This window comes from Rubrivivax gelatinosus (genome assembly GCF_004340905.1).
Classification (GTDB): domain Bacteria; phylum Pseudomonadota; class Gammaproteobacteria; order Burkholderiales; family Burkholderiaceae_C; genus Rubrivivax; species Rubrivivax gelatinosus.
In genome coordinates this window covers 110,398-167,167 of sequence record NZ_SLXD01000003.1, presented here as the reverse complement: position 1 = coordinate 167,167, position 56,770 = coordinate 110,398, and the positions used below count along the sequence as shown (strand labels likewise).

General features: G+C 71.2%; 47 protein-coding genes and 1 tRNA gene (1 of these 48 cut by a window edge). 21 read left to right on the top strand and 27 right to left on the bottom strand.

Annotation, left to right across the window (positions count from 1 at the left end):
- The first annotated feature begins 80 nt into the window (after positions 1-80).
- Entirely contained in the window at positions 81-407 is a 327-nt protein-coding gene (locus tag EV684_RS06300) for a c-type cytochrome (protein ID WP_310733546.1), read from the top strand.
- On the opposite strand, the gene dsrP is transcribed toward EV684_RS06300, so the two are convergent.
- Genes dsrP through EV684_RS06280 form a run of 4 tightly spaced genes read right to left on the bottom strand, consistent with a single transcriptional unit; the run spans position 394 to position 4,731 of the window.
- Positions 394-1,620: a sulfate reduction electron transfer complex DsrMKJOP subunit DsrP gene (gene dsrP / locus EV684_RS06295; protein WP_132645357.1), complete on the bottom strand. Its 1,227-nt coding sequence runs from the start codon at positions 1,618-1,620 to the stop codon at positions 394-396. The genes EV684_RS06300 and dsrP overlap by 14 nt on opposite strands.
- Complete coding sequence (locus tag EV684_RS06290; protein WP_165908407.1) at positions 1,617-2,582, bottom strand: 4Fe-4S dicluster domain-containing protein; 966 nt, start codon at positions 2,580-2,582, stop codon at positions 1,617-1,619. The genes dsrP and EV684_RS06290 overlap by 4 nt, the downstream gene beginning before the upstream one ends.
- The gene (locus EV684_RS06285; protein WP_243651073.1) at positions 2,582-3,337 is read right to left on the bottom strand and encodes a cytochrome C; all 756 of its coding nucleotides are present in this window, start codon (positions 3,335-3,337) and stop codon (positions 2,582-2,584) included. The genes EV684_RS06290 and EV684_RS06285 overlap by 1 nt, the downstream gene beginning before the upstream one ends.
- Entirely contained in the window at positions 3,325-4,731 is a 1,407-nt protein-coding gene (locus tag EV684_RS06280) for a coproporphyrinogen-III oxidase family protein (RefSeq protein ID WP_132645355.1), read from the bottom strand. Before EV684_RS06280 ends, EV684_RS06285 begins: the two co-directional genes overlap by 13 nt.
- A 180-nt stretch (positions 4,732-4,911) precedes the next feature.
- Between EV684_RS06280 and ubiE the strand changes: the two genes are divergently transcribed.
- The 3 genes from ubiE (at position 4,912) to EV684_RS06265 (ending at position 7,218) form a co-directional block, all read left to right on the top strand.
- Complete coding sequence (ubiE, locus tag EV684_RS06275; protein ID WP_132645354.1) at positions 4,912-5,667, top strand: bifunctional demethylmenaquinone methyltransferase/2-methoxy-6-polyprenyl-1,4-benzoquinol methylase UbiE; 756 nt, start codon at positions 4,912-4,914, stop codon at positions 5,665-5,667.
- A gap of 100 nt (positions 5,668-5,767) precedes the next feature.
- Positions 5,768-6,691: a 1,4-dihydroxy-2-naphthoate octaprenyltransferase gene (menA, locus tag EV684_RS06270; protein ID WP_132645353.1), complete on the top strand. Its 924-nt coding sequence runs from the start codon at positions 5,768-5,770 to the stop codon at positions 6,689-6,691.
- 53 nt (positions 6,692-6,744) lie between these two features.
- A complete protein-coding gene (locus EV684_RS06265) occupies positions 6,745-7,218 on the top strand; it encodes a type II toxin-antitoxin system RatA family toxin (RefSeq protein WP_243651071.1) in 474 nt (157 codons plus the stop codon).
- Positions 7,219-7,234: 16 nt separating this feature from the next.
- On the opposite strand, the gene EV684_RS06260 is transcribed toward EV684_RS06265, so the two are convergent.
- Positions 7,235-8,110, bottom strand: coding sequence for a dienelactone hydrolase family protein (locus EV684_RS06260; protein WP_132645351.1), 876 nt, complete (start codon positions 8,108-8,110; stop codon positions 7,235-7,237).
- Positions 8,111-8,195: 85 nt separating this feature from the next.
- On the opposite strand from EV684_RS06260, the gene ppx reads away from it, so the two are divergent.
- Positions 8,196-9,698: an exopolyphosphatase gene (ppx, locus tag EV684_RS06255; RefSeq protein WP_132645350.1), complete on the top strand. Its 1,503-nt coding sequence runs from the start codon at positions 8,196-8,198 to the stop codon at positions 9,696-9,698.
- Positions 9,699-9,720: 22 nt separating this feature from the next.
- On the opposite strand, the gene EV684_RS06250 is transcribed toward ppx, so the two are convergent.
- The 3 genes from EV684_RS06250 to polA form a co-directional block, all read right to left on the bottom strand.
- Complete coding sequence (locus EV684_RS06250; protein ID WP_132645349.1) at positions 9,721-10,182, bottom strand: SixA phosphatase family protein; 462 nt, start codon at positions 10,180-10,182, stop codon at positions 9,721-9,723.
- A 14-nt stretch (positions 10,183-10,196) separates the two neighbouring features.
- Positions 10,197-12,278, bottom strand: coding sequence for a polyphosphate kinase 1 (gene ppk1, locus EV684_RS06245; RefSeq protein WP_132645348.1), 2,082 nt, complete (start codon positions 12,276-12,278; stop codon positions 10,197-10,199).
- A 237-nt stretch (positions 12,279-12,515) separates the two neighbouring features.
- Positions 12,516-15,266 carry a DNA polymerase I gene (gene polA / locus EV684_RS06240; RefSeq protein ID WP_132645347.1) on the bottom strand — a complete coding sequence of 917 codons (2,751 nt, stop codon included), beginning with the start codon at positions 15,264-15,266 and terminating at the stop codon, positions 12,516-12,518.
- Positions 15,267-15,495: 229 nt separating this feature from the next.
- Here polA and EV684_RS06235 point away from each other — a divergent pair, with 229 nt between their 5' ends.
- The 4 genes from EV684_RS06235 to EV684_RS06220 are packed head-to-tail and all read left to right on the top strand — an operon-like array spanning position 15,496 to position 21,510.
- On the top strand, positions 15,496-19,284 hold the full coding sequence (locus tag EV684_RS06235) for a beta strand repeat-containing protein (protein ID WP_132645346.1): 3,789 nt from the start codon (positions 15,496-15,498) through the stop codon (positions 19,282-19,284).
- Between the two features lie 28 nt (positions 19,285-19,312).
- Positions 19,313-19,651, top strand: a complete 339-nt coding sequence (locus EV684_RS06230) for a hypothetical protein (RefSeq protein ID WP_242478375.1) — start codon at positions 19,313-19,315, stop codon at positions 19,649-19,651.
- 51 nt (positions 19,652-19,702) lie between these two features.
- Positions 19,703-20,683 (top strand): homoserine kinase, encoded by a 981-nt coding sequence (locus EV684_RS06225; protein WP_132645345.1) that lies wholly within the window; start codon positions 19,703-19,705, stop codon positions 20,681-20,683.
- 8 nt (positions 20,684-20,691) lie between these two features.
- The gene (locus tag EV684_RS06220) at positions 20,692-21,510 is read left to right on the top strand and encodes a BPSS1780 family membrane protein (RefSeq protein WP_132645344.1); all 819 of its coding nucleotides are present in this window, start codon (positions 20,692-20,694) and stop codon (positions 21,508-21,510) included.
- A 25-nt stretch (positions 21,511-21,535) separates the two neighbouring features.
- On the opposite strand, the gene EV684_RS06215 is transcribed toward EV684_RS06220, so the two are convergent.
- Together EV684_RS06215 and EV684_RS06210 are read right to left on the bottom strand one after the other, a co-directional pair.
- Positions 21,536-23,890, bottom strand: coding sequence for a UvrD-helicase domain-containing protein (locus EV684_RS06215; protein WP_132645343.1), 2,355 nt, complete (start codon positions 23,888-23,890; stop codon positions 21,536-21,538).
- A 9-nt stretch (positions 23,891-23,899) separates the two neighbouring features.
- Positions 23,900-27,553: a PAS domain-containing protein gene (locus EV684_RS06210; RefSeq protein ID WP_132645342.1), complete on the bottom strand. Its 3,654-nt coding sequence runs from the start codon at positions 27,551-27,553 to the stop codon at positions 23,900-23,902.
- A gap of 234 nt (positions 27,554-27,787) precedes the next feature.
- On the opposite strand from EV684_RS06210, the gene EV684_RS06205 reads away from it, so the two are divergent.
- The gene (locus EV684_RS06205) at positions 27,788-28,765 is read left to right on the top strand and encodes a GMP reductase (protein WP_132645341.1); all 978 of its coding nucleotides are present in this window, start codon (positions 27,788-27,790) and stop codon (positions 28,763-28,765) included.
- The gene (locus tag EV684_RS06200; RefSeq protein WP_243651069.1) at positions 28,762-30,375 is read left to right on the top strand and encodes a tetratricopeptide repeat-containing diguanylate cyclase; all 1,614 of its coding nucleotides are present in this window, start codon (positions 28,762-28,764) and stop codon (positions 30,373-30,375) included. The genes EV684_RS06205 and EV684_RS06200 overlap by 4 nt, the downstream gene beginning before the upstream one ends.
- Before the next feature lie 8 nt (positions 30,376-30,383).
- On the opposite strand, the gene EV684_RS06195 is transcribed toward EV684_RS06200, so the two are convergent.
- On the bottom strand, positions 30,384-31,739 hold the full coding sequence (locus EV684_RS06195) for a S41 family peptidase (RefSeq protein ID WP_132645340.1): 1,356 nt from the start codon (positions 31,737-31,739) through the stop codon (positions 30,384-30,386).
- A gap of 108 nt (positions 31,740-31,847) precedes the next feature.
- Between EV684_RS06195 and EV684_RS06190 the strand changes: the two genes are divergently transcribed.
- Positions 31,848-34,682 carry a valine--tRNA ligase gene (locus EV684_RS06190; RefSeq protein ID WP_132645339.1) on the top strand — a complete coding sequence of 945 codons (2,835 nt, stop codon included), beginning with the start codon at positions 31,848-31,850 and terminating at the stop codon, positions 34,680-34,682.
- On the opposite strand, the gene EV684_RS06185 is transcribed toward EV684_RS06190, so the two are convergent.
- Positions 34,624-35,598 carry an NAD(P)-dependent oxidoreductase gene (locus EV684_RS06185; protein WP_132645338.1) on the bottom strand — a complete coding sequence of 325 codons (975 nt, stop codon included), beginning with the start codon at positions 35,596-35,598 and terminating at the stop codon, positions 34,624-34,626. The two genes, EV684_RS06190 and EV684_RS06185, sit on opposite strands and share 59 nt — an antisense overlap.
- An 88-nt stretch (positions 35,599-35,686) precedes the next feature.
- Between EV684_RS06185 and galU the strand changes: the two genes are divergently transcribed.
- Complete coding sequence (galU, locus tag EV684_RS06180) at positions 35,687-36,553, top strand: UTP--glucose-1-phosphate uridylyltransferase GalU (RefSeq protein ID WP_132645337.1); 867 nt, start codon at positions 35,687-35,689, stop codon at positions 36,551-36,553.
- A 13-nt stretch (positions 36,554-36,566) separates the two neighbouring features.
- On the opposite strand, the gene EV684_RS06175 is transcribed toward galU, so the two are convergent.
- The 3 genes from EV684_RS06175 to cysM are packed head-to-tail and all read right to left on the bottom strand — an operon-like array spanning position 36,567 to position 38,299.
- On the bottom strand, positions 36,567-36,803 hold the full coding sequence (locus EV684_RS06175) for a sulfurtransferase TusA family protein (protein WP_132645336.1): 237 nt from the start codon (positions 36,801-36,803) through the stop codon (positions 36,567-36,569).
- Between the two features lie 11 nt (positions 36,804-36,814).
- On the bottom strand, positions 36,815-37,372 hold the full coding sequence (locus EV684_RS06170) for an NUDIX domain-containing protein (RefSeq protein ID WP_132645335.1): 558 nt from the start codon (positions 37,370-37,372) through the stop codon (positions 36,815-36,817).
- Positions 37,373-37,378: 6 nt separating this feature from the next.
- Positions 37,379-38,299: a cysteine synthase CysM gene (cysM, locus tag EV684_RS06165; RefSeq protein ID WP_132645334.1), complete on the bottom strand. Its 921-nt coding sequence runs from the start codon at positions 38,297-38,299 to the stop codon at positions 37,379-37,381.
- A 104-nt stretch (positions 38,300-38,403) separates the two neighbouring features.
- Between cysM and EV684_RS06160 the strand changes: the two genes are divergently transcribed.
- Positions 38,404-38,488 (top strand) — tRNA-Leu (locus tag EV684_RS06160).
- 46 nt (positions 38,489-38,534) lie between these two features.
- The gene (locus EV684_RS06155; protein ID WP_132645333.1) at positions 38,535-39,134 is read left to right on the top strand and encodes a rhomboid family intramembrane serine protease; all 600 of its coding nucleotides are present in this window, start codon (positions 38,535-38,537) and stop codon (positions 39,132-39,134) included.
- Positions 39,135-39,292: 158 nt separating this feature from the next.
- Here EV684_RS06155 and EV684_RS06150 read toward each other — a convergent pair whose 3' ends face one another.
- Complete coding sequence (locus EV684_RS06150) at positions 39,293-40,171, bottom strand: SDR family oxidoreductase (RefSeq protein ID WP_132645332.1); 879 nt, start codon at positions 40,169-40,171, stop codon at positions 39,293-39,295.
- A 32-nt stretch (positions 40,172-40,203) separates the two neighbouring features.
- On the opposite strand from EV684_RS06150, the gene EV684_RS06145 reads away from it, so the two are divergent.
- Together EV684_RS06145 and EV684_RS06140 are read left to right on the top strand one after the other, a co-directional pair.
- Positions 40,204-41,250, top strand: coding sequence for a CDP-6-deoxy-delta-3,4-glucoseen reductase (locus tag EV684_RS06145; protein ID WP_132645331.1), 1,047 nt, complete (start codon positions 40,204-40,206; stop codon positions 41,248-41,250).
- Positions 41,247-42,218: a Bug family tripartite tricarboxylate transporter substrate binding protein gene (locus tag EV684_RS06140; RefSeq protein WP_132645330.1), complete on the top strand. Its 972-nt coding sequence runs from the start codon at positions 41,247-41,249 to the stop codon at positions 42,216-42,218. The genes EV684_RS06145 and EV684_RS06140 overlap by 4 nt, the downstream gene beginning before the upstream one ends.
- 71 nt (positions 42,219-42,289) lie before the next feature.
- On the opposite strand, the gene EV684_RS06135 is transcribed toward EV684_RS06140, so the two are convergent.
- The 5 genes from EV684_RS06135 to EV684_RS06115 form a co-directional block, all read right to left on the bottom strand.
- On the bottom strand, positions 42,290-43,006 hold the full coding sequence (locus tag EV684_RS06135; protein ID WP_242478687.1) for an ABC transporter ATP-binding protein: 717 nt from the start codon (positions 43,004-43,006) through the stop codon (positions 42,290-42,292).
- A 2-nt stretch (positions 43,007-43,008) separates the two neighbouring features.
- Positions 43,009-43,779: an ABC transporter ATP-binding protein gene (locus EV684_RS06130; RefSeq protein WP_132645329.1), complete on the bottom strand. Its 771-nt coding sequence runs from the start codon at positions 43,777-43,779 to the stop codon at positions 43,009-43,011.
- A gap of 18 nt (positions 43,780-43,797) precedes the next feature.
- Positions 43,798-44,889, bottom strand: coding sequence for a branched-chain amino acid ABC transporter permease (locus EV684_RS06125; RefSeq protein ID WP_132645328.1), 1,092 nt, complete (start codon positions 44,887-44,889; stop codon positions 43,798-43,800).
- A gap of 17 nt (positions 44,890-44,906) precedes the next feature.
- Positions 44,907-45,830 (bottom strand): branched-chain amino acid ABC transporter permease, encoded by a 924-nt coding sequence (locus EV684_RS06120; protein WP_132645327.1) that lies wholly within the window; start codon positions 45,828-45,830, stop codon positions 44,907-44,909.
- A gap of 169 nt (positions 45,831-45,999) precedes the next feature.
- Entirely contained in the window at positions 46,000-47,340 is a 1,341-nt protein-coding gene (locus EV684_RS06115) for a replication-associated recombination protein A (protein ID WP_132645326.1), read from the bottom strand.
- A gap of 136 nt (positions 47,341-47,476) precedes the next feature.
- Between EV684_RS06115 and EV684_RS06110 the strand changes: the two genes are divergently transcribed.
- Positions 47,477-48,004, top strand: coding sequence for a chemotaxis protein CheW (locus EV684_RS06110; protein ID WP_132645325.1), 528 nt, complete (start codon positions 47,477-47,479; stop codon positions 48,002-48,004).
- A gap of 15 nt (positions 48,005-48,019) precedes the next feature.
- On the opposite strand, the gene lolA is transcribed toward EV684_RS06110, so the two are convergent.
- From lolA to EV684_RS06095, 3 genes are read right to left on the bottom strand one after another with little or no spacing between them, the layout of a single operon-like run.
- The gene (lolA, locus tag EV684_RS06105; protein WP_132645324.1) at positions 48,020-48,628 is read right to left on the bottom strand and encodes an outer membrane lipoprotein chaperone LolA; all 609 of its coding nucleotides are present in this window, start codon (positions 48,626-48,628) and stop codon (positions 48,020-48,022) included.
- The gene (locus EV684_RS06100) at positions 48,625-50,946 is read right to left on the bottom strand and encodes a DNA translocase FtsK (RefSeq protein WP_132645323.1); all 2,322 of its coding nucleotides are present in this window, start codon (positions 50,944-50,946) and stop codon (positions 48,625-48,627) included. The genes lolA and EV684_RS06100 overlap by 4 nt, the downstream gene beginning before the upstream one ends.
- Before the next feature lie 37 nt (positions 50,947-50,983).
- Positions 50,984-51,652: a Crp/Fnr family transcriptional regulator gene (locus EV684_RS06095; RefSeq protein WP_014429613.1), complete on the bottom strand. Its 669-nt coding sequence runs from the start codon at positions 51,650-51,652 to the stop codon at positions 50,984-50,986.
- Positions 51,653-51,852: 200 nt separating this feature from the next.
- On the opposite strand from EV684_RS06095, the gene trxB reads away from it, so the two are divergent.
- The 3 genes from trxB (at position 51,853) to rpmG (ending at position 53,331) form a co-directional block, all read left to right on the top strand.
- Positions 51,853-52,812, top strand: a complete 960-nt coding sequence (gene trxB, locus EV684_RS06090; RefSeq protein WP_132645322.1) for a thioredoxin-disulfide reductase — start codon at positions 51,853-51,855, stop codon at positions 52,810-52,812.
- A gap of 94 nt (positions 52,813-52,906) precedes the next feature.
- Positions 52,907-53,140 (top strand): 50S ribosomal protein L28, encoded by a 234-nt coding sequence (rpmB, locus tag EV684_RS06085; protein ID WP_132645321.1) that lies wholly within the window; start codon positions 52,907-52,909, stop codon positions 53,138-53,140.
- Between the two features lie 20 nt (positions 53,141-53,160).
- Complete coding sequence (rpmG, locus tag EV684_RS06080) at positions 53,161-53,331, top strand: 50S ribosomal protein L33 (protein ID WP_009857054.1); 171 nt, start codon at positions 53,161-53,163, stop codon at positions 53,329-53,331.
- Between the two features lie 149 nt (positions 53,332-53,480).
- On the opposite strand, the gene EV684_RS06075 is transcribed toward rpmG, so the two are convergent.
- The 3 genes from EV684_RS06075 to purN all read right to left on the bottom strand — a co-directional run.
- The gene (locus tag EV684_RS06075; protein WP_132645320.1) at positions 53,481-54,704 is read right to left on the bottom strand and encodes a DesA family fatty acid desaturase; all 1,224 of its coding nucleotides are present in this window, start codon (positions 54,702-54,704) and stop codon (positions 53,481-53,483) included.
- Between the two features lie 127 nt (positions 54,705-54,831).
- Positions 54,832-56,091: an RsmB/NOP family class I SAM-dependent RNA methyltransferase gene (locus EV684_RS06070; protein WP_132645319.1), complete on the bottom strand. Its 1,260-nt coding sequence runs from the start codon at positions 56,089-56,091 to the stop codon at positions 54,832-54,834.
- Between the two features lie 71 nt (positions 56,092-56,162).
- On the bottom strand, positions 56,163-56,770 hold the 3' portion of the coding sequence (gene purN, locus EV684_RS06065; RefSeq protein WP_132645318.1) for a phosphoribosylglycinamide formyltransferase. 22 nt of this gene lie beyond the right edge of the window; the window shows 608 of its 630 coding nt (coding positions 23-630); its start codon lies beyond the right edge, outside the window; it ends in the stop codon at positions 56,163-56,165.

Below are 56,770 nucleotides of genomic sequence, written 5' to 3'. Positions count from 1 at the left end.
CAGGTGGCAGACCCCTGTCAAGAAAGCGGAACTGACAAGGCTCAAGTCCCTAGCACGCACCCTTTGGCCGAATGGAACGCATGAACCGCACTGTTTCCCACCTCGCTCTCGCCGCCGGCCTCGTGTTCGGCGCTGCCGCAGTCCACGCCGCCACGCCGGCCGAACTCGCCACCAAGGCCGGCTGCGCCGTCTGCCACCAACCCACGGCCAAGGGCCTGGGCCCGAGCTATCAGGAGATCGCGAAGAAGTACAAGGGCCAGGCCGGCGCCCCGGCCCTGATGGCCGAACGCGTGCGCAAGGGCAGCGTCGGCATCTTCGGCAAGCTGCCGATGACGCCCACGCCGCCGGCACGCATCAGCGACGCCGATCTCAAGCTCGTGATCGACTGGATCCTCAAGACGCCTTGACGTCAGCCGCCGGCCGCGCCCGCGCGCGGCCGGTGTCGAAGGCCAGCGCCGCCTTCGCCAGCAGCGTGAAGACCAGCGCGCCGCAGGCCCAGATGCCAGCGGACACCAGCCACTCGCGCCAGCTCGGCGCGTACTCGAAGATCTCGCCCAGCGGCGTCGGGATGTAGCCGGGCACCACCAGGCCCATCCCCTTCTCGATCCAGATGCCGAGGAAGGCCAGGCCGCAGGCCAGCGCCAGCAGCCTCGGCGTGCGCCGCAGCGGGTGGATCGACAGGATCACCACCGCCACGAGGTTCAGCGCCAGTGCACCCCAGATCCACGGCTGCAGCTGGCCGGCCCCGGCCAGCCCAAAGAACAGGTAGCGCATCGAGGCCGCATGCGAGGTCTCGTTGTAGAAGTCGGTGAACAGCTCGACGCCGACGAAGAACAGGCTGATCTGCAGCGCCACCGTCATGACCACGGCCAGCAAGTCGATGACCGTCTGCTTCACGGCCAGCCCGCCCCAGCGGCGCAGCGCCAGCAGCGCGAGGATGATCAGCGCCGGCCCCGAAGCGAAGGCCGAGGCGATGAAACGCGGCGCCAGCAGCGCGCTGTGCCACAGCGGCCGCCCGGCGTTGGCCGAGAACAGGAAGGCGGTGACGGTGTGGATCGAGATCGCCCAGAAGATCGCGACGATCACCACCGGGAAGTAGCGCGCCGTCACCGGCTCCTCGCCGCGCCAGCGCGCGTGCAGCACGTAGGCCGGCAGCCCGAGGTTGAGCAGCAGGTAGCCGACGAGCACGACGACGTCCCAGGCCAGCATCGACTGCGGCCAGTTGAAGCGCCCGACCAGCGGCAGCATGTGCCAGATGCGTTCCGGCCGGCCGATGTCGACGGTGACGAACAGCATCGCGGCGACCACCGCCGCGACCGCCAGCGCCTCGCCGTAGATGACGACCTGCTTCACGTCGGCGCGGTGGAACAGGTAGGCCGGGATGACCAGCAACACCGCCGCCGCGGCGATGCCGACGAGGAAGGCGAAGTTGGCGATGTAGAAGCCCCAGGAGACCTGGTCGCTCATGCCGGTGACGACCATGCCCTGCTGCAGCTGGCCGCCGTAGGCGAACAGGCCGGCGGCGACGACCGCCGCCAGCGCGCCCAGCCAGCGCCGGTAGGCCGCGCCGCCGGAGGCCATCGCGCGCAGGCCGTCGAGCACGAAGCGGGAGGGATTCATGCCGGACTCACCCGGTCGTCGCTGAAGTACCAGAACTTGGGCTCGGTGCCGAGGTCTTCCTTCAGCCGGAAGACGGTCTTGTGCTCGAGCACCCAGCGGATCTCGCTTTTCGGGTCGAGCAGGTTGCCGAAGACGCGTGCGCCGGTCGGACAGGCCTCCTGGCACGCCGGCTGGCGGCCCTTGCGGGTGCGCTGGGTGCAGAAGTGGCACTTCTCGACGACGCCCTTGGGCCGCGGGCGGTTGCCGAGGTAGTTCAGGTTCGGGTTGAACTCGGCCGCCGGGATCTGCGGCTCGGTCCAGTTGAAGTGGCGTGCCCAGTACGGGCAGGCCGTCATGCAGTAGCGGCAGCCGATGCACCAGTCGTAGTCGACGACGACGATGCCGTCAGGCTCCTTCCAGGTGGCCTTCGTCGGGCAGGCCTTCACGCAGGGCGGGTTGTCGCACTGCATGCACTGCACCGGCAGGTACCAGTGGCCGGGCTGCGGCACCTGCCCGGCGTCGTAGTAGTGCTCGGCCTTCTCCAGGTCCATCGTGCCGTCGGGCATCTGCAGCACGCGGATGTACTGCATCTGCGAGTCGCGGCCGAGGTTGTTCTCCTTGACGCAGGCCTCGACGCAGTCCCGGTAGCCCTTGCACTTGCTGATGTTCAGCGCGTAGCCGAAGACGGTGTCGGGCAGCGGCGGCACGTCCTCGCAGCGCACGTCGACGCCGTAGCGTCGCCTGGCGTTGCGCTCGATGCGCTGCAGCGCGGCGTGGATCTCGTCCTTCGACATGCGCTGGTAGTGGTCCTGCAGCAGGCTGCCCATGGCGTCCTGCAGCGTCTGGCCGCCCCAGGCGCCGGTGGCCTGGGCGGTGGCGACGGCGCCGCCGGCGGTGGCGACGCCGGCGAGGAATCGGCGGCGGAAGGCACTGAAGCCTGCGCCCTCGCCTGCGGGCGGATCGGAATCGGGCTGGCGGCTCATCATCGGGCTCCGGAAGCCGCGCGCTGCCAGGGCGGCGCGGCGTGCGCCGGCGTCAGCGCCGGGCGTTCGAGGCCGGCACGCACCGGCGGCGGCGGCGCGGCCTCGCGCGGCGGGATCTTGGGGTCGTGCGCGTCGTGGCAGTGGGTGCAGGCGTAGATCTGGCGTTCACCCTGCCAGTTGGCGGCACGTTTGCCGTGCGCGCCGAAGGCCCAGTCGCGGTGGCGCGGGCCGTGGCACTGGCCGCAGACGAGCTGCGACTGGTCGAAGTCCACACGCCGGCCATCGACGGTGCGCAACCAGTCGCGGTCTTCCGCGACGTGGCAGTCCAGGCACCACATGCGGCCGCGGCCGTGCGGCAGCGACGCGACGTGCGGTGCGGCGACCAGCGCGCGCGGCTGGCGGTTCAGCGGCAGCACCTTGTGGCACTGGGCGCAGGGGTAGAGCGCCAGATGCTGCTTGCGCGGCACGACGCTGAAGGCCGGCGCGTCGAGGTAGCCGCCGAAGACCAGCGGCTCCTGCGGGTTCGGCGGCTGCGGCGGCAGGTTGTCGCGCAGCGGGCGGTGCGTGGGCGCCGCCTCGCTGGCCGGCGCCACGGGCACGGCGCCGGGCGCCAGCGCAGCGGCGCTTGCGGGGGCCGCTGCGGCGGAGGCCGCATCGGCATCGGACGGAGCGAGCGCTGGAAGCCCCAGCGCGAAGGCGAGGCCCACGGCGGCGGCGAAGGACGCCGCCGCCGTGCGCCAGTTCAGCAACCGCACCGGGCGGACCTCCCTTCCGGCTGTGCGCCGGGTTCGTCGAGTTCGGTGCACAGCGCATGCAGCGCATGGCGCCCGGCCTCGGTGACGAGAATGCGGTCGTCGAGCACCCGCACCAGGCCGTCGGCCTCGCGCGCGGCCAGACGGCCATAACCTTCCTCGATGCCCCGGGCGTCGGCCGCGGGCAGCTCCAGCGTGCACAGCAGGCGCTCGACCGCGGCGCGGCGCTGCACACGCTCGGGCGTGGCCGGCCGCGCCTGCGCCACCGGCAGGTGCTGATGGCGCAGCGCGTTGCGCCATGCGGCCTGCGAGCCGTCGTTCCAGAACATCGAGCCGTCGATCTCGCCGACCGCTCCGACGCCCAGGCCGATCATCGGCGTGGCCGGCGCGGCGGTATAGGAGATCAGGCTGCGGCGCAGGCGGCCGTCGTCCATCGCGCGCGAGAGTTCGTCGTGCTCGAGCACGAACTGGTCGGCGCCGATCCAGCGGTAACCGGCGTTGCGCAGCATCTCGGCGCTGGCACGCGCGAGTTCGGCCATCAGCGCCGGCGACGGCAGCGACTCGGTGTCGATCGCCACCTGCGCCGGCGCGTGCCAGGGCCGATGGTGGTAGCGCGCCAGGCGGATGCGCTCGGGGCCCATCGCGATCAGCCGTTCGACGGTGGCGCACCAGCTGGCCATGGTCTGGCGCGGCAGGCCGATCATCAGGTCGAGATTGATGTACTCGATGCCCGCCGAACGTGCGAGTTCGCAGACGTCGTCGATCAGCGCCGCCGACTGGCGCCGGCCGATGGCCTGCTGCACGTTCGGGTCGAGGTCGAGCACACCCAGCGAGACACGGCGGAAACCCAGCCCGCGCAGCACCTCGAACATGGTCTGGCTGACGCGGCGCGGGTCGCATTCGCAGGACATGTCGATGTCCGCCGGCATACGCCAGACCGACTGCATCGCCTGCACGAGGCGCGCAAGCTGCGAGCCGGTCAGCTCGCTGGCCGTGCCGCCGCCGAGGTGGAACTGCAGCAGTTCACGGCGCCCGCCGATCGCCTGCGCGACCTCGCGGATCTCCTCGACCAGGCCGCTGACGTAGTCGTCGATGATCTCGTCGGGCTGCGCGGCGCGGATGTCGCGGTCGCAGCAGAAGCAGTGCGCGGCGCAGAACGGCACGCGCGTGGACACGGCCACGGGCTCGTCCGGGCGCGCGGCCAGCGCCTGCAGCGCCGCGTCGTAGAGCGCACGCGCCGATGCGGCGCCGCCGGGCGGCATGCCCTGCACGAGCGGATTCGTCGCCGGCGTCGGCTGCCAGCACATCGACGCGCCGGCGTCGAGCTTGGTGATCTTCAGCACGCTGGCCGGAGGACGATCGCCGGTGCTGTCGTCTGATGGGGAAGGCGTTCTCATGAAGACGTCTCGAACGCCGCAGTGGGTTCGAGCCTGACGTTGGGGCGAACCTTAGTCGGGCGCACGACCCGCCGGTTGACACAGGTCAACGGGATGGGCCGCGTCCGACGGGCATTCGACGGCGCAGTTAAAGTGTCGAGCCCACCTGACACCCGCCTCGGCCGAGGCCTGCCAACACCCATGAACGAACCCACGCCGCTGTCGCGCAGTTTCGGCTATCAGAGCGTGGACGAACGCGAGCGCGAGCAGCGCATCCGCCGCGTCTTCAGCGCCGTGGCGGCGCGCTACGACCTGATGAACGACCTGATGAGCCTGGGCATCCACCGGCTCTGGAAGCGTCGTTTCGTGCGCATGGCCGCGCCGCAGGCCGGCCAGCACATCGTCGACCTGGCCGGCGGCACCGGCGACGTCGCCGCGCTGATGGCCGCCGCCGACCGCCGCGTGACCGTCGTCGACCCGAGCGCCGAGATGATGGCCGTCGGCCAGGCGCGCGGCCACGCGCACGTCGAATGGCTGGTCGGCAGCGCCGAGCAGCTGCCGCTGGCCGACGCCTCGGTGGACACGCTGACGATCTCCTTCGGCATCCGCAACGCCACGCGCATCGACGTCGCGCTGCGCGAGATCCACCGCGTGCTCAAGCCCGGCGGCCGTTTCCTGTGCCTGGAGTTCTCGACCCCGGCGTGGTGGCTCAGGCCGTTCTACAACCTGTTCTCGTTCACCGTGATTCCGCGTCTGGGCGCGTGGATCGCGAACTCGCCCGAGGCCTACACCTACCTCGTCGAGTCGATCCGGCGCTTCCCCGACCAGCCGCGTTTCGCGGCGATGATCGGCGAAGCCGGCTTCGAGCAGGTGCGCTGGCACGACCTCAGCTTCGGCATCGCCAGCGTGCACATCGGCACGCGCCCGGCCGCGGCCGGGCCTTCCGGCACCGCTTGATGTTGCACAAGCAGCGCGTCGCCCCGCGACGCGGACAATCGGATCCTCGTTTTCCCCTGCCCGCACGGAGACCGCGTACATGCCCGGAGAGAGAGCCACGGTGAACAGCACGCGCGCGGTCCGCACCGGATCGATCGAGGCGTGGGCCGTCGCCGTGCGGCCGCGCACGCTGCCGGTGGCCGTGAGCCCGGTGCTCGTCGGCGCGACGCTGGGCTTCGACCGCACCGGCGCGATCGACATGATCGCCGCGCTGCTGGTGCTCGGCGCCGCGCTGCTGATGCAGGTGATCACCAACATGCAGAACGACGTCGGCTACACGGTGCGCGGCGGCGAAAGCACCGGCACGCGCACCGGCCTGCCACGTGCCACGGCCAACGGCTGGCTGAGCGTGCGCCACGTGCGTGCCGGCATCGTCGTCGCGGCGCTGCTGGCCGCGGCGCTGGGCATCGCGCTCGTCGCCTACCGTGGCTGGCCGGTGCTGGCCATCGGTGTCGCGTCGCTGCTGGCCGCGCTGGCCTACATGGGCGGCCCCAAGCCGATCGCCTACACACCGTTCGGCGAGCTGACGGTCTTCGTCTTCTTCGGCCTGATCGCCGTCGTCGGCACCGACTGGGTGCTGACCGGCAGCTTCGGCCTCGTCACCGTGCTCGCCTCGGTGGCGCTGGGCTCGGTGGCGGCGGCGGCGCTGGCGGTGAACAACCACCGCGACATCGCGCACGACCGGCTCGTCGGCCGGCGCACCTTCGCCGTGACCTTCGGCGAAGCGGGCTCGGTGGCGCTGTACACCGTGCTGCTGCTGCTGCCGTTCGTGCTGCTCGTGCCGATGGCGATGCTGTCGCAGTCCTGGACGCTGCTGCTGCCGCTGGGGCTGCTGCCCTCGACACTGCAGCTGCGCCGCGACTTCGTGCACTGCCCGCGCGGCATCGCCTTCAACGAGATCCTGTTCCGCACCTTCCGCCTGGAGCTGTGGTTCGCCGCGCTGCTGTCCGCCGGCGCCCTGCTCGGCTCGATGATCGCCCGATGACGGGCGAGCACACCGTCCGGGCCTAGGGCGTGCAGGTCCGCCGCAGCGCCTTGGTGGCCCGCCCGGCCAGCCACCTCTTCGACCTGATCGAAGGTGCCGAGCACTACCCGGCCTTCCTGCCCTGGTGCTCGGGCGCGACCATCCTCGTGCGCGACGACAGCGTGGTCTCGGCCGACATCAGCATCCGCTTCAAGGGCGTGGGCTTCGAGATCCGCACGCGCAACCCCAAGCGGCGGCCGGAATTCATGGCCATCCACCTCGAGCGCGGGCCGTTCCGCCGCTTCTACGGCGAGTGGCAGCTCAAGGTGCTGGCCGAGGACGCCTGCAAGGTGAACTTCCTGCTCGACTACGAGTTCGACAGCGTGGTGATGACGCGCATGGCCGGCCCGGTGTTCGACAAGATCGCCGACAAGCTGGTCGACGCCTTCGTGCAGCGTGCGATCGACGTGCCGCCGCCGGTGCTGGCGCCGACCGCACCGCCGGCCGAGGCGCCGCGTGCGCCCGACGCGGACTGGCCGCCGCCCTGAGCCCTGAGGCCCTGGATCAGGCCACGCCGTGCTCGGCGAACCAGGCCAGCGTGCGTTTCCAGCCGTCCTGGGCCGCGTCGGCGCGGTAGCTGGGCCGGTAGTCGGCGTGGAAGGCGTGGCCGGCTTCGGGGTAGACGACGAAACGCGACTGCTTCGCCGCCACGCTGCCGCCGGCCAGCGCGGCCTTCATGCGTTCGACGCTGTCCAGCGGGATGCCGCCGTCCTGGCCACCGTACAGGCCCAGCACCGGCGCACGCAGCTGTGACGCCAGCTCCACCGGCTGCATCGGTTGCAGCGCGGTCTTGTCGCCGACCAGCCGCCCGTACCAGGCGACGCCGGCCTTCATCTGCGGGCTGTGCGCGGCGTACAGCCAGGTGATGCGCCCGCCCCAGCAGAAGCCGGTGATGCCGGCCTTGGTCGTGTCGGCGCCCTGCCCGCCCGCCCAGGCCACAGTCGCGTCGAGGTCGCGCATCACCTGCTCGTCGGGCACCTTGGAGACCACCTCGCTCATCAGGCGCGGGATGTCGGTGTAGGCCCCGGCATCGCCCTGGCGCACGAAGAGCTGCGGCGCGACGGCGAAGTAGCCGGCCTTGGCCAGGCGCCGCGCGACGTCGGCGATGTGCGCGTGCACGCCGAAGATCTCGCTGACGACCAGCACCAGCGGCGCGTTCGGGCGGTTCGCCGGCGCGGCGCGGTAGGCCGGCATGCGCAAGTCGCCGACGGGGATCGTGACCTCGCCGGATACGAGGCCGGCACTGTCGGTGGTGATGACGGTCTGCGCCGCCACCGGCAGCACCGCAGCGGCGAAACTGCCGCCGACGGCGGTGCGCACGAAGTCGCGCCGGCTGGGGTCGCGCGGCGACACCAGGGAATCGAACTCGGCTTGCTGCATGTTCGCCTCCTTGACCTCCAACAAGTCGAGGCGATTCTAGGAACGCCGTCACGGTGCCGCGAGAGCCCTCTTGCACAATCGGCCCATGGCCGACATCACCACGCCCGACCTGCCGCTGGCCGCGGTCGACATGGGCTCCAACAGCTTCCGTCTCGAGATCGCACAGGTCCAGCGCGGGCGCTATCGCCGCAGTGACTATTACAAGGACATGGTCCGCCTCGGCGCGGGCCTCGACGACCAGGGCCTGCTGACCGAAGAAGCGGTGCAGCGTGGCCTGGACTGCCTGCGGCGCTTCGCCGCGCGCCTGACCGGCTTCGCGCCGGCGCAGGTGCGCGCGGTGGCGACGCAGACGCTGCGCGAAGCGCGCAACCGCGACGCCTTCCTGCTGCGCGCCCAGGAGGCACTGGGCCACACGATCGAGGTCATCTCCGGGCGCGAGGAGGCACGGCTGATCTACGCCGGCGTCGCCCAGCTGCAGCCGGCCGACGAGCCGCGCCTGGTCGTCGACATCGGCGGGCGTTCGACCGAGCTGATCCTGGGCCGCGGCCGCACGCCGGTACGCGCCGAGTCCTTCGCGGTGGGCTGCGTCAGCCTGTCGCTGCGTTTCTTCGGCGACGGCCGCATCGATGCCGAAGCCTTCCGCGCCGCGCGCGTGGCCGCCGGAGCCGAACTCGAGGAGGCGATGGAGCCGTTCTCGTCGCGCCACTGGCAGCAGGCGCTGGGCTCCTCGGGCACTGCCGGCGCGGTGTCGCAGATCCTCGCGGCCAGCGGCGTCAGCGACGGCCGCATCACGCCCGAGGGCCTGGCCTGGCTGGAACAGCGCTGCATCGCCGCCGGCCACGTCGACCGGCTCGAGCTGCCCGGGCTCAAGCCCGAGCGCCGCGCCGTCATCCCCGGCGGGCTGGCGATCCTGCAGACGCTGGCCGAGAACTTCGGCATCGCCACGCTGTGGCCGGCCAAGGGCGCGCTGCGCCAGGGCGTCGTCGTCGACCTGCACGAGCGCCTGGCGGGACTCAAGCGCAGCCACCCGAGCGACATGCGCGACGCCTCGGTGCACGAGCTGCAGCGCCGCTTTGACGTCGACGTGCGCCAGGCGCGACGCGTGGCCACGGTGGCGCTGGCGCTGTTCGACGGCGTGATGCCGCAGGCCGACGCCGAGGCCCGGCGCGAACTCGGCTGGGCCTGCGACCTGCACGAGATCGGGCTGATGGTCTCGCACCACGACCACCACCGCCACAGCGCCTACCTGCTGGCGCATGTCGATGCTCCGGGCTTCTCGCAGAGCCAGCAGCGGCGCGTCGGCCAGCTCGTGCTGGGCCAGCGCGGCGGCCTGCGCAAGATCGAGGACGCGCTGGCCAGCGAACTGCTGGGCTGGCAGGTCATGTGCCTGCGTCTGGCGTCGATCAAGTGCCATGCACGTGCCGACGTCGACGCCAGGGCGCTGGCGCTGCGCGTGCGCGGCCGCGACGCCGTGCTGGACTACGACGCCGCCTGGGCCAAGGCGCACCCGCGCACCGTCTTCCTGCTGGAGGAGGAGGCCCAGACCTGGGCCCGCTCGGGCCCGCGCAAGCTGCTGCTGCCGCGCTGACCGCGGCGCGCCGGGACCGGGCCTACAGCGCCTCGGGCCCTACGACGGCGTGCAGCACGACCTGCATCGTGTCGCCGCGCTCCCGAGAGCGCAGCCACCAGACGCCGGCCTTGCGCACCGCCCAGGGCTGGATCTCGCCGGACAGCAGCAGCGCTGCGGTCAGGCCCAGGATCGGCTGGTGGCCGACGACCAGCACCGGCTCGCGCGCCTCGGGCCAGCGCGCCACGTGCAGCAGCGACTCGACCGAGGCGTCGGGCGCCAGCGCGGCCACCGTCTTCACGCGCCGCTCCAGCGCCGCGGCCGTCTGCTGGGCGCGCCGCGCGGGGCTGGCGAGCACACGTGCGCCTGCCGGCATCTGGCGGTTGAGCCACTCGGCGACACGCCGCGCCTGGCGCTCGCCCTTGGGTGTCAGCTCGCGTTCCAGGTCGTCCTGGCCCTCGCGTGCGTCGAAGGCTTCGGCGTGGCGCCAGAGGATCAGGTCCATCGTGCGGCCCCCGTTCAGCGGTAGCGCTGCATCAGCGCCTGCTGGGCGCTGAGGCCGGCCTCGGCGACGCGCCGGTACTCGCCGTCGGCGTCCAGCGTCCAGGCGTCGAGCTCGTCGTGCAGGTAGGGCACGAGCGCCTCGTCGATGATGCGCTGGCGCAGCGCCTTGTCGCGCACCGGCCAGGCCAGCTCGATGCGGCGGAACATGTTGCGGCTCATCCAGTCGGCGCTGGACAGGTACAGGATCTCGTCGTCGTCGCCCTCGCCCCAGCGGAAGTACAGCACGCGGGTGTGTTCGAGGAAGCGGCCGACGACCGAACGCACGCGGATGGTGTCGGTGTGCCCCGGCACGCCCGGCGGCAGCATGCAGGCGCCGCGCACGACGAGGTCGATCCTCGCGCCGGCGCGGCCGGCTTCCATCAGCGCGCCGATCAGCCCCGGGTCGGTCAGCGCGTTGACCTTGGCGACGATGCGCGCCGGGCGCCCCGCACGCGCCGCCTCGGCGACCTGGGCGATGTGGCGGATCAAGGTGCGGTGCAGCACGAAGGGCGCGGTCAGCATGCGCCGGGTGCGCATGCGGCCCTGGCTGGCGAGCTGCTGGAAGACCGCGTCGGCATCGGCGGTCAGCTCGGGGTCGGTGCTGAGGTAGCCCAGGTCGGTGTACAGCCGCGCGGTCTTCGGGTTGTAGTTGCCGGTGGACAGGTGCACGTAGCGCCGCAGCCGGCCGTGTTCGCGGCGCGTCACCAGCATCAGCTTGGCGTGGGTCTTCAGGCCGACGACGCCGTAGACCACCTGCGCGCCGACAGCCTCCAGGCGCTCGGCCCAGTTGATGTTGGCCTCCTCGTCGAAGCGGGCGGTGAGCTCGACGACGGCCATCACCTCCTTGCCGCGGCGCGCGGCCTCGATCAGCAGGTCCATCAGCACGCTCTGGCTGCCGGTGCGGTAGATCGTCTGCTTGATCGCCAGCACGTCCGGGTCCTCGACCGCCTCGCGCAGGAACTGCACGACCGGATCGAAGCTCTCGAACGGGTGGTGCAGCACGAGGTCGCCGTCGTGCAGCCGGGCGAAGATCGAGCGCCCCGGCGGCAGTTCCGCCGTCGGCCAGGTGGGCTCGTAACGCGGGAAACGCAGCGTGTCGGCGCCGGCCTGGTCGATCAGCTCGGTCAGCCGGGCCAGGTTGACCGGGCCGTTGACCTTGTACAGCGCGTACTCGGGCAGCTGCAGCTGGCGCAGCAGGAAGTCGTGCAGCTCCTTCGGGCAGCTGTGCACCACCTCCAGCCGGATGGCCAGGCCGAAGTGGCGTTTGCTGAGGTTGCTGCGCAGCGCCTGGCGCAGGTTGGTCACGTCCTCCGCGTCGTACTCCAGCTCGGAGTCGCGCGTGACGCGGAACTGCGAGAAGGACTCGACGCTGCGCCCCGGGAACAGCTCTTCCAGATGGGCGCGGATGACGCTGGTCAGCAGCACGAAGGCCTGGCGGCCGCCGCTCACCGCCGCCGGCATGCGGATCACGCGCGGCAGCACGCGCGGCACCTTGACGATGGCGATCGAGTTCTCGCGCCCGAAGGCGTCGCGGCCGCCGAGCCGGGCGATGAAGTTCAGCGACTTGTTGGCCACCAGCGGGAACGGGTGGCTGGGGTCGAGCACCAGCGGCACCAGCAGCGGCCGAACCTCGCGCTCGAAGAAGCGGCGCACCCAGCGGCGCTGGGCCTCGTCGCGGTCGGCGTGGTTGACGACGACGATGCCGTGGCGCTGCAGCTCGGGCACGACCTCGTCGTTGAGCATCGCGTACTGCTCGTCGATCAGCTGGTGCGCGGCGGTGGCCACCGCGGCCAGGTCGTCGCGCGAGACGCCGCTGCCGGGCCGGCGCGAGGCTTCGGCCAGGTCGGCGAAACGAACCTCGAAGAACTCGTCGAGGTTGGACGAGACGATGGTGACGTAGCGCAGCCGCTCCAGCAGCGGCACGTCGGGCCGGCGCGCCTGGGCGAGCACGCGGCGGTTGAACTGGAGGATGGAGCTTTCGCGGTTGAGCAGCGTCGGGGATGGCGAGGCGGCCGGCATTGCCAGCAAGGCCTCGCCGACGCTCGTGTCGTCGGCCATGACAGCAGTTTATGAACGCCGCGCGACAGAACCGTGACAAGGTCACCGGGACTTTCACGCATGCTCGGTCCAAGGAAGGAGCATCGTGCCAAGCAACGTCGAAAGAACGATGTCAGCGAGCGCGCGCGGCCGAGACGGCGTGCGCGATCAAGCTTCCCGCCACGGCCCGGCTTTGCCGGGCCGTCGGCGGACGGCCCCCTTGGGGGGTAGCGAGCGCTAGCGAGCTTGGGGGCTCACTCAGTGGGCTTCGTCCCAGTTGGCGCCGATGCCGACTTCGGCCACCAGCGGCACCTTCAGCGCCGCGACGCCGGCCATCAGGCGCGGGATCGCGTCCTTCGCCCAGTCGAGCTCGGCTTCGGGCACCTCGAGCACCAGTTCGTCGTGCACCTGCATGACCATGCGCGTCGCACGGCCCTCGGCGTCCAGCGCCTGCTGCACGGCGATCATCGCCAGCTTGATCAGGTCGGCGGCCGTGCCCTGCATCGGCGCGTTGATCGCCTGGCGCTCGGCGCCGCTGCGCCGCGGGCCGTTGCCGGAGTTGATCTCCGGCAGCCAGAGCCGGCGGCCGAAGACGGTCTCGACGAAACCCTTCTCCTTGGCGCGCACACGGGTCTCGTCCATGTAGCGCTTGACGCCGGCGAAACGCGCGAAATAGCGGTCGATGTAGTCCTTGGCCGCCTTCTGCTCGATGCCCAGGTTGCTCGCCAGGCCGAAGGCGCCCATGCCGTAGATGAGGCCGAAGTTGATGACCTTGGCGTAGCGGCGCTGCTCGCTCGTCACCGCCTCCAGCGGCACGCCGAAGACCTCGCCGGCGGTCGCGCGGTGCACGTCGATGCCTTCGGAGAAGGCGCGCAGCAGGCCTTCGTCCTCGCTGATGTGGGCCATGATGCGCAGCTCGATCTGCGAGTAGTCGGCGCTCAGCACCACGTGCCCCGGCGGCGCGACGAAGGCACGGCGCACACGCCGGCCTTCGGGCGTGCGGATGGGGATGTTCTGCAGGTTGGGCTCGTTGCTCGCCAGCCGGCCGGTCACGGCCACCGCCTGCGCGTAGTTGGTGTGCACGCGCCCGGTGGCCGGGTTGACCATCAGCGGCAGCTTGTCGGTGTAGGTGCCCTTCAGCTTGGCCAGGCTGCGGTGCTCGAGGATGCGCGCCGGCAGCGGGTAGTCGGCGGCGAGTTCGTTCAGCACGTCCTCGTCGGTGCTGGGCGCGCCGCTGGCGGTGCGTTTCTTCACCGGCAGGCCCAGCTTGCCGAACAGGATCTCGCCGATCTGCTTGGGGCTGCCCAGGTTGAAGGGCTGCTCGGCGATCGCATAGACCTCCTGCTCGAGCGCGACCATGCGCTCGGCCAGGTCGCGGCTCTGGCGCGCCAGCTCCTGCGGGTCGACGAGCACGCCGTGGCGCTCGATGCGCGCCAGCACCTCGGCCACCGGCATCTCGATGGCCTCGTAGACGTGGCGCAGCCCGGCGTCGGCCTCGATCTCGGGCCACAGCACCTGGTGCACGTGCAGCGCCATCTCGCTGTCCTCGGCCGAGTACTCGGTGGCACGCGCGACGTCGACCTGGGCGAACGGGATCTGGTTCACGCCCTTGCCGCACAGGTCCTCGTAGGACAGGCCCTTGCGGCCGAGGTGGCGCTCGGCCAGGCTTTCCAGGCTGTGCGGCTTGTGCGCCTCGAGCACATAGCTCTCGAGCATCGTGTCGTGGCGCACGCCGGCCAGCCGGATGCCGGCGTTGGCGAAGACGTGGCGGTCGTACTTCAGGTTCTGGCCGAGCTTGGCGCGCGAGGCGTCCTCCAGCCAGGGCTTCAGGCGCGCCAGCACCGCGTCCATCGGCAGCTGCTCGGGCGCGTCGGGGCCGGCGTGCGCCAGCGGCACGTAGGCGCCGCGGCCGGGCTCGACGGCGAAGCTGATGCCGACGATGCGCGCCTTCATCGGCTCCAGCGAGTCGGTCTCGGTGTCGATGGCGACCAGCTCCGCGGCCTGCAGCCGTTCCAGCCAGGCGTCCAGGCGCTCCCAGCTGGCGATCGTCTCGTACTCGCGGGCGATCTCGACGGCCGGGGCGGCCGGCGCGGCGCCGGTCGAGGGCGCTGCTGCGGGCGTGTCGCCGCCCTGCCGGCCCTCCAGCTCGCGGCCCCAGGTCTTGAAGCCGTAGCGGCGGTAGAAGTCGAGCAGCCCGGCCTCGTCGGCGGCGCGCAGCGCCAGCGCGTCCAGCGCCGGCCAGCCGGCGACGTGGGCCGCGAGGTCGCAGTCGCAGGCCACGGTGACCAGACGCCGCCCCTGGGGCAGCCAGTCCAGCGCCCGGCGCAGGTTCTCGCCGGCCACGCCCTTGATCGTCGCGGCGGCGGCCATCACGCCGTCCAGCGAGCCGTGCTCGGCGATCCACTTCACGGCCGTCTTCGGGCCGACCTTCTCGACGCCCGGGATGTTGTCGACGGCGTCGCCGACCAGCGTCAGGTAGTCGACGATCTTCTGCGGCGGCACGCCGAACTTGGCCAGCACGCCGGCCGGGTCCAGCGTCTCGTTGCTCATCGTGTTGATCAGCGTGACGTGCTCGTCGACGAGCTGGGCCAGGTCCTTGTCGCCGGTGGAGACGACAACGCGGTGGCCTGCGCGTTTGGCAACGCAGGCCAGCGTGCCGATGGCGTCGTCGGCCTCGATGCCGGGCACTTCCAGCACCGGCCAGCCGAGCAGACGCACGACCTCGTGGATCGGCGCGATCTGCTGCACCAGCGGTTCGGGCATCGGCGCACGCTGCGCCTTGTAGTCGGCGTACCAGTCGTCACGGAAGGTCGGGCCCTTGGCGTCGAAGACGCAGACGGCGTGTTCGGCCGGCACCTGCTCGCGCAGGCGTTTCATCATCGCGACCATGCCGTGCAGCGCGCCGGTGGGGAAACCGTCGGGCGAACGCAGGTCGGGCAGCGCGTGGTAGGCGCGGTAGAGGTAGCTGGAGCCGTCGACCAGCAGCAGCGTGGGGCGGGTGTCGTCCATGCGGCGATTGTCGGTCAGGCGATCACGCCTTCCGGTCGGGTGCAGCCGGGATGCGCCGTGAGGCCAGCGACACGCCTGTTGGTGTTCCTGACGAACGCTTACCCGGCACCCCCTCGAGCGAACAGCCGGACGCCGCCCTCCCGTCTTGTTCACTATCAAGCCGAAGTCGATGCTGCACGCGGTGGCTCGGCGATTGCCGGGCCGTGCCTCGGACGACGGGAGGTTAGAGATGAATCACAGACTCCATCGCAGACCTTGGCTGCCACGCACGCTGCTGGCGACGCTGCTGTCCGCTGCGATTTCACAGTCCTGGGGCGCGAGCGTGTCCGACCAGGGTCCTCCCGGGGCCGACGGCTCGGACGGCGTCACGACGGGCCAGGCCGGCACCGCTGGCGGGGACGGTGGGGCCGCCAGCGCCGATGCAGTCGGCAACGGCGACGCGTCGAACGACGCGTACGCCCTAGGCGGATCTGGCGGCAGCGGCGGCCACGGCGCTCCGGGCGATGCGGGCTCCGTCGGCGGTGCAGCGGGCCACGGCGGAGCCGGCGGCGACGCCGCCGCGACCGCGGTCTCGGCTCCATTGGGCGGCCCCGCGACCGCTGTCGCCGTCGCCGAGGGCGGACGGGGCGGACACGCCGGATCGCCGGGAGCCGATGGTGGCGCAGGCCCCGGCTCGCTCGCCCTCGCTGGTGCGGGCGGCGCAGCACGGGCGATCACCGATGCCCGCGCACAGGATGATGGGTCAGCCACTGCAAGCTCGCGCGCGATCGGCGGCGAGGGAGGCGGAGCGTCCACCAGCGGGTCACGAGCGGCCGACGGCGCCACGGCCACCGGGAGCGCTCGGGCGCAATCAGGGAGCGGGAACGCCACCGCGTCGCTGTATGCAGGCGGCGGCCTCGGCGGCCGGGCCCGGGGCAATGCGGCGGCGGGAGACGGCGGCAGCGTCACGCTGAACGATGCGGTCGCTGCGTTCGGCGCCGGCGAACTGTCGCTCACGCAGACCGCAGAGGGCGGAGCGGGCGGAGAAAGCGAAGACGGTCTCGCCGGAGCCGGCGGGGCAGCAAGCTCGTCGTTGTCGTTCGCCGACATCGCTACGGCCGCGTTCTTGCGCGGCAGCGTGTCTGCCATTGGCGGTGACGGAGGCTGGACGACCTACGGAACGGCCGGCCGCGGCGGCGATGCGGCGGCAAATGCGAATCTCTCGGTACCCGGCAATGTGTTCCTCGAGACCCGAGCCGCGGGCGGGGATGGCGGCGGTAGTTACGTCGCGGCCGGCCACGATGGCGGGGCTGGAGGAGACGCCGTGGCCTCCGGGACGGCGACATCCACGGACTCCGGCGGCGCGGGCGTCAACGTCAGTGCCACGGGCGGGGCGGGCGGCAGCGGCTACTTCGGATTTGCCGGCGGCGCTGGGGGCACGGCGCGAGGCCAGGCCGCCGCCTACAGCCAGTCGCGTGACGTGTCAGTGAGCTTGACCCTCACCGGTGGCGCAGGCGGGCAAAGCGGTGGGGGCGCGCGCGGGGGGCGTGGCGCAGACGCCAGCGCGGTCGACGCGGTTCGAGGCGCGACGTCGGGCACGCTGACGATGACCCAGTCCGCCGTGGGCGGCCGGGGCGGCGACAGCGGCGCGCTGGCCGGCACGGGCGGCGAAGCAAGCTCTCGACTGAGCTTCGCGGATCTCGTCGCCTACGGCGTGTCCGTGTCGGTGACCGCGTTCGGTGGCACAGGCGGCAACGGTGAGACCGCGGGAACTGCAGGAAATGCCACAGCGATGGCTGCAGTCACCGGCGGTCCAGGGTCGTCTGTCTTTGCTCAGGCCGTCGGCGGCAATGGCGGCAACGGCTCTTTCGGCGAGGGCGCGAAAGGTGGCGACGCGGCGGCGCACGCCTCGCTGACGGCGAACACACCCACGTCCGCACGAAAGGTCAGCGCCTCTGCGCAGGGGGGCAACGGCGGCAGTGCACGCGGCGCCGGATACCGTGGCGGGGACGGGGGCAGCGCATTCGCGCAGGCGCAGGGCCAGAACGTGTCGGCCATCGAGGTGGTGGCGCAAGGGGGCCACGGCGGCGCGGCGGTCGAATCGGCCAGCGGGGGCAGCGGTGCCACGGTGACGCTCGAAGACGCGCTGTCAGGCACGGGCAACTACCTGCAACTCAAGCAGATGGCGATCGCCGGCAACGGTGGAAACGCCAGCGACAGCCAAGCGGGAGCGGGCGGTGGTGCATCGTCCTCGCTGAACTATGCGAACGCCTCCGCCTGGCATCTGGAAGCCACGGTCGCTGCGACGGGCGGCCTCGGCGGGACCAGCTTCAGCGACGGCGCTGCCGGTCGTGGCGGCGATGCGATCGCGCGCGCGACGATCGCCGGCAACGACGAAGTGACCGCGACCGTTCTCAGCTCTGGAGGACACGGTGGCAGCAGTTGGGAACGCTCCGGCGTCTCCGGAGGAACGGCGCTGGCCTACGGCAGCGTCACGGCGGCCAGCGACGGCTCCGCTCGGTCCTGGGTGCAGTCCTACGGTGGTGATGGAGGCGAAAGCCGGGGCGCAGGCCTTTCCGCCGGCACCGGCGGCACGGCGGGCGGCGAATCCCGAGCCTTCAGCAGCAGCGGCATCGCCTGGGCCGAGATGACGGCCACGGCCGGCAACGGCGGCTATGGCGACGCCGGCGCCCACGGCGGTCGAGGTGGTGACGTCGAGCTGTCGAATGCGGTGGGCGGCGCCACGAGCCGCTCCCTGCTGCTGGTTCAGAACGCGCGCGGCGGCGGCGGCGGCACTTCGCTGTCCGCTCGCGGCGGCGATGGCGGCAACGCGATCAGCCTGCTGTCATACGCGGAGCCAGGCACGAACGATGTCTCCGCGCAGGTGGCCGCGACCGGTGGCGCAGGCGGCGCAGGCGGCGCGGGAAGCGCAGGCGGGCGCGGCGGGAACGCGCGCGCGGAGGTCCGGCTCGACAGCCTCGCCCAGCTGCGCACCGCCGATGCAACCGTGATCGCGACAGGCGGAAGCACCCGCGGGGGAGGTGCCGGAGGTGAGGCGTTCGCACGCGCCAGCGTGGTCGCGCATGGCGCCGCCTCCGCCACCGCCGAAGCCCATGGCGGGCTGTCGAGCACCGGCAGCGGCCGCGCCGACGCCAGTTCGACCGCACGCTCGATGCTGGCATACGGTTCGGTCGAGGCTCGGGCCTTGGCAGCTTCGCCGACCGGCCAGGCGAACGCAGACGCACGGAGCTATTCGCTGGACTCGGCACTGTCGCACGCGAGGTCGCAGACCGAGGGGGTCTCGGGGCGGGCTTCCGGCCTTGCCGAATCGACCGGTTCTCACGGCCTGAGGACGACCGCCACCGCCAGCGCCAGCACGAACGGGCAGACCGAAGTGGACGCCCAGGCGACGCACGGCGCCAACATCCCGACGCTGCCGAACACGAGCAACACGTTCTGGCCACAGGCTTTTGCCATCGTCAACGGGACGCCGGACCCCTTGAGCGTCGAGCAACGCCTTCTCGACGCCCCGCGCGTGGCAGCGGCGCTGGCGTCGCAGGCCGTGGGCGTGATCGGCGTCGCCGGGAGCGGCGCGAACCACGAAGCGTCGGTGAATGGAACGCAGACATTCGTCGGCAGCACCCGCTACGAGTTCACGCTGCCTGCAGCCAGCCCCGTCGTCGTCGGCCTCCTGGATCTCGTCGGCCGCGACAGCGGCGATCCAATCGACTTCTCGTTCAGCGTCAGCAACTTCGATACGACGCTGGTGACACAGAGCTTCACGACGCTGGCCGGGGCCGAGGCCTACTTCGAGGACCAGCCGCTGATCCTGGGCACGTTGGACGGCATGGTCGACCTAGTCATCAGCTTCAGCTTCGAGAGCTCAAGCGACCAGGCCGTCGGCTTCGAGTACCTGCTGGCCGCCGGCCCGCTGGCCGCCGCGATCCCCGAACCGTCAACCTGGGCGCTGTGGCTGGGCGGCCTGTCGCTGCTCGGAGGCCTTGCGCGGATGCGGGATCGACGCCGCACGCGGCGCTGAGCCGCGGGCCCGACCTAGAATCGGGCCCATGGCGCGCCGTCCTGTCCGAATCCTCCCGCTGCTGGCCCTCGCGGCCGCGGCCAGCTGTGCCTCGGCCCAGACGGCCCAGACGGCCCTGCCGCCCGATGCCTCGGCCTCGGCACCCGCCTCGCGCGTGCCCGAACCTGCCATTCAGCGCCAGGTCTCCGAGGACGACAACGTGCGCATCGAGGAACTCAAGGTGCGCGGCCAGACGCAGAGCATCACCGTGCGCAGCAAGCTGCCTGGCGTGAAGCCCTACGAGATCGTGCCGTCCAGTGGCGCGCGCGATCCGTCGCAGCCCGGCGACCTGTCGGGCCAGCGCCTCTGGCACATGCTGTCGTTCTGACCGTGGGCGCGCAGCATCGCGGCGCCGCGGCCGTCCTCGCGGGAGCCTGACTTGGCCGTCTACACCGAAGTCGGCTTCGAGGAGGCCGACGCCCTGCTCCGCCGCCTGGGCCTGGGCGCGCTGAGCGAGCTGCGCGGCATCCGCTCGGGCATCGAGAACACCAACTACTACGCGACGACGGCGCGCGGCCAGTGGGTCCTGACGCTGTTCGAGCGCCTGTCGCGCGACGAGCTGCCCTACTACTTGGCGCTGATGCAGCACCTGGCCCAGCACGGCATCCCGGTGCCGGCGCCGCAGGCCGATGCCGGCGGCAGCCTGCTGCACACGCTGGCCGGCAAGCCGGCGGCGGTGGTCACGCGCCTGCCCGGCGGACACCGGCTCGCGCCCGAGGCCCCGCACTGCGCCCAGGTGGGCGCGATGCTGGCGCGCGCCCACCTGGCTGTCGCCGACCTGCCGCTCGAGCAGCCGCACCTGCGCGGGCTGGACTGGTGGACGGCCACCGTGCCCGAGGTGCTGCCCTTCGTCGACGCCGCACAGGCCGAACTGCTGCGTGACGAGCTCGTGTTCCAGCAGCAGCTCGCGGCCTCGGCCGCCGGGCGCTCGCTGCCGCGCGGCGCGATCCACGCCGACCTGTTCCGCGACAACGTGATGTTCGACGAGACCGCCGGCGAGGACCGCCTGTGCGGTTTCTTCGACTACTACTTCGCCGGCACCGACACGCTGCTGTTCGACATCGCCGTCTGCCTCAACGACTGGTGCGCCGACCTGACGACCGCCAGCCTCGACGAGGAACGCGCGCTCGCCTTCATGGCCGCCTACCAGGCGGTGCGCCCGCTGACGCATGCCGAGATCCGGCTGATGCCCGGTCTGCTGCGCGCCGCGGCCTTGCGCTTCTGGCTCTCGCGGCTGCGCGACTGGCACCTGCCGCGCGACGCCGCGCTGCTGCAGCCCAAGGACCCCGCCCACTTCGAACGCCTGCTGCGCGAGCGCATCGACAATCCGTGGCACCCGCCGGCCACGCCCAGCCCCTGAATCCCCGCATGCCGCTGCAACTGAAGACGGTCGATCCCGCGCGTGGTGCGCGCTGGCTGCGCGACGCCTTCGCGCTCTACGCCCGCCGCCCGCTGGCCTTCACGGCGCTGTTCGCCGTGTTCCTGTTCGCTGCGCTGGCGGTGTCGCTGGTGCCCATCCTCGGCGGCGTGCTGCAGATGATGTCGCTGCCGATGCTGTCGCTGGGTTTCATGGTGGCGGCGCAATCGGCGCTGCTGGGCGGGCCGGTGACGCCGGCGCAGTTCGTCGAGCCGCTCAAGAGCGACGCCCGGCGGCGCACCTCGCTGCTGGTGCTGTGCGCGCTGTACGGCCTGTGCGCGATCGCGATCCTGGTGATCTGCGACCTGGTCTCCGGCGGCGCGATGCAGCGCCTGCAGGAACTGATGGCCCAGGGCACGGTGCCGCAGGAGGAACTGGACGCGCTGATGGCCGAACCCGGCGTCACCACCGCCGCCGTGCTCGGCCTGGTGCTGGGCACGCTGCTGTCGGTGCCGTTCTGGCACGCGCCGGCGCTGGTGCACTGGGGACGCCAGGGCGTCGCGCAGTCGCTGTTCTCCAGCACGCTGGCGGTCTGGCGCTGCAAGGGCGCGTTCTTCGTCTACGGCCTGGCCTGGTTCGTCGTCGCCACCGTCTTCGGCATCGTCGCGGCGCTGGTGTTCTCGCTGCTCGGCGCGCACAGCGCGGCCTCGATGCTGGCGCTGCCGGCGGGGCTGCTGTTCTCGACCGTGTTCTACGTGTCGCTGCTGTTCACCTTCAACGACAGCTTCGGCGGCGCCGACGCGGTGCGGCCGCCGGTCGAGCCGGTCTGAGACCGCCCGGCCGGCGCCCTGCCGGTCACTCGATCGGCGTCAGCTTGGCCATCGCCAGCAGCAGCCACTTGACGCCGTGGCGGCCGAAACGCACCTGGGCGCGCGCGTCCTCGCCGCTGCCTTCGAGCGTGACCACCACGCCCTCGCCGAACTTGGTGTGGAACACCGCCTGGCCGGCCCGCAGCGCCGGCTGGCCCGGCGCCGCAGGCGGGGCCTTGGGCGTGAACGGCACCGGCTGCTGCCAGGGCTCGGCACGCTCGACACGCCCGGCGCCGACGATGCCCGACAGCCCCTGGCCGCGGTCCCAGGCCTGGCGGTACTCGCGCGCGTAGCCCGAGCCGAAGCCCTGCTGGCGCGGCGTCAGCCACTTCAGCGCGCCTTCGGGCAGCTCGTCGAAGAAGCGGCTCTTGACGTTGTAGCGCGTCTGGCCGTGCAGCATGCGGGTCTGGCTGAAGCTCAGGTACAGGCGTTTCCTGGCGCGCGTGATCGCCACGTACATCAGCCGCCGCTCCTCCTCGACGCCGTCGGCGTCCGACAGCGACTGCTCGTGCGGGAACAGGCCTTCCTCGATGCCGGTGATGAACACGGCGTCGAACTCCAGGCCCTTGGCCGAGTGCACCGTCATCAGCTGCACCGCGTCGGTGCCGGCCTGGGCCTGGTTGTCGCCGGCCTCCAGCGAGGCGTGCGTCAGGAAGGCCGCCAGCGGCGAGACGATCTCGCCGGTCTCGGCGTCGGGCACCGGGACGGCGGTCTCGCCGCCGCCGGCCAGCGTGCCGGGCCCGTGTTCGTCCAGCGGCAGCGCCACCGCGTCCTTGCCGAAACCTTCCTGGGTGACGAAGCTCTCGGCGGCGTTGACCAGTTCCTGCAGGTTCTCGATGCGATCCTGGCCTTCCTTCTCGGTGCGGTAGAAGTCCAGCAGCCCGCTCTCGTGCACCACGTGCTCGATGATCTCGCGCAGCGTCAGGCCCTGGGTGGCGGCGCGCATCGCATCGAGTTTGTGCACAAAGCCCTGGAGGTTGATGCCGCCCTTGCCCGGCACCGCGCCGGCGCTCTGCGCCAGGCTGCGGCCGCTGGCGCGCGCGGCGTCCTGCAGCAGCTCGACCGAACGCGCGCCGATGCCGCGCGCCGGGAAGTTCACGACCCGCAGGAAGCTGGTGTCGTCGTCGGGGTTCTCCAGCAGCCTGAGATACGCCAGCGCGTGCTTGATCTCGGCACGCTCGAAGAAACGCAGGCCGCCGTAGACGCGGTACGGCACGCCGGCGTTGAACAGCGCGCTCTCGATGACCCGGCTCTGGGCATTGCTGCGGTAGAGCACCGCGATCTCGCTCCTCGGCAGGCCGCCGCGGTGCAGCTCGCGCGCCTCCTCCAGCAGCCATTGCGCCTCGGCGTAGTCGCTGGCCGCCTCCTGCACGCGGATCGGCTCGCCGGGGCCGGCGTCGGTGCGCAGGTTCTTGCCCAGACGCTGCGCGTTGTGCGCGATCAGCGCGTTGGCGGCGTCGAGGATGTTGCCGAACGAGCGGTAGTTCTGCTCGAGCTTGATGACCCGCTGGACGCGGTACTCGCGCTCGAAGTCGGCCATGTTGCCGACACGCGCGCCGCGGAAGGCGTAGATGCTCTGGTCGTCGTCGCCGACGGCGAACACGCCCTGGCCCGCCTGCCCCGGCGGCGCGAACATCTTCAGCCAGGCGTACTGCAGCCGGTTGGTGTCCTGGAACTCGTCGACGAGCACGTGGCCGAAGCGGCGGCGGTAGTGCTCGCGCAGCGGCTCGTCGTCGCGCAGCAGCTCGTAGCTGCGCAGCATCAGCTCGGCGAAGTCGACGACACCCTCGCGCCGGCACTGCTCCTCGTAGGCCTCGTAGACCTGGACCAGCTTGCGCGTGTGCTCGTCGAAGGCCTCGACGTCGCGCGGCCGGCGGCCCTCCTCCTTCTGCCCGGCGATGAACCAGGTCACCTGCTTGGGCACGAAACGCTCCTCGTCCAGGTTCATCGCCTTGACGACACGCTTGACCGCCGAGAGCTGGTCGCCGCTGTCCAGGATCTGGAAGCTCTGCGGCAGCCCGGCGGCCTTCCAGTGCGCACGCAGCAGGCGGTTGCACAGGCCATGGAAGGTGCCGATCCACATGCCGCGCACGGCGAACGGCAGCATCGCGCCCAGGCGCGTGAGCATCTCCTTGGCGGCCTTGTTCGTGAAGGTGACGGCAAGCACGCCGCCGGGCGAGGCCTGGCCGGTGGCCAGCAGCCAGGCGATGCGCGTGGTCAGCACGCGCGTCTTGCCGGAGCCGGCGCCGGCGAGGATCAGCGCGGGCACGGCCGGCAGCGTCACGGCGGCGTGCTGTTCGGGATTCAGGTTGCGCAGCAGCTGCGCGTCTTGGAGATGCATCCCGGGATTCTAGGAGTCGCCCTCCCCGGCCAGCACCGCCGCCAGGGCGGGGGCCAGGCGTTCGTAGGCATCCTCCTTGGGCACCACGCGGCGCACGCCGACCGCCGCCGCCTGGGCGTGCAGCGCATCGTCGACGAAACCCGAGCACAGCAGCACCGGCAGCTGCGGCGCCGTGGCCACGATGCGGCGCGCGAGTTCGATGCCCGAGGTGTCGGGCATGTTGTGGTCGGTGACGACGGCATCGAAGCCGCCCGGGCTGCGTTCCAGCAGCGCCAGGGCCTCGCGGCCGGAGTCGCAGACCTGCACGAGGTAACCCGCGCGGCGCAGCAGCTGCCCGTGCACCGCGGCGACGATCGGGTCGTCGTCGACGAGCAGCACGCGGGCGCCCGACGCCGCCGGCCGCGGCGCGGCGGCGGTGCCGGCCGCCGGCGGCGGCGCCGCTGCGGGCGCCTCGGGCGACGGCAGGTAGACGTGGAAGGTGCTGCCAGCGTCCAGCCGGCTCTCGACGCGGATCGCGCCGCCGTGCGCCTGCACGATGCCGTGCACCACCGACAGTCCCAGCCCGGTGCCCTTGCCCACCGGCTTGGTCGTGAAGAAGGGCTCGAAGATGCGCGCGAGCACGTCGGGCGCGATGCCGTGGCCGTCGTCGCGCACCCAGAGGTGGGCCACGGGCCCCTCGGCCAGCGCCGGCTCGCCCTGCGCGCGGGCCTGGCTGGCGTCCAGGCGCTCGAGGCCCACCTCGACACGCCCGCCGGTGGCCGGCAACGCGTGCCAGGCATTGGTCGCCAGGTTCAGCAGCACCTGCTGCAGCTGGGTGCCGTCAACACGCACGGCCACCGGTTCGGACGGCAGCACGGCGTGCAGCTGCACGCCACCGGGCACCATCGCGCGCAGCATGCCCAGCGTCTCCTCGACGACCGGCGCGGCCGGCTGCAGCGTCATCGCGCCGGTCTCGCCGCGGCTGAACTCGAGGATCTTGCGCACCAGCGCCACCGCGCGCAGGCCGGCCTGCATCGCCTGGTCCAGGTGTTCGTGCACCGGGCGCGAGGCCGCGGCGTCCTCGCGCGCCAGCGTCAGCCGCCCGAGGATGCCGGCGAGGATGTTGTTGAAGTCGTGCGCGATGCCGCCGGCCAGCGTGCCGATGGCCTCCATCTTCTGCGTGTCGCGCAGCCGGCGCTCCAGGCGTTCGGCCTCGCGCCGCGCGGTGATGTCGGCGAAGGCGACGACGATGGACTCGAGCCGGCCGTCGTCGTCGTGCAGCGGCACGGCGTTGCACAGCGCCCAGAGCTGGCGGCCGTCGGCACGGCCCACGCCGAGCACCATGTCGGCGACGCGACGGCCGCTGCGCCGGGCCCGCATCGCCGGCAGCTCGTCCTGGGCCAGCGGCTGGCCGTGCTCGTCGACGACCGCCCAGTCGTCGGCGCCGCGCGCCAGCATGGCCTTCACGTCCGGCACTCCGAGCATCTGCAGCGCCGCCGCGTTGGCTTCGCGCACCGACAGGTCCGGTTCGTGCACGACGACCCCGGTCATCAGGTTGTCCAGCAGCGCGCGCAGCCGGCGCTCGCTGGCACGCAGCGCCTCCTCGGCGCGCTTGAGCTCGCCGACGTCGAAGGTCACCGCGAAGTGGCCGCAGACCGCGCCGTCGGCGTCACGGTCGGGCAGCAGGGTGACGAAGGCGTGGCGCTGCTGGCCGTCGGCGGTCTTCAGCGGCAGGTCGAAGCGCACCACCTCGCCGGCCCGCACGCGGCGCAGGTAGGGCAGGCCCAGCCGGTGCAGCGGCTCGCCCAGCACCTCGCTGATCGTGCGCCCGACGACGGTCGCCGGGTCCAGCCCGAACCAGTCGCGGTAGGCGGCGCTGGCGAAGCGGTAGCGGCCCTCCAGGTCCAGCCGCGCCACCGGGCCGGGCAGCGCGTCGGTGATGCCGGCCAGCAGCCGTTCGCGTTCGCGCAGCGCCTGGCGTGCGACGTAGCGCTCGGTGACGTCGCTGAAGACCAGCACGACGCCGGAGATGGCGCCGTCGTCGCCGGGAATCGGCGCCGCGCTGTCCTCGATGAACAGGCGCCGGCCGTCGCGCGCCAGCAGCGCGGTGTCGTTGGCCAGCTCGACGATGCGGCCGGTGGCGATGACCTGCTCGGCCGGGTTGGCGACCGTCTCGCCGCTGCGCTGGTTGACGATGCGGAACACCTCGACCAGCGGCCGCCCCAGCGCCTCCACCTCGGGCCAGCCGGTCAGGCGTTCGGCCGTCGTGTTCATGCGCGTGACGCGGGTCTCGCGGTCGGTGACGATGACGCCGTCGCCGATCGACCGCAAGGTGATCGCCAGCCGGCGCTCGCTGGCGGCCAGCGCCTGCTGCTCGCGCATGCGTTTGTCGATGTCCAGCAGCGTGCCCGTCATGCGCAGCGGTCGGCCGTCGGCGCCGCGCAGCAGCACCTTGCCGCGGTCGAGCACCCAGATCCAGCGGCCGTCGGCGTGGCGCAGGCGGTAGATCGCCTCGTAGGACGGGCTGCGGCCCTCGAGGTGGCGCCGCTCGGTGGCGATGACGGTCTCGCGGTCGTCGGGGTGCAGGCGCTCGAGCCAGACCGCACGCATGTCGCGGCCGTCCGGAGGCGGCAGCCCCAGGATCTCGCACCAGCGGGCGTTGACGGTGCCATGGTCGAGCCGCCAGTCGTTGTCCCACAGGCCCAGGTCGGCGCCGCGCAAGGCCAGCTCGAGCCGCTCGCCCTCGACCCTCAGCCGGTCCATCGCCTCGCGCTGGCGGCGTTGCATCAGCGCCAGCCCCGCGGCAGCGACCAGCGACACGGCGAGAAAGCCCGCGGCGACCAGCAGTGTCTGCGTGCGCCAGGGCTCGAGCACCGCATCGACGTTGCGGCTGGTGGCGAACTCGATTTGGCCGTCCAGCGGCAGCATCGGCGCGCGCAGCGTGGTCAGCGCGAACAGCCGCTCGTCGGTCGACAGCGCGCTGTGTGCACGCTGCACGCTGGTGTCCTGCCCGCTGTCGCGGTGGGCGACGAAGGCCGGGCTGCTGCGCAGGAGATCGATCTGGGCGAGGTCGGCCCGCGGCGGCTCGGTCAGCAGCAGGCGGCCGCCGCCATGGGCCAGCGCGATACGCATGTCCGCGGCGTAGCGCACGGCGCCGAAGACGGCACGCGCGTGCGCCGCATCGAGCTCGGTGGCCAGCCAGCCGCCGTCGGGCATCGGCAGCAGCATCAGCAGGCGACGCCGGCCGCGCTCGTCCTCGTCGGGCGGCAGCAGCACCAGGCGGTCGCTCGCGCGGGCCGTCGGCAGCGGACCGACGCGGCTGTGCTCGGGCAGCACGCGGCTGGCGGCGAGGACACGGCCGTGCGCGTCCAGGCGCAGCACGTCACCGACGGCGGGCGTCGACTCGGCGAAGGCCTTCAGGCGGCCGGAGGCCTGTCCCGGCGTGGCGGCCAACTCCGAACGCAGGGCGACCAGCGCGCTGCGGGCGGCGCCGACCTGCAGCGCCAGGACCTGGCGCACGGCAACGGCCTGGTCGGCGAGCCGGGCGCCTTCGGCGGCCAGGGCGTCGTCGCGGGCGCGAAGGCGCAGCGCGCCGAGCGAGAAGGCGACGACGAGCAGGAGCAGGGCGAGGGCCAGTCGCTCCTGCCGCAGCCGCTGGGTCAGCGCGTCGAGGGCGGTGTTCATGTGCAATCCGGCCCGTCCCTGGCCGGTCGCTCTGTGACGCCGCAGCGTAACACGTGGTGACAGCGACGGCCCGCGCACAAGTCCACCACGCGCCGTCTCCGGACGCCGCTGCGTAGAATCGGTCACCGGACTCGATTTCTTGCGTCCGGCACACCGGCCGCCATGTCAGGACGCGCCCGCCGCCGGCGCGCTGCAGCCGGGTCCATCGCCTCTCACGGATCACGGAGCCCGGCCTTGGAAATCTTCGACTACGACAACATCCTGCTGCTGCCGCGCAAATGCCGCGTCGACAGCCGCAGCGAGTGCGACCCCTCGATCGTCTTCGGCGGGCGCCGCTTCAACCTGCCGGCGGTGCCGGCGAACATGAAGACGGTGCTCGACGAGACGATCGCCGAGACGCTCGCCGCGTCCGGCCACTTCTACGTCATGCACCGCTTCGACCTCGACAGCGTCGATTTCGCGCGGCGCATGCGCGACAAGGGCCTGTTCGTGTCGATCAGCTCGGGCGTCAAGCCGCACGACCACGAGACCATCGACCGCCTGGCGGCCGACGGCGTCGGCGCCGACTACATCACGATCGACATCGCCCACGGCCACGCCGAGAGCGTGCGCAAGACGATCGAGCACATCAAGACGCGGCTGCCGCAGGCTTTCGTCATCGCCGGCAACGTCGCCACGCCCGAGGCCGTGATCGACCTCGAGAACTGGGGCGCCGACGCGACCAAGGTCGGCGTCGGCCCGGGCAAGGTCTGCATCACCAAGCTGAAGACCGGCTTTGGCACCGGCGGCTGGCAGCTGTCGGCGCTGAAGTGGTGCGCGCGCGTGGCGACCAAGCCCATCATCGCCGACGGCGGCATCCGCCACCACGGCGACATCGCCAAGAGCGTGCGCTTCGGCGCGACGATGGTGATGATCGGCTCGCTCTTCGCCGGCCACGAGGAGAGCCCCGGCCAGACCGTCGAGGTCGACGGCAAGCTCTACAAGGAGTACTACGGCTCGGCCAGCGACTTCAACAAGGGCGAATACAAGCACGTCGAGGGCAAGCGCATCCTCGAGCCGATCAAGGGCCGCCTGGCCGACACGCTGCGCGAGATGCGCGAGGACCTGCAGAGCTCGATCAGCTACGCCGGCGGGCGCACGCTGGCCGACCTGAAGAAGGTCAACTACGTGATCCTGGGCGGCGAGAACGCCGGCGAACACCTGTTCATGTGAACACGCTGGCCGCCCCGCAGCGCGAGGACGCGGACGTCGAGGCCGACGTCCGCATGGCCGGCGGCCTGCTGGCCGAGGCCGAGACGCTGTACTACACGCAGCCTGCGGCGACGCTGCGCCTGGCCGACGAGGCGCTGTCACTGGCCGGCCCGCTGCCGATGGCCACGCTGGCCGCGGCGCGGCGCGTGCGCGGCCTGGCGCTGAGCTTCCTGGGCCGCCACGCCGAGGCGCTGGACGAGCTGCAGGCCGCACGCGGCCTGGTGCCCCCGGGCGAGCTGCTGCTGGAGTGCCAGGTGCTGCGCGCGCTGGCCATCGCCAGCGACGAGGCCGGCGTGCTCGACGTCGCGCTGGACTGGGGCTCGCAGGCCGCCGCCGTCGCGCGCACGCTGGCCGACCCGGTGCAGCTCGCCAGCACCCTGCTCAGCGTCGGCGTCGTGCTGTCCAAGGGCGGCGACCCGGAGGCCGGCCTCGTGCAGTACCGCGAGGCGCTGGCGCTGTACGAGCAGGCCGGCGACCCGACACGCAGCGTCAACGTGCTCAACAACATGGGCATCAACTGCAAGAACCTCGGCCGGCACGAGGAGGCGCTGCAGCACCTGCGCCGGGCCATCGAGATCGACGAGAACCAAGCGCAGCCCGGGGGCGCGCGCATCATCGCCGGGCTCAACAGCGTCGAGCCGCTGCTGGCGCTGGGGCGGCGCGACGAGGCGCGCGCCGTGCTGGCCGGCGTGGTGCCGGCGGCGCAGGCGGCGGGCTACCCGAACGCCGAGTGCTTCGGCCTCGTGCTGCAGGGCGAGCTGCAGGCGGCCGACGGCGACGAAGCCGGCTCGCGCCGCTCGCTCGAACGGGCGGCCGAGGTCGCGGCACAGCGCGGCGCCGGCCAGCACGCCGCACGCGTGCACAAGGCCTTGTGGGCGCTGCACAAGAAGGCCGGCCGCTTCGAGGACGCGCTGGCCCACCACGAGGCGCTGCACGCCGCCGAGCGGGCGCAGTTCAACGAGGAGTCCGACCGCAAGCTGCGCGCGCTGCAGGTGCAGTTCGACCTCGCCCGCGCGCGCCACGACGCGGCGATGGCGCGGCTGGAGAGCGCGCGCCTGGCCGAGCAGACACGCACCGACGCGCTGACCGGCGTGGCCAACCGCCGCCAGCTCGACGAGCGCCTGCGCGACGAATACGCGCGCGCCGCGCGCCACGGCCACGCACTGGCGGTGGCGATGATCGACATCGACGACTTCAAGCGCATCAACGACCGCCACGGCCACGCCATCGGCGACGCCGTGCTGCGCGATGTCGCGGCGCTGCTGCGCCTGCACTGCCGCGACATCGACCTCGTCGCCCGCTACGGCGGCGAGGAGTTCTGCGTCGTTTTCGTCGAGGCCTCGGCGAACGACGCGCTGCGCGCCTGCGAGGCGATGCGCGCGGCCGTCGAGGCGCACGACTGGTCGGCCGTCGAGCCGCAGCTGCAGCGCGTGACGCTGTCGATGGGCCTGGCCGAGCGCGAGGAGGCCGACGGCCGCCAGGCGCTGCTGGCCGCCGCCGACGCCCGGCTCTACGAGGCCAAGCGCAGCGGCAAGAACCGCGTCGTGCCCGGCGTGCAGCCGGGCGCCTGAACGCGGCTTCAGCGCGCGATCATCCCGCGGCGCTCGTCGGGCTCGGGCGTGCGCCAGCCGCTGCCGCGCAGCGTCGCGGCCCGCGCCGTGCTGCTCGCCGGGCAGGCGCCGGAGTCGGCGTAGGTGGCCGCCGCGGCCAGCAGCGGCTCGCTGGCACCGCCCAGCGTGCGCGTGAAGTCCTCGGCCACGGCGCAGGTCGGCGCGAAGCCGTCGAAGTAGCGCCCTTCGTTGCGCGCGTTGACCGACTCGAAGTTCACGACGCTGTAGGTGCTGCCGCAGCCGTCGTCCTCGGGCAGGAAGCCCACCGGCTTGCCGCAGGTCGTGTCGCCGATCGCGACGACCTCGATGCCGACGCCGCGCAGGCCGTTGATGACCTGTTCGCTGGCCGAGCAGGTGCGCGGGCCGACGAGCACGAACACGCGCGAGACGCCCGCCGCCGACGACGGGTTCTGGAACGCGAAGGTCTGGTTCTCGTCCTGGTGGCGGTCGTTGTAGAGCAGCCGGGCGTAGGCCTGCCCCGACTTGGCCGCCCCCGTGACGTAGGAGGCCACCGTCGCGCCCACCGACACCAGCCCGCCGCCGTTGTAGCGCAGGTCGAGCACGACCTCGTCGACGCCGGCGGTGGCGAAGGACGCGAAGGCCTGGGCCAGCGGCGTGTTCACCTGCGAGATCATGTCCTTGACGGCGACGTAGCCCAGCTTGCGCCCGCCGGTGGTCGTCAGCACGGTCGTCACCGGCACCGGCGTCAGCGCGTACTCGGTGGCCGTCAGCGTGACGCTGCGCGTTGCGCCGTCGCGGCGCAGCAGCATCGTGATCGTGTCGCCGGTCCCGCCGGCGGTCAGCACCGAGAAGCTGCCATCGGCGATCAGCTCGGCGGCGCTGACGCCGTCGATCGAGACGATCTCGTCGCCACGCGCGACGCCACGCGCCGCGGCGTCCGAGCGGGCCTCAACGGCCCGCACGTACAGCGGCTGGTCGGGCCGGTCCTCGACCTCGAGCCCGGCGACCGAGACGCCGTAGCCCATCGTGCGGCCCTCGCCCCAGAAGCGGTTGAAGTCCTCGGTGCTGTCGTAGTAGCTCCAGCGGTCGGCGGGGAAGTCGGCGCTGCTGCCGGTGTACAGCAGCGCGTCGAAGTAGCTCTCCAGCGTCGAGTAGCCCGAGGGCGAGGGGCTGGGCGAGATCTGGTACCAGAAGTACCAGTCGTCCATGTAGTCGCGCAGCCAGACCTGGCGCGAGCGCACCGTGCAGTCCTCGGCCCCGTCGCTGCCGCCCCCGCCGCCTCCGCAGGCGGCGAGCACGGCCGGCAGCAGTGCGAGCGCGGCACGGCGCAGGACGGCGGACAGCGGACGGGAGGCGTGGCTCATGGGCGGAACTCCAGAGGGGGCGGCAACCTACAATCCCGATCTTCCCCCAATCGTCCGCCCGCGCGCGCCGTCCGTGCGCGCCGCGGCGTTCTTCCGCCGACGAGCCCCATGCCCGAACTCGCCAAGTCGTTCGAACCTGCCGCCATCGAAGCCCGCTGGGCCCCGATCTGGGAGGCCAGCGGCGCGCACGCGCCCACGCTGGACCCGTCCAGGCCCTCGTTCTGCGTCCAGCTGCCGCCGCCCAACGTCACCGGCACGCTGCACATGGGGCACGCGTTCAACCAGACGATCATGGACTCGCTGACGCGCTACCACCGGATGCGCGGCGACAACACGCTCTGGGTGCCGGGCACCGACCACGCCGGCATCGCCACGCAGATCGTCGTCGAGCGCCAGCTGCAGGAAGCAGGCCAGTCGCGCCACGAACTCGGCCGCAAGAACTTCGTCGCCCGCGTCTGGGACTGGAAACACGCCTCGGGCGCGACGATCACGCGCCAGATGCGCCGCATGGGCGACAGCGTCAGCTGGGACCACGAGTACTTCACGATGGACGACAAGCTCTCGCGCGTCGTCACCGAGACCTTCGTGCGCCTCTATGACGAAGGCCTGATCTACCGCGGCCAGCGCCTGGTGAGCTGGGACCCGGTGCTGCAGTCGGCGGTCTCGGACCTGGAGGTCGCCAGCGAAGAGGAAGACGGCTTCCTCTGGCACATCCGCTACCCGCTGGAAGACGGCTCGGGCAGCCTGGTCGTCGCGACGACGCGGCCCGAGACCATGCTCGGCGACACCGCGGTGATGGTGCACCCCGAGGACGAGCGCTACACGGCGCTGATCGGCAAGCGCGTCAAGCTGCCGCTCACCGAGCGCACGATCCCGGTCATCGCCGACGCCTACGTCGACCGCGAATTCGGCACCGGCGTCGTCAAGGTGACGCCGGCGCACGACGCCAACGACTACGCCGTCGGCCAGCGCCACGGCCTGCCGTCGATCGGCGTGCTGACGCTCAAGGCGACGATCAACGACCACGCGCCCGTGGCCTACCGCGGCCTGGACCGCTTCGAGGCACGCAAGCGCGTCGTCGCCGACCTCGACGCGCTGGGCCTGCTGGTCGAGACCAAGAAACACCGCCTGATGGTGCCGCGCTGCGAACGCACCGGCCAGATCGTCGAGCCGATGCTGACCGACCAGTGGTTCGTCGCCGTCAACAAGCCCGGCGCCGACGGCAAGAGCATCGCCGCCAAGGCGATCGACGCCGTGTCCTCGGGCCAGGTGCGTTTCGTGCCCGAGCAGTGGGTCAACACCTACAACCACTGGATGAACAACATCCAGGACTGGTGCATCAGCCGCCAGCTCTGGTGGGGCCACCAGATCCCGGCCTGGTACGGCACGGGCGGCGAGCTCTTCGTCGCGCGCAGCGAGGACGAAGCGCGCGCGCGCGCCGCGGCCGCCGGCTACACCGGTGAACTGAAGCGCGACGAAGACGTGCTCGACACCTGGTACTCGTCGGCGCTGGTGCCGTTCTCGACGCTGGGCTGGCCCGAGAAGACCGTCGAGCAGGACCTGTTCCTGCCGTCTTCGGTGCTCGTCACCGGCTTCGACATCATCTTCTTCTGGGTCGCCCGGATGATCATGATGACCACGCACTTCACCGGCAAGGTGCCGTTCCGCGACGTCTACATCCACGGCCTGGTGCGCGACGCGCAGGGCAAGAAGATGAGCAAGAGCGAAGGCAACGTGCTCGACCCGGTCGACCTGATCGACGGCATCGAGCTGCCGGCGCTGCTGGACAAGCGCACCACCGGCCTGCGCCGCCCCGAGACCGCGCCGCGCGTGCGCAAGGAGACCGAGAAGGAGTTCCCGGCCGGCATCCCCGCCTTCGGCGCCGACGCGCTGCGCTTCACGATGGCGAGTTACGCCAGCCTCGGGCGCAACATCAACTTCGACTCCAAGCGCTGCGAGGGCTACCGCAACTTCTGCAACAAGCTCTGGAACGCCACGCGTTTCGTGCTGATGAACTGCGAAGGCCAGGACTGCGGTCTCGGCGAGCAGGCCGACGCGGCCTGCGCCAGCGGCAGCTGCAGCGAGTACATGACGTTCTCGCCGGCCGACCGCTGGATCGTCGGCGAGCTGCAGCGTGTCGAGCAGGCGGTGGCCCAGGGCTTCACCGAGTACCGCCTGGACAACGTCGCCAACACGATCTACGCCTTCGTCTGGGACGAGTACTGCGACTGGTACCTCGAGATCGCCAAGGTGCAGATCGCCACCGGCGACGCCGCCGCCCAGCGCGCGACGCGTCGCACGCTGATCCGCGTGCTCGAGACCGTGCTTCGCCTGCTGCACCCGATCGCGCCCTTCATCACCGCCGAGTTGTGGGACACGGTGGCCCCGGTGGCCGGCCGCAAGGTGGCCGACTCGGTGGCCGGCGCGCCCTACCCCGTCGCCCAGCCGGAGAAGATCGACGCCGCGGCCGACGAATGGGTCGCGCGGCTGAAGGCGGTGGTCGGTGTCGTGCGCAACCTGCGCAGCGAGATGAACCTGTCACCCGGCGAACGCGTGCCGCTGGTGGCCTATGGCGACGCCGCGTTCGTCGACGCCGCGTCGCCGCTGCTGAAGGCGCTGGCGCGCCTGGCCGAGGTGCGCATGCCGGCGGATGAAGCCGCCTTCGCCGCCGCGACCCAGGCCGCACCGGTGGCGCTGGCCGGCGGGCTGCGCCTGGCGCTGCACGTGGAGATCGACGTCGAGGCCGAGCTCGCGCGCCTGGGCAAGGAGATCACGCGGCTGGAAGGCGAGATCACGAAGGCGCGCGCCAAGCTCGCCAACGAGAACTTCGTCGCGCGCGCGCCGGCGGCCGTGGTCGAGCAGGAAACGGCTCGGCTGGACGGCTTCACGCAGGCGCTGGACCGCCTGCAAGCCCAGCGAGCACGTCTGGCACCGTCTCGCTGAAGGCTGCCTGGGGGTCGGCGACCCCCAGCAGCGCGTCGATCCGGCGCACCAGCGCCCAGGCGCCGCGGGCACGCGCCTCGCGCGTGGACGGCGCCAGACGGGACGTGACGTGCAAGGTGTCGACGCCGCTCAGCGGACGTCCGATGTCCAGCCAGCCGGGCTCCAGCCGGTCGAACCAGGCGGCGGCAATGCGCCCGCTGCGCAGTGCCGCGGCCAGTGCCTGCTCGTCGAACAGCGCCGCGGGCGACAGGCAGACCAGCACCTGGTCGCGCTTGCAGCTCTCCAGCAGGCGCTCGCCGAGCAGGCCGTGGTAACGCGAGTAGTAGGCCAGCAGCACGACGACGACGTCGCAGGTCTCGAGCAGCTCGGCCAGCGGCACCGCGCGGATGCCCGCCTGGCGCCAGGCGACGTCCGAGGCGTGCAGCGCGGGGTCGTAGCCGACGACACGCGCGCCGAAGTTGCCCGCCAGCTGCGACAGCAGCCGCGCCGTCGGCGACATGCCGACGATGCCCACCGTCGACGAGGACAGCTCGCGGCCGACGTAGACGCCGTGGCCCTCGTGCACCGGCACGCGGCGCAGCAGCTGCAGCATCGCGGCGGTGGCGAACTCGGCCTCGGCCACCGACCCCGCGCCGGCCGGCTGCACGACGGCGATGCCGGCGCTCTCGCAGGCGATCAGGTCGATCGTGCCGGGGCCGCCCTCGAGCCGGCCGACCGCACGCAGCGCCGGCGCCGACATCAGCGTGCGTGCGTCCATCGGCATCGACGCCGGCACGACCACGGCACGCGCCTGCGCGAGCAGCGCCTCGAAACGTCGCGGCTCCGCGGCGAGCGACGGGTCCAGATGTACGGCACGCCGCTTGCCAAGCCAGTCGAGCGCCCGCTGCTCCAGCGGCTCGACGATCAGCACGTCCATGGCGGAAACAGGCACTGACATGAGCCGGGTTGGACGCCTCGGGTCACGTGCCAGAATGAATTCGAATCAACTCATTGTATGTAACCAAATGTTGGTCAAGAAGGCAATATTCCCGGTCGCCGGCCTCGGCACGCGATTCCTTCCGGCGACCAAGGCGCAGCCCAAGGAGATGCTGCCGGTCGTCGACAAGCCGCTGATCCAGTACGCCGTCGAGGAGGCTTACGCCGCCGGCGTGCGCGAGATGATCTTCGTCACCGGCCGCCACAAGCGCCCGATCGAGGACCACTTCGACATGACTTTCGAGCTCGAAGTGGCGCTGGAGCAGGCCAACAAGAAGGAGCTGCTGGACGTCGTGCACAGCGTCAAGCCCGACGACATGGAGTGCATCTACGTGCGCCAGGCGCAGGCGCTGGGCCTGGGCCACGCGGTGCTGTGCGGGCGGCGGCTGGTCGGCAACGAGCCGTTCGCGGTGCTGCTGGCCGACGACCTGATGGTCGGCCAGCCGCCGGTGCTCAAGCAGATGGTCGACCAGTTCGGCGAGTGGCGCGCCTCGATCCTGGCGGTGCAGGAAGTGCCGGCCGAACAGACACGCCGCTACGGCATCGTCGACGGCACGGCGATCAACGACCGCATCGTCGACGTCACGCGCATCGTCGAGAAGCCGGCGCCCGAGGACGCGCCGTCGCGCCTGGGTGTCGCCGGCCGCTACATCCTGACGCCGGGCGTGTTCCACGAGATCATGAGCCAGCCGCGCGGCGTCGGCGGCGAGATCCAGCTCACCGACGGCATCGCCAGCCTGCTGCGGCGCGAGAAGGTCTTCGCCTACCGCTACGAAGGCAAACGTTTCGACTGCGGCAGCAAGGAAGGTTTCCTGCAGGCGAACGTCGAACTCGCGCTCGCGCACCCGGATCTCGGCCCGGGCTTCCGCGACTACCTGCGCGGGCTGGAACTCTGAAGACCCGGCGGCCTCAGCGCCGCCGCAGCCAGTGCACGAACTCGGCGCCCTCGGCGTGCTGGTCGACGAGTTCGTTGCCGGTCTGGCGCGAGAAGGCCTGGAAGTCGCGCATCGAGCCGGGGTCGGTGGCGACGACCTTCAGCACCTCGCCGCTGGCCATCGTGGCCAGCATCTTCTTGGCCTTCAGGATGGGCAGCGGACAGCTGAGCCCGCGGGTGTCGAGTTCCTTGTCGAAAGGCAGAGCGTCCATCGGGCCGGATTCTAGGCGGCCGACGTCGCCGTCTCGCGCGGCGGCCAGTCGATGAACACCGGCTCGTGGCCACGCGAACGCAGCCAGTCGGCCAGCGCGTAGCCGGTGCCGGCGGGCCAGCAGCGCACCTCGGCGGGCTCGAACAGCCGGTACTCGGCGAGTTCGGGCGACAGCCGGATCTCGCCGCGCGCCGTCGCGTGCCAGGCGATGATCACCTGGTTCAAACGCTGGAAGTCGTAGACGCCGACCAGGTCGAGCGTCTCGACGACGAGACCGGTCTCCTCGGCGACCTCGCGGCGGATGCCATCCTGGGCGCTCTCGCCGGCCTCCATGAAGCCGGTGATCAGCGCGAACAGGCGCCCTGACCAGGCGGCGTTGCGCGCCAGCAGCAGCCGGCCGCCGCGGTCGGCGCATTCGACGATCGCCGCCAGCACCGGCGTCGGGTTGTTCCAGTGGGTCCAGCCGCAGGCCGGGCAGCGCCGCCGCGCCTTCGGGCCGCCGTCCTCGTCCAGCGTGATCCAGGCCAGCGCCGTGCCGCAGCGCAGGCAGAAGCGGGCCTCCTCGTCCACGGCGGCTCAGGCGGGGAAGACGCCGGTGGACAGGTAGCGGTCGCCGCGGTCGCAGACGACGAAGACGATCGTCGCGTTCTCGACCGTGCGCGCGAGCTGCAGCGCGACCCAGCAGGCGCCGGCCGCCGAGATGCCGCCGAACAAACCTTCCTCGCGCGCCAGGCGGCGCGCCATGTCCTCGGCGTCGGCCTGGCTGACAAGCACCGTCTCGTCGACCGCCGCCGGGTCGTAGATCTTCGGCAGGTAGGCCTCGGGCCACTTGCGGATGCCGGGGATGCGCGAGCCGTCGGCCGGCTGCGCGCCGACGATGCGCACCGCCGGGTTGCGCTCCTTCAGGTAGCGCGAGACGCCGGTGATCGTGCCGGTGGTGCCCATCGCACTGACGAAGTGCGTGATGCGCCCGCCGGTCTGCTCCCACAGCTCGGGGCCGGTGCTCTCGTAGTGCACACGCGGGTTGTCGGCGTTGGCGAACTGGTCGAGCACGCGGCCCTTGCCGTCGCGCTGCAGGCGTTCGGCCAGGTCGCGCGCGTACTCCATGCCCCCCGAACGCGGCGTCAGGATGAGTTCGGCGCCGAAGGCCTTCATCGTCTGCGCACGTTCGATCGACAGGTCCTCCGGCATGATCAGCACGAGCCGGTAGCCGCGGATCGCCGCAGCCATCGCCAGCGCGATGCCGGTGTTGCCGGAGGTGGCTTCGATCAGGGTGTCGCCGGGCTTGATGTCGCCGCGCTCCTCGGCACGACGGATCATGCTGATCGCCGGCCGGTCCTTGACCGAGCCGGCCGGGTTGTGGCCCTCCAGCTTGCCGAGGATGACGTTGCCGCGCGCGGCGCCGTCTGCGCCGGGCAGGCGCTGCAGCCGCACGAGCGGCGTGCGTCCGATCGCTTCTTCCAGGGTCGGATAGGCCTGGGCGGCCGTTGGGTCCATCGTCTTCGCTCCTCTGCGGCATTGTGGCAGCGCCCACGCCCGGACGCCGGAACCCTGCATGACATAATCATTCGAACCCGGGCGAGCCCAGCGCCGCCCCGCGCGCCCGCGTGACGAAATCGGTAGACGTAGCGGATTCAAAATCCGCCGCCGCAAGGCGTGCCAGTTCGAGTCTGGCCGCGGGCACCATCCCACCCCGACCGTTTCCGCCGGGCGTGCCCGTCCGGCCCGATCCATGCCGCCGCTTCCCCCGGTCACCAAGACGCTGATCCTGATCTGCACGGCGGTGTTCTGCCTGCAGACCTTCGTGCCGCAATCGCTGACGATGTGGCTGGCACTGTGGCCCGTCGGCAGCGGCCTCTTCGGCCCCTGGCAGGTCGTCACCTACGCCTTCCTGCACGGTGGCCTGTTCCACCTGTTCTTCAACATGCTGGGGCTGTGGATGTTCGGCTCGGAGCTGGAGCGTGTCTGGGGCCAGAAGCGCTACCTGCAGTTCCTGCTCGCCGGCGCGCTGGCCGCGGCCGTGGCGCAGATGGCGGTGACGGCACTGACCGGCTCGCAGAACCCGACGATCGGCGCCTCGGGTGCGCTGTTCGCGCTGCTGCTGGCTTTCGGCATGCTCTTCCCGAACCGGCAGGTGATGCTGCTGATCCCGCCGATCCCGATGAAGGCACGCACCTTCGTCGTCGTCTTCGGCGCGCTGGAACTGCTGCTGGGCTTCATGGACCGCGGCGACATCGCCCACTTCGCCCACCTGGGCGGCATGGTCGGCGGCTTCCTGATGATCCGCTACTGGCGGCGCCAGCCGCCTTTCGGCGGCCGCCGGAGGCGCTAGAGAACCCTGCGGCTTTGCCGCAGGGTCTCTAGCCTCCGGCTCTGAACGTTGGGCTCCCCCGAGCCCCCTCCACGAAGGGGCTCCAGCTTGTTCAACGACACCCTCCAGCCTCCCTCCTGGAGGGAGGCTCCAGATGGTTTGACGAAGTCTCGTAGGGCTCAGCCCTTGGAGGCCAAACCTTCCACGACCGTCGGGTAGCGCAGCACGACATGCAGCTCGCGCTTGAGGCGCGTGTTGTCGAGGCGGCGCGACTCGCCCATGAAGCTCAGGGTCATCGCGCCCAGCGTGCGCCGGGCTTCTTCCAGCGACACGCGGCGCGGCGCCGGCAGGCCGGCGAGGCGGGCCACGAGTTCGTAATAGTCGCCCATCGTGAACTCGCCGTCGTCGCTGGCGTGATAAACGCGCTGCGGCGCGGCGCGCAGCAGCGCGGCGACGCAGATGCGCGCCAGGTCGTCGGCGTGCACGTGGTTGGTGTACGGGTCGTGCGGCGGCAGCAGCAGCGGCGCGCCGCGGCGCACGCGCTCGCGCGGGTCGCCGCCTTCGCGGTCGGGGGCGTAGATGCCCGGCACACGCAGCACCGCGACCCGCACGCCGTGACGGCGGCCGAAGCGCCGCACCTGTTCCTCGGCGTCGACACGCCGCCGGGCGCGTGGCGTGGCCGGCGCGACGGCGCGTGTCTCGTCGAAGCGTGCACCGCCGGCGTCGCCATAGACGCCGGTGGTGCTGGCGTAGACCAGCGTGCGCACGCGGCCGGCGCGCGCCAGCGCCTGCAGCAGCGCCCGGGTGCGCGGGTCGCCCTCGCCTTCGCCGGGCGGTGGCGCCAGGTGCAGCACGTGGTCGGCCAGGCCGGCCAGGCGGCCGAGCGTCGCCGGGTGGTCGAGGTTGCCGACCAGCGGCACCGCGCCCGCCGCACGCAGCGCGGGCATGCGTTCGGGCGAGGACGTGAGCGCCAGCACGCGCCAGCGGCCGGCCAGCCGCTTCAGGACGCGGCAGCCGACGTCGCCGCAGCCGACGATGAGCAAGGTGGGACGGGGCACAATGACGGGTTAGTTTACGTGTGCCGCCTGCCATGAGTTTCAGAGTCAAGGTCGAGCCCGCCGGGGTCGAGTTCGAGGTCCAGCGCGACGAGACGATGCTCGCCGCCGCCATCCGCCAGGGCGTGGGCCTGCCCTACGGCTGCCGCGACGGCGCCTGCGGCTCGTGCAAGTGCCGCCTGCTCGACGGCCGCGTCACGCACGGCGCGCACCAGCGCAAGGCGCTGACGCCCGAGGAAGAGGCCGCCGGCCAGATCCTCAGCTGCTGCGCGGTGCCGCTGACCGACTGCGCCGTCGAGGCCCGCGGCGTGCCCGCCGCCGGCCAGTTCCCGGTGCTGAAGATGCCGGTGCGTGTGCTCGCGATCGAACGCGCCGCGGCCGACGTCGCGCTGCTGAAGCTGCAGCTGCCGGCCAACCAGAACCTGCAGTACCGCGCCGGCCAGTACGTCGAGTTCATCCTGCGCGACGGCGCGCGCCGCGCCTACAGCATCGCCAACGCCCCGCAGCAGCTCGGCGAGCCGCCGGCCATCGAGCTGCACATCCGCCACATGCCGGGCGGCAAGTTCACCGACCACGTCTTCGGCGCGATGAAGGAGCGCGAGATCCTGCGCCTGGAAGGCCCGCTGGGCAGCTTCTTCCTGCGCACCGACAGCGCCAAGCCCATCGTGCTGCTGGCCAGCGGAACCGGCTTCGCGCCGGTGAAGGCGATCCTCGAGCAGATGCGGCTGGAGAAGATCGAGCGCCCGGTCGTGCTGTACTGGGGCTGCCGCCGCCGCGCCGACCTGTACCGCCACGACTGGTGCGTCCAAGCCGCGGCGGCGATGCCGAACCTGCACTACGTGCCGGTGCTCTCCGAGCCCACGGCCGACGACGCCTGGGACGGCCGCACCGGCTTCGTGCACCAGGCCGTGATGGCCGACTGGCCCGACCTGTCGGGCCACCAGGTCTACGCCTGCGGCACGCCGGCGATGGTGGAAGCCGCGCAGCGCGACTTCGTCGCCCGCTGCGGCCTGCCGGCCGACGAGTTCTACGCCGACTCCTTCACCTCGGAGGCCGACAAACACGGCCCGACCGCCCGATGATCTCCCGCCGCCACCTGCTCGCGGCCGGCGCGCTGGCCGCCACCGGCGCCCCGGCGTTCGCCGCCGACAACCGCCCGATCCGCCTCGTCGTGCCCTACCCGCCCGGCGGCCCGCTGGACACCGTCGCGCGCGCGCTGGCCGAACGCGCCAGGGACGGCCTGGGGCTGGTCGTCGTCGAGAACAAACCCGGCGCCGGCGGCAACCTCGGCGCCGACTACGTGGCCCGCAGCGCGCCCGACGGCCACACGATCGTGATGGGCGCGGTCGCCACGCACGCCATCAATCCCTGGCTGTTCGCGAAGCTGCCTTACGACCCGGTGCGCGACTTCACGCCCATCACGCTCGTGGCCCAGGTGCCCAACGTCCTGGTGATGAACGCCGGGACCGCGGCGCGGCTGAAGATCGCCACGCTGACTGACTTCCTGGCCTACGCCCGGCGCAACCCCGGCAAGCTGAACTACGGCTCGGGCGGCAACGGCAGCGCCGGCCACCTCGCCGGCGAGATGCTCAAGTCCCTGGCCCGCATCTACGCCGTGCACATTCCCTACGGCGGCGCGGCGCCGGCGCAGCTCGCGCTACTGGGCGGCCAGGTCGACTTCAACATCGACAACCTGGCCGCGGCCTCGGGCAACATCCGCAACGGCAAGCTGAAGGCGCTGGCGGTGACGACGGCGCGCCGCGCAAGCGCGATGCCCGAGCTGCCGACGGCCATCGAGGCCGGCCTGCCGGGCTTCGACATCAGCACCTGGTTCGGCCTCTTCGGCCCGGCCCGCCTGCCGCAGGACACCACGCTGCGGCTGAACAAGGCCTTCACCGACGCGCTGGCGACGCCGGAGCTGAAGTCGCGCATGGCGACGCTGATGATCGAGCCGGCGCCGACGACGCCCGAACAGTTCGCGGCCTTCGTCAAGACCGAGCTGGCCAAGTACCAGAAGGTCGTCAAGCTGTCGGGCGCCCAGGTCGACTGAACGCCGCAAACGACGAGGCCGCCCGAAGGCGGCCTCGTCCGTCAGCCGACGCCTCGCGGCGCCGGAGGGCATCACTCGCCGAGATAGGCGGCGCGCACCTTCGGGTCGTTGAGCAGCGCCTTGGCATCGCCGGTCATCGTGATCTCGCCCGAATCCATCACGTAGCCGCGGTTGGCCAGGCCGAGCGCGCGGCTGGCGTTCTGCTCGACCAGCAGCACCGTCGTGCCGCGCTGGTGGATGTCGTTGACGACCTCGAAGATCTTGTCGACCATGATCGGCGACAGGCCCATCGAGGGCTCGTCGAGCAGCAGCACCTTGGGGCGCGCCATCAGCGCGCGGCCCATCGCGAGCATCTGCTGCTCGCCGCCGGACATCGTGCCGGCGAGCTGGTTGCGGCGCTCCTTCAGGCGCGGGAAGAGCACGAACACCTTCTCGATGTCGGCGTCGATCTCGTTGTCGTTGCGGATGAAGGCGCCCATCTGCAGGTTCTCGACGATCGTCATGCGCGTGAAGGTGCCGCGGCCTTCGGGCACCATCACCAGGCCCTGCTTGACCAGGTCCCAGGCGCCCTGCCCGCGGATGCTGCGGCCCAGGTATTCGATCGTGCCCTCGGCCACCGGCTGGGTGCCGGTCACCGCCTTCAGCGTCGTCGTCTTGCCGGCGCCGTTGGCGCCGATCAGGCTCACCAGTTCACCCTGGTGGACCTCGAAGTTCACGCCCTTGACGGCCTGGATGCCGCCGTAGGCCACCTTCAGGCCGGTGACCTTCAACATCGTCGTGGTGCTCATGCTCAGTGTCCGCCCGCGCCCAGGTAGGCCTCGATGACCTTCTCGTTCTTCTGCACGTCCGCCGGGGTGCCCTCGGCGATCTGCTTGCCGTAGTCGAGCACGGTGACGCGGTCGCACAGCCCCATGACCAGCTTCACGTCGTGCTCGATGAGCAGGATCGTGCGGCCGTCGCGGCGGATGCGGTCGATCAGCTCGCGCAGCACGACCTTCTCGGTCGCGTTCATGCCCGCGGCGGGCTCGTCCAGCGCGATCAGCTTCGGGTCGGTGGCCAGCGCGCGAGCGATCTCCAGCCGGCGCTGGTCGCCGTAGGACAGCGTGCGCGCCTTGTACTCGGCGTACTTGCCGATGCCGACGTAGTCCAGCAGCTCCTTGGCACGCGCGGCGATCTCGGCCTCCTCGCGCTTGAAGCCGGCGGTGCGGAACACCGCGCCGCCCAGGCCCGAGCGCGTGCGCACGTGGCGCCCGACCATCACGTTCTCCAGCGCCGTCATCTCGGCGAAGAGGCGGATGTTCTGGAAGGTGCGGGCGATGCCCGCCTTGGCGACGAGGTGCACCGCGCTGGGCTTGTAGGACTCGCCCCCGAGCTCGAACGTGCCCGCGTCGGGGATGTACAGGCCGGTGATGACGTTGAAGAACGTCGTCTTGCCGGCGCCGTTGGGGCCGATGAGGCCGTAGACCTGGCCCTTGCGGATCTCGATGCCGACGTCCGACAGGGCCTGCAGCCCGCCGAAGCGCTTGGAGACGCCTTGAACCTTGAGAATCGTTTCCGACATGTCGCTTCGCGTCCCTTCTCAGCGCATCAGCTTGGTGACCGGCCGCGGCGCGGCCTTGCCGTGTTCGGGCGAGGGCCACAGGCCGCGCGGACGCAGCAACATGATGGAGATCATCGCCAGCGCGATCAGCAGCTGGCGCAGGATGGCGGCATCGAGCCGCCCGCCGGTCATCTCCTGCAGCGGGCCGGCGACGTAACGCAGCACCTCGGGCAGCGCCGCCAGCAGCACCGCGCCCAGGATGACGCCGGGGATGTGGCCCAGGCCGCCGAGCACGATCATCGCGACGATCATCACGCTCTCCTGCAGCGAGAACGACTCCGGCGAGACGAAGCCCTGGAACGACGCGAACATCGAGCCCGAGACGCCGCCGAAGGTGGCGCCCATGCCGAAGGCCAGCAGCTTCATGTTGCGCGTGTTGATGCCCATCGCCTTGGCGGCGATCTCGTCTTCGCGGATCGCCATCCAGGCGCGGCCGATGCGCGAGCGCTCCAGGCGGTAGCTGATCAGCACGCTGAAGATCACCAGGGCCAGGAACAGGTAGTAGTACAGCGTGACCGCCGGGATCGTGAAGTCGCCGATCGTCAGCGCCTTGCCGAACTCGAAGCCGAACAGGTTCATCGAGTCGATGCGGTCCAGCCCGCGCGGCCCGTTGGTGATGTTCACCGGGTACTCCAGGTTGTTCATGAACACCCGGATGATTTCGCCGAAGCCCAGCGTGACGATCGCCAGGTAGTCGCCGCGCAGCTTGAGCACCGGCGTGCCCAGCAGCACGCCCGCCAGTGCCGCCAATCCCGCCGCCAACGGGATGACCAGCCAGATCGGCGTGTGCAGCCCGTTGGGGAAGGCGCTGGCGATCCACTCGAAGTTCTCCGTCAGGTGCGGAGACGCGAGCAGCGCGTACATGTAGGCGCCGACGGCGTAGAACGCGACGTAGCCCAGGTCGAGCAGGCCGGCGTAGCCGACGACGATGTTCAGGCCCAGCGCCAGCAGCACGTACAGCAGCGCCAGCGCGAGGATGCGCACCCAGCCCTGGCCGAACTGCTGCGCGAACAGCGGCAGCGCCAGCAGTGCCAGGGCGGCGATGATGAATAGGAAGAGCTTGTTCTTCATGGGAATCGACCCGGAACTCAGGCGCGGTCGGCGACGCGTTCGCCGAGCAGGCCGGCGGGACGCAGCGTGAGCACGAGGATCAGCGCGACGAAGGCGAAGATGTCGGCGTAGTGGCTGCCGAGCACGCCGCCGGTGAGGTCACCGAGGTAGCCCGCGCCGATGGCTTCGACGAGGCCCAGCAGCAGGCCGCCGACCACCGCGCCGGCGAGGTTGCCGATGCCGCCCAGCACCGCCGCCGTGAAGGCCTTCAGGCCGGGCAGGAAGCCCATCGAGTGCTGCACCGTGCCGTAGTTGGCGGCCCACATCACGCCGGCGACGGCGGCCAGCGTCGCGCCGATGATGAAGGTGGCCGAGATCACCATGTCGGGGCGCACGCCCATCAGCGTCGCGACACGCGGGTTCTCGGCGGTGGCGCGCATGGCGCGGCCGAGCTTGGTGCGGTTGACCAGGTACATCAGCGACGACAGGATGACCGCGGTGAGCCCCAGGATCAGGCACTGCGTGACGGTGATGACCGGGCCGCCGAGGTCGATCGGATCGGTCGGCAGCAGCAGCGGATAAGGCTTGGGGTTGGGCTTCCAGATGATCATCGCGACGGTCTGCAGCAGCAGACTCATGCCCATCGCGGTGATCAGCGGAGCCAGCCGGGGCGCGCTGCGAAGCGGCTTGTAGGCCAGCTTCTCGATCGTGAAGTTCAGCGTCGAGCAGATGAGGATCGCCACGGGCAGCGAGATCAGCATCATCGCCCAGCCCGGCAGACCCGAGTCGGCCAGCAGGGTGACGACGGTCCAGCTCGTCAGCGCGCCCACCATCAACACCTCGCCGTGCGCGAAGTTGATCAGATTGATGATGCCGTAGACCATCGTATAGCCCAACGCCACCAGCGCGTACATGCTGCCGAGCACCAGACCGTTGATGATCTGCTGGAAGAATGTTTCCATCGAAAGGGAGTCTCCGGGGGTGATCCGCGCGGTCGTCCCGCGCGCCGTGTCGAGAGCTAGCAAGAACTCGGCCGGATCATCTCAATTTGTATGTAAAGCGAGGTTCCCTGACCCCGGCGACGCCGGCCGGCCGTCGCGCAAGGGCGCGATTCTCGCTCGAAAATTCGCATCAATCGGAGGTAGTCGCCGCATCGTCCAAAGCACGAAGTTCTGCTAGGCGATCGGCGATGCGCGCCTCCAGGCCCCGGCCCGCGGGGGCGTAGAAGCGCCGCCCGACCAGGCCGTCGGGCAGGTAGCGCTCGCCCGCGGCGTAGCCTTCGGGCTCGTCGTGGGCATAGCGGTAGTCGCGGCCATGGCCGAGCGACTTCATCAGCTGGGTCGGCGCGTTGCGCAGATGGTCCGGCACCGGACGGCTGACGTCGCTGCGCACCAGCGCACGCACCTCGTTCCAGGCCTTGTAGACGGCGTTGGACTTGGGCGTGATCGCGAGATAGACCACGGCCTCGGCGAGCGCCAGTTCGCCCTCGGGCGAACCGAGGCGCTCGTAGACCTCGGCGGCGTCGAGCGCCAGGCGCAGCGCGCGCGGATCGGCCAGGCCGATGTCCTCGGCGGCCATGCGCACGATGCGGCGGGCGGCGTAGCGCGGGTCGGCGCCGCCGTCGAGCAGGCGCGCGAGCCAGTAGATCGCGGCGTCGGGGTCGGAGCCGCGCACCGACTTGTGCAGCGCCGAGATCGTGTCGAAGAACTGGTCGCCGCCCTTGTCGTAGCGGCGCAGCAGTTCACCGAGCGCACGCTCCAGCGCGGCCTCGTCGAGTTCGGCCACGTCGCCGGCGGTCGCGACCAGGTTCTCGTAGGCGTTGAGCAGCCGGCGCGCGTCGCCGTCGGCGTGGGCGACGAGGCGCGCGCGCGCGGCATCGGTCAGCGGCGGCGCGCCCAGCAGCGTGCGGGCGCGGTCCAGCAGCGTGCCCAGGTCCTCGTCGGCCAAGGGCTTCAGCACATGCACCGTGGCGCGCGAGAGCAGCGCCGAGTTGACCTCGAACGACGGGTTCTCGGTCGTCGCGCCGATGAAGGTGAACAGGCCCGACTCGACGTGCGGCAGGAAGGCGTCCTGTTGCGCCTTGTTGAAGCGGTGCACTTCGTCGACGAAGACGATGGTGGCCTGGCCGCGACGGCGGGCATCCTTGGCCTGCTCGACCGCCTCGCGGATGTCCTTGACGCCGGCCAGCACCGCCGAGAGCACCAGGAACTGCGCATCGACCGTGCCGGCGACCAGGCGCGCGAGCGTCGTCTTGCCGACGCCCGGCGGTCCCCAGAGGATCATCGACGGGATGCGGCCGCTCTCGAAGGCCACGCGCAGCGGCCGGCCAGGGCCCAGCAGGTGCTGCTGGCCGATGACCTCGGCCAGCGTGCGCGGGCGCAGCCGCTCGGCCAGCGGCGCGCCGGGTTGCGCCGCGGCGGACTGCCGCGGTGGCGGCGGCTCGTCGGCGAACAGGGAGTCCTGAGCGTCCATGGCCGATTGTCGCCGAGCGGGAATTGGGAGCCGCCGGCGGCGCTTATCACGGCATCACCCCCTGCAGGCGCTGGCCAGAATCGCCGCCACGGCGGCCGCGACCGGGCGCCGAACGAGACCTGCTCCAGGAGCCCGCATGAGCCTCGCCCTTGACCGCCCCGCCGCCGCGACCGACAGCCCGCAGGACGCGACGGCACTCCACGCCCGCGAGTACCTCTCGTTCAAGCTCGGTGCCGAGGAGTACGGCATCGACATCCTGAAGGTGCAGGAGATCCGCGGCTACGAACCCCCGACCCGCATTGCCAACGCGCCGCTGTTCATCAAGGGCGTCGTCAACCTGCGCGGCGTGATCGTGCCGGTGGTCGACATGCGGCTGCGCTTCGGCCTGGCCGATGCCGAGTACAACGGCTTCACCGTCGTCATCATCCTCGACGTCGCCGGCCGCACGGTGGGCATCGTGGTCGACTCGGTCAGCGACGTGCTCGAACTGGGCAGCGGACAGGTCAGGCCGGCGCCCGAGTTCAGCGCCGCCGTCGACGCGAGCTACATCACGGGCCTGGGCACGCTGAAGACCGGCGACGACGAGCGCCTGCTGATCCTGCTGGACATCGAGGCGCTGGTGCGCAGCCCGGACATGGGGCTGATGGACGCCGAGCCCTTCTGAAGCCGGCCGCTGCGGCTATTGCTCGAGCAGGTCGGCGCCGGCCGGCACCGTGAAGCGGAAACGATCGGCCGGCAGCGCGACGCCGGCCTCGAAGCCCCTGAAGTCCAGCCGCGAGCGCTGGCCGAAGCTGTCGACGATCTCCACCGCCGCCAGCTCGCTGCCGCGAAATCCGACCTTCATCGACTTGAACGGCCCGTCGGGCGTGCGCGGCGTGGCCTGCGCCCACTGCAGCCCGCCCTGGCTGCCGCCGTCGGACAGCACGAAGTCGGCCTCCAGCGAGCCACCGGCCAGCAGCGCCGCCGGCGTCGCGCCCAGCGCCTGCGACAGGCGGCGCGAGCTGACCTGGTTCAGGTCGGGGTCGTGGATCCAGACCTTCTGGCCGTCGGCGACGATGGTCTGCTGGAACGGTTTCTCGTAACCGAAGCGGAAGCGGTCAGGGCGCGAGAACTCGAAGCGCCCCGAGGACGTCTTCTTCCTCGCGCCGTCCGGCGAGGTGACGGTCTGCGTGAACTCGGCGCGGCCGGTCTTCACGTCGCGCACGAAGGCGCGCAGCGACTGCACGGCGTCGGCCTGCGCCAGCGTGTTGGCCGCGGCCAGCGCGGCGGCGATCAGGAGCTTCTTCATTCTTCGCGTTTGGGCACCAGCAGGTCCCGGTTCCCGTTGTGTCCCATGGCCGAGACGATGCCCGACTTTTCCATCTGCTCCAGCAGCCGCGCGGCGCGGTTGTAGCCGATGCGCAGATGGCGCTGGACGAGCGAGATCGACGCCCGCCGGTGCTGCAGCACGACCTGCACCGCCTGGTCGTACATCGAATCGTCCTCGCCGCCGCCGCTGGGGCCGCCTTCGGGCATCGCGTCGGCATCGCCTTCGAGCACGCCGCCTTCGAGGATGCCCTCGACGTAGTTGGCCTCGCCCTGGGTCTTGAGGTACTCGACGACGCGGTGCACCTCGTCGTCGCTGACGAAGGCGCCGTGCACGCGCACCGGCATGCCGCTGCCCGGCGGCAGGTAGAGCATGTCGCCCTGGCCCAGCAGCGCCTCGGCGCCCATCTGGTCGAGGATGGTGCGGCTGTCGATCTTGCTGGAGACCTGGAACGACAGCCGGGTCGGGATGTTGGCCTTGATGAGGCCAGTGATGACGTCGACGCTGGGCCGCTGCGTCGCCAGGATCAGGTGGATGCCGGCGGCACGCGCCTTCTGCGCCAGGCGCGCGATCAGCTCCTCGATCTTCTTGCCGACGACCATCATCAGGTCGGCCAGTTCGTCGATGACGACGACCACGTGCGGCAGCCGCTCCAGCGGCTCGGGCTGCTCGGGCGTCAGGCTGAACGGGTTGCCGATGCTCTCGCCCCGCGCCGCCGAGTCGGCGATCTTCTTGTTGTAGCCGGCGAGGTTGCGCACGCCGAGCTTGCTCATCAGCTTGTAGCGCCGCTCCATCTCGCCGACGCACCAGTTGAGCGCGTTGGCCGCCTGCTTCATGTCGGTGACGACCGGCGCCAGCAGGTGCGGGATGCCCTCGTAGACGCTCATCTCCAGCATCTTCGGGTCGATCAGGATGAGCCGCACGTCCCGCGCCTCGGCCTTGTAGAGCAGGCTGAGGATCATCGCGTTGATGCCCACCGACTTGCCCGAACCGGTGGTGCCGGCGACCAGGCAGTGCGGCATCTTGGCCAGGTCGGCGACGACCGGGTTGCCGACGATGTCCTTGCCCAGGCCCATCGTCAGCAGCGACGAAGCCTCGTGGTAGATCTGCGAGCCCAGGATCTCGGCCAGGCGGATCGTCTGCCGGCGCGCGTTGGGCAGCTCCAGCGCCATGTAGTTCTTGCCCGGGATGACCTCGACGACGCGGATCGAGATCAGCGACAGCGAACGCGCCAGGTCCTTGGCGAGGTTGACGATCTGCGCGCCCTTGACGCCGGTGGCCGGCTCGATCTCGTAGCGCGTGATCACCGGGCCCGGCGACGCGGCGACGACACGCACCTCGACGCCGAAGTCCTTGAGCTTCTTCTCGATCAGCCGGCTGGTCATCTCCAGCGACTCGGGCGTGACGCTCTCCTGGCGGCCCGGCGCGGCGTCGAGCAGGTCGACCTGCGGCAGCCGGGTGTCGGCGAGTTCGACGAACAGCGGCTTCTGGCGCTCCTTGGCGACACGCTCGGACTTGGGCACCTCGACGACCGGCGGCTCGATGACGATCGGCACGTGCTCCTCGACGATCTGGCGCTCGACCTCGACGACGTGCTCGCGCTCGCGCGTGGCCTGCTCGCCGATGCGACGGTCTTCTTCCTGCTCGCGCACCTCGGCACGGCGCTCGCGCAGGCCGTCGACGCGCTCGCCGATCGCGTCGGCCAGCTTCAGCCACGAGAAACGCAGCGCCAGCGACAGGCCCAGCACCAGCACCACGATCCACAGCACGCCCGAACCGGCGAAACCCAGCCAGCGCATCGACAGCGGCCCCAGCGCGTAGCCGAGCACGCCGCCGGAGTGGCCCGGCAGCAGTGCTTCCAGACGGTACAGCCGGGTCCACTCGAGCGCGGTGGCGGCCATCATCAACAGGGCGAAGCCGGCCCAGAAACGCAGCCGCACGTGATGGGACTCTGCGGGCGCGTCATCGCCACTGCGCAGCGTCTGCGCCAGCAGCGACAGCCAGGCGCGCAGGCCCACCGGCACCAGCCACCAGGCCGAGAAGCCGAAGAGGAAGTAGGCGAGGTCGGCAACCCAGGCGCCGGCCAGGCCGGCGGCGTTGTGCACCGGCTCGCCGGTGCCGGAGGTCGTGAACGCGGGGTCGGCGGGATGGTGGGTGGCCAGTGCCAGCACCAGCAGCAGCCAGGCCACCGCGCCGGCGGCCAGCAAGGCCTGCTGGCGCCAGCGCGCCGGGGCCGGAACCGGCCGCGGTGCCTTCGCCGCAGCGGCGCCGGCACCCAGGGATCCGAGCGGGAACGTCATCCGGCGATTGTGGCCGAACGCCCCGGCCGCTGCCGTTTCAGTCGGTCTGCAGCCGTTCCTTGATGATCACCGAGCCGTTCTCCTGGGTCTCGATGACGCCGCGGTCCTCCAGGTCCTTCATGACCCGGCTGACCATCTCGCGCGAGGCGCCGACGACCTTGGCCATGTCCTGGCGAGAGACCTTGTGGCGGATGATCTTCGTGCCCTTGTCGTCCTCGGCCATGTCCAGCAGCGTGCGTGCGACGCGGCCGTAGACGTCCAGCAGCGCCAGCGACTCGATCTGGCGGTCGGCGTTGCGCAGCCGGCGCACCAGGCCGCGCAGGATGGCGTAGGACAGCGTCGAGCCTTCGGGCAGGCAGCGTGCGAAGTCGGCGCGCTGCAGCACCAGCATGTCGGTCTGGATCTCGGCACGCACGGTGGCCGAGTGCGGCTCGCCGTCGATCAGGCTCATCTCGCCGACGTAGTCGCCGGACTCGAGCACTGCCAGGATGACCTCGCGACCGCGCGAGTCGGAGGTCAGCACGCGCGCACGCCCGTTGAGCAGGATGAACAGCGCGTTGCTCTTGCGCCCCTGTTCGACCACGAGTTCGCCACGGCGGAAGCGGCGCTTGACGACGCTGTCCGCGATCGACTGGGCCTGTTCGGCCGTCAGCATCGAGAACAGCGGCACGCGCCGGATCAGATCCAGGTTCGAGAGCATCGACACGACGGGGACCTCCTCTTGTGTTCTCTCCCCGCCCGACCGCCGCGGTCGGACGCGGAAAGTTATTTCCTATTGTGCCCATTGAGCGCACCGGGCTGCCGGCGCACCTCGCGGGCGGTATCCTCGCATATCGGATCGGCGCGACGCCCGACGCCGTCGCGTGCCCCTCTCGGCCCGCCCGCCGGACCTTTTCTCGAGCTTCCATGACCCAGAACACCACCCACGCCCGCGTCCTGATCCTCGGCTCTGGCCCGGCCGGCTACACCGCCGCGATCTACGCCGCCCGCGCCAACCTCGAGCCGGTGCTCGTCACCGGCATCGCCCAGGGTGGCCAGCTGATGACGACCACCGAAGTCGACAACTGGCCCGCCGACGTCAACGGCGTGATGGGCCCGGACCTGATGCAGCGCTTCCAGCAGCACGCCGAGCGCTTCAACACGAAGATGGTCTTCGACCACGTCAACGCCGTCGACTTCTCGCAGCGGCCCTTCGTGCTGACCGGCGACTCGGGCACCTACACCTGCGACACGCTGATCATTGCCACCGGCGCCAGCGCCAAGTACCTGGGCCTGCCCAGCGAACAGGCCTTCATGGGCCGTGGCGTCAGCGGCTGCGCCACCTGCGACGGCTTCTTCTACCGCGACCAGGAGGTCGGTGTCGTCGGCGGCGGCAACACCGCCGTCGAGGAGGCGCTGTACCTGTCGAACATCGCGAGCCGCGTGCACCTGATCCACCGCCGCGACAAGTTCCGCGCCGAGCCGATCATGGTCGACAAGCTGATGGACAAGGTGAAGGCCGGCAAGATCGTGCTGCACCTGTGGGCCACGCTCGACGAGGTGCTCGGCGACGCCAGCGGCGTGACCGGCGTGCGCCTGAAGTCGGTGAACGACGGCTCGACCGAGGAGCTGAAGCTCAACGGCTGCTTCATCGCCATCGGCCACCAGCCCAACACCGAGATCTTCAAGGGCCAGCTCGAGATGAAGGACGGCTACGTGCTGACCAAGGGCGGCTCCGAGGGTTTCGCGACCATGACCAGCGTGCCCGGCGTCTTCGCCGCGGGCGACGTCCAGGACCATGTCTACCGCCAGGCGATCACCAGCGCCGGCACCGGTTGCATGGCTGCGCTCGATGCCCAACGGTACCTCGAACAATCTGGGCTATAATTTTCGGCTTTGCTGCCTTTGATGGCCCGGCTCCGCTGGGAGCTCGGTATCTTTCGCAGGCGGCCATCACCCTCGAACCTTTCGGAGAAGCGTCATGGCACGCGTCTGTCAAGTCACGGGCAAGCGCCCGATGGTGGGGAACAACGTTTCCCACGCCAACAACAAAACGAAGCGCCGCTTCCTGCCGAACCTGCAGTACCGCCGGTTCTGGATGGAGAGCGAGAACCGCTGGGTGCGCCTGCGCATTTCCAATGCGGCTCTGCGCCTGATCGACAAGGTGGGCATCGACAAGGTCGTCGCCGACCTGCGTGCCCGCGGCGAAATCTGACAGACCGTTAGGAGAGCGACATGGCCAGCAAAGGCGGACGCGAAAAGATCAAGCTGGAGTCCACTGCGGGCACCGGCCACTTCTACACCACGAGCAAGAACAAGAAGACGACGCCCGAAAAGCTCGAATTCCTGAAGTTCGACCCCAAGGCTCGCAAGCACGTCCTGTACAAGGAAGTGAAGCTGAAGTGATCGTCCGGCCACCAGAAGGTGGCCACGGACCGAGACGACGGGGCCCGCGGGCCCCGTTTGTTTTGGGCGGATCGTTCCGCCCCTCCGCCGAGGCGGACATGAAAAAGGGGCCGCAAGGCCCCTTCGTCGTTTCATACACCCGCTGCCGCTCAGGCGCGCGCCGAGCGCAGCTTCAGCGAGAACTCCTGCAGCGCGGCAATGCCGCTGTCCTCGGCCTTGCGGCACCAGGCCTGCAGATCGACGACGAGCTGCTCGGCCGAGACGTTGGTGCGAGTCCACAGCGCACGCAGCTCCTCGCGCATCGCCACCAGCTTGGCCAGGCTGGGATTGGCGCCGAGCGCCTGCGTCAGGTGCTGCCGCACGCCTTGCGGGATCTTGTCCTCGTCGCGGTGCAGCCAGGTCTTGGCAAGCACCAGATCGCGCCAGTGCGCACTGTTCTGGGCGCCTTGCGCCTTCAGGCGAGCCAGCTCGGCCCGCACCGCACGGCGCATCTCCTGGGCGTAGCCGGCCATCACCTCGTAGCGGTTGGCGATCAGCGCGTCCAGCGTCTGGCCGTCGGCCAGCGGCTTGAGCTCACCCAGCGCCAGCCGCGGCGGCGTCTTGCGCACCTTGGCCAGCCCCAGCGCCTGCATGCCACGGATGTAGGCCCAGCCGATGTCGAACTCGTAGCGCTTGACCGAGAACTTGGCCGAGGTCGGGTAGGTGTGATGGTTGTTGTGCAGCTCCTCGCCGCCGATCAGCACACCCCAGGGCGAGATGTTGGTCGAGGCGTCGGCCGCCTCGAAGTTGCGGTAGCCCCAGAAGTGGCCCAGGCCGTTGATGATGCCGGCGGCGTGGATCGGGATCCAGATCATCTGCACCGCCCACACCGTCGCGCCGACGGCACCGAACAGCAGCAGGTCGACGATCAGCATCAGCGCCACACCCTGCCAGCTGAAGCGGCTGTAGAGATGGCGCTCGATCCAGTCATCGGGAGTGCCGTGACCGTATTTGGCCAGCGTCTCACCCACCTTGGCCTCGGCACGATAGAGCTCGCTGCCGGTCAGCAGCACCGTCTTGATGCCGCGTGTCACCGGGCTGTGCGGGTCTTCCTCGGTCTCGCACTTCGCGTGGTGCTTGCGGTGGATCGCGACCCACTCCTTGGTGACCATGCCAGTGGTCAGCCAGAGCCAGAAGCGGAAGAAGTGCGAGACGACCGGGTGCAGATCCAGCGCGCGGTGCGCCTGCGCACGGTGCAGGAAGATCGTCACGGCCGCGATCGTCACGTGCGTCACCGCCAGCGTGAAGAGCACGATCTGCCACCAAGACGCGCCGAGCAGCCCGTGGGCGAGCCAGTCGACGAGGGCGTCGTGGAGGGTCAACAACTGGATCATCGCGTTCTTTCGCCTTGCGTTAGCTCAATCCTGGCATTGTACGAGCCTGGTTTCGCAAGGTGATTTGCGATTTCGCCTGGCTTTCAGGCGCAACTCATGGCAAGCGCGGCCTCGCCGCGCCGGGCGCTCAGCGCCGCTGCCAGACGGCGGCGAAGAAGCCGTCGGTGCGGTGGCGGTGCGGCCACAGCCGCAGGCACTGGTTCTGGACGAGCTCGTCGGCGCGCTCCACGCCCTGCTCGCGCAGCAGCTCCGCCGGGTCCAGGCGCACGAAGTCGCGGCCATGTTCGGCATCGAACGCGGCGACGATCTCCTCGTTCTCGGCCGCCAGCAGGCTGCAGGTCGCGTAGACCAGGCGGCCGCCGGACTTGGGCAGACGTGCTGCGCTGGCGAGGATGGCCTGCTGCTTGGCCTGCAGCTCCTGCACCGCCTTGGGCGACTGGCGCCACTTCAGATCGGGGTTGCGGCGCAGCGTGCCCAGGCCCGAGCACGGCGCGTCGATCAGCACGCGGTCGATCTTGCCGGCCAGGCGCTTGACGCGCTCGTCGCGCTCGTGCGCGATCTGCGCCGGGTAGACGTTGGACAGGCCGCTGCGCGCCAGCCGCGGCTTGAGGTTGTTCAGGCGGTGGCCCGAGACGTCGAAGGCGTAGAGCCGGCCGGTGTTGCGCATCATCGCGCCCAGCGCCAGCGTCTTGCCGCCGGCGCCGGCACAGAAGTCGACGACCATCTCGCCGCGCCTGGCGCCGCTCAGCAGCGCCAGCAGTTGGCTGCCTTCGTCCTGCACCTCGACGCTGCCCTGGGTGAAGAGCTCGAGCTTGTTCAGCGCCGGCTTGCCGTCGATGCGCAGGCCCCAGGGCGAAAACGGCGTCGGCTCGGCCGTGATGCCGGTGGCGGCCAGCGCCTTGGCGGCGTCGTCGCGCTTGGTCTTCAGCACGTTGACGCGCAGGTCCAGCGGCGCCGCGGCGTCCATCGCCTGCACCAGCGGCCAGAACTCCTCGCCGAGCTGCGCCTGCAGCGCGCCGGCCAGCCAGTCGGGCAGGTTGTGGCGCAGCTTGTCGGCGAGCGTCGTGCGGTCGACGGCCTTCACCTGCGCCAGCCACTGCTGCTCGTGCGGGCCGAGCGCGCCGCGCAGGAAGCTGTCGCCGCCCTGCCAGCCGAGGATCGCCAGCCGGCGTTCGAGCGCGCCGCTGCCGCTTTGCGCCAGATGGGCGAACAGCAGGCGCTGGCGCAGCACGTTGTAGGCGGTCTCGGCCAGCGCATGACGGTCGCGCGCGCCGAGTGCACGGTGCTGGCGGAAGAACGCGGAGACGACGGCGTCGGCCGGCTGGTCCAGGCGCAGCACGCTGCGCAGCAGATCGGTGGCGAGGTCGAGCAGGGCGTTCGGATGCATAGGGGCGCGATTATCCCGTGAGCGCGGCCCGCGCCCCGGATCGGGGCGCGACGGCCGCCGCCGCGGGCGTCTCAGACGAGCAGTTGTGCCTGGCCGTCGCGCTGGCGCACGACGCCGTCGGCGAGGCTGAGCGCCCCTTCGACGAACCAGCGAACGGCCTGCGGATAGATGACGTGTTCGGCGGCCAGCACACGATCGGCTAGCACCGCCTCGTCGTCGCCCGGCAGCACCGGCACGACGGCCTGCATGACGATCGGCCCGTGGTCGAGCTCGGGCGTCACGAAGTGCACGGTGGCACCGGCGGCCTTGCAGCCGGCCTCGATCGCGCGGCGGTGCGTGTGCAGCCCCGGGAAGGCCGGCAGCAGCGACGGGTGCACGTTCAGCATGCGCCCGGCGTAGCGGCGCACGAAGGCGTCGCCGAGGATGCGCATGAAGCCGGCGAGCACGACGAGGTCGGGCTCGTGGCGGTCGATCTCGGCGGCCAGCGCGGCGTCGAAGGCCTCGCGGTCGCCGGCGAAGCCGCGGTGGTCGACCACCGCCGTCGGCACGCCGTGCGCGGCGGCGAAGGCCAGGCCCGAAGCGTCCGGCCGGTTCGACACCACGGCCGCGACGCGCGCCGGCCAGCCTTCCGCGGCACAGCGCTGGACGATCGCCTCCATGTTCGAGCCGCGGCCGGAGA

Bases quoted from the DNA above. Each gene is read 5' to 3' on its own strand.
- EV684_RS06300 (WP_310733546.1), top strand. From the start codon at position 81: ATGAACCGCACTGTTTCCCACCTCGCTCTCGCCGCCGGCCTCGTGTTC.
- dsrP (WP_132645357.1), bottom strand. From the start codon at position 1,620: ATGAATCCCTCCCGCTTCGTGCTCGACGGCCTGCGCGCGATGGCCTCC.
- EV684_RS06290 (WP_165908407.1), bottom strand. From the start codon at position 2,582: ATGAGCCGCCAGCCCGATTCCGATCCGCCCGCAGGCGAGGGCGCAGGC.
- EV684_RS06280 (WP_132645355.1), bottom strand. From the start codon at position 4,731: ATGAGAACGCCTTCCCCATCAGACGACAGCACCGGCGATCGTCCTCCG.
- ubiE (WP_132645354.1), top strand. From the start codon at position 4,912: ATGAACGAACCCACGCCGCTGTCGCGCAGTTTCGGCTATCAGAGCGTG.
- EV684_RS06260 (WP_132645351.1), bottom strand. From the start codon at position 8,110: ATGCAGCAAGCCGAGTTCGATTCCCTGGTGTCGCCGCGCGACCCCAGC.
- ppx (WP_132645350.1), top strand. From the start codon at position 8,196: ATGGCCGACATCACCACGCCCGACCTGCCGCTGGCCGCGGTCGACATG.
- EV684_RS06250 (WP_132645349.1), bottom strand. From the start codon at position 10,182: ATGGACCTGATCCTCTGGCGCCACGCCGAAGCCTTCGACGCACGCGAG.
- ppk1 (WP_132645348.1), bottom strand. From the start codon at position 12,278: ATGGCCGACGACACGAGCGTCGGCGAGGCCTTGCTGGCAATGCCGGCC.
- polA (WP_132645347.1), bottom strand. From the start codon at position 15,266: ATGGACGACACCCGCCCCACGCTGCTGCTGGTCGACGGCTCCAGCTAC.
- EV684_RS06235 (WP_132645346.1), top strand. From the start codon at position 15,496: ATGAATCACAGACTCCATCGCAGACCTTGGCTGCCACGCACGCTGCTG.
- EV684_RS06230 (WP_242478375.1), top strand. From the start codon at position 19,313: ATGGCGCGCCGTCCTGTCCGAATCCTCCCGCTGCTGGCCCTCGCGGCC.
- EV684_RS06220 (WP_132645344.1), top strand. From the start codon at position 20,692: ATGCCGCTGCAACTGAAGACGGTCGATCCCGCGCGTGGTGCGCGCTGG.
- EV684_RS06215 (WP_132645343.1), bottom strand. From the start codon at position 23,890: ATGCATCTCCAAGACGCGCAGCTGCTGCGCAACCTGAATCCCGAACAG.
- EV684_RS06210 (WP_132645342.1), bottom strand. From the start codon at position 27,553: ATGAACACCGCCCTCGACGCGCTGACCCAGCGGCTGCGGCAGGAGCGA.
- EV684_RS06195 (WP_132645340.1), bottom strand. From the start codon at position 31,739: ATGAGCCACGCCTCCCGTCCGCTGTCCGCCGTCCTGCGCCGTGCCGCG.
- EV684_RS06190 (WP_132645339.1), top strand. From the start codon at position 31,848: ATGCCCGAACTCGCCAAGTCGTTCGAACCTGCCGCCATCGAAGCCCGC.
- EV684_RS06185 (WP_132645338.1), bottom strand. From the start codon at position 35,598: ATGGACGTGCTGATCGTCGAGCCGCTGGAGCAGCGGGCGCTCGACTGG.
- galU (WP_132645337.1), top strand. From the start codon at position 35,687: ATGTTGGTCAAGAAGGCAATATTCCCGGTCGCCGGCCTCGGCACGCGA.
- EV684_RS06175 (WP_132645336.1), bottom strand. From the start codon at position 36,803: ATGGACGCTCTGCCTTTCGACAAGGAACTCGACACCCGCGGGCTCAGC.
- cysM (WP_132645334.1), bottom strand. From the start codon at position 38,299: ATGGACCCAACGGCCGCCCAGGCCTATCCGACCCTGGAAGAAGCGATC.
- EV684_RS06155 (WP_132645333.1), top strand. From the start codon at position 38,535: ATGCCGCCGCTTCCCCCGGTCACCAAGACGCTGATCCTGATCTGCACG.
- EV684_RS06145 (WP_132645331.1), top strand. From the start codon at position 40,204: ATGAGTTTCAGAGTCAAGGTCGAGCCCGCCGGGGTCGAGTTCGAGGTC.
- EV684_RS06140 (WP_132645330.1), top strand. From the start codon at position 41,247: ATGATCTCCCGCCGCCACCTGCTCGCGGCCGGCGCGCTGGCCGCCACC.
- EV684_RS06135 (WP_242478687.1), bottom strand. From the start codon at position 43,006: ATGAGCACCACGACGATGTTGAAGGTCACCGGCCTGAAGGTGGCCTAC.
- EV684_RS06130 (WP_132645329.1), bottom strand. From the start codon at position 43,779: ATGTCGGAAACGATTCTCAAGGTTCAAGGCGTCTCCAAGCGCTTCGGC.
- EV684_RS06125 (WP_132645328.1), bottom strand. From the start codon at position 44,889: ATGAAGAACAAGCTCTTCCTATTCATCATCGCCGCCCTGGCACTGCTG.
- EV684_RS06120 (WP_132645327.1), bottom strand. From the start codon at position 45,830: ATGGAAACATTCTTCCAGCAGATCATCAACGGTCTGGTGCTCGGCAGC.
- EV684_RS06115 (WP_132645326.1), bottom strand. From the start codon at position 47,340: ATGGACGCTCAGGACTCCCTGTTCGCCGACGAGCCGCCGCCACCGCGG.
- EV684_RS06110 (WP_132645325.1), top strand. From the start codon at position 47,477: ATGAGCCTCGCCCTTGACCGCCCCGCCGCCGCGACCGACAGCCCGCAG.
- lolA (WP_132645324.1), bottom strand. From the start codon at position 48,628: ATGAAGAAGCTCCTGATCGCCGCCGCGCTGGCCGCGGCCAACACGCTG.
- EV684_RS06100 (WP_132645323.1), bottom strand. From the start codon at position 50,946: ATGACGTTCCCGCTCGGATCCCTGGGTGCCGGCGCCGCTGCGGCGAAG.
- trxB (WP_132645322.1), top strand. From the start codon at position 51,853: ATGACCCAGAACACCACCCACGCCCGCGTCCTGATCCTCGGCTCTGGC.
- rpmB (WP_132645321.1), top strand. From the start codon at position 52,907: ATGGCACGCGTCTGTCAAGTCACGGGCAAGCGCCCGATGGTGGGGAAC.
- rpmG (WP_009857054.1), top strand. From the start codon at position 53,161: ATGGCCAGCAAAGGCGGACGCGAAAAGATCAAGCTGGAGTCCACTGCG.
- EV684_RS06075 (WP_132645320.1), bottom strand. From the start codon at position 54,704: ATGATCCAGTTGTTGACCCTCCACGACGCCCTCGTCGACTGGCTCGCC.
- EV684_RS06070 (WP_132645319.1), bottom strand. From the start codon at position 56,091: ATGCATCCGAACGCCCTGCTCGACCTCGCCACCGATCTGCTGCGCAGC.